We start from the raw sequence: 50,893 nt of genomic DNA on the forward strand, positions 1-50,893 counted from the left end.
TGCAACGTCGCACCCACATCCGACGTACGCGTCGTGGTCATCGACTGCACCGACACCGGCGCATCCCCGCCCACGGCAACCGACCCGACCTGGATGCGCCGCGAGTGGCGGCGCATCGCGATCGGCCGGGCCGGCAGCTCGGGGAGACCCAGAGCGACCGGCTCTCCAGCGGTCATGACGTCACCCGTTCCCGGAGACGGTCTCGCGCGCGGCGCGCAGGGATTCCTTCAGCGACCCCATGGTGGCGAGGACGGCGGTGGGCTCGTAGCCGCAGTGCGCCATGCAGTTGGCACAGCGCGGGTCCTTGCCGCGGCCGTACTTGTCCCAGTCGGTCTTCTCGATGAGTTCGCGATACGTGGGGACGTACCCGTCGGCCATCAGATAGCAGGGCCGCTGCCAGCCGAAGAGCGAGTAGTTCGGGATCGCCCACGCGGTGCACGGGAAGTCCGCCTTGCCCTCCAGGAAGTCCAGGAAGAGCGGCGAGTGGTTCAGCCGCCAGCGGCCCCGGTTGCCGCCCGCGAACGACTTCTTGAACAGTTCGCGGGTCTGTTCGACGCCCAGGAAGTGCTCCTGGTCGGGCGCCTTCTCGTACGCGTAGGCGGGCGAGATCATCATCTCGTCGACCTTCAGATCGTCATTGAGATAGTTGAGGACCTCGATGACGGTCTGCGGGGTGTCGGTGTTGAAGAAGGTGGAGTTCGTGGTGACCCGGAAGCCGCGCCGCTTGGCCTCCTTGATCGCCGCCACCGCCTCGTCGAACACTCCCTCCTTGGCGACCGATTCATCGTGCCGCTCCCGCAGCCCGTCGATGTGCACGGCGAACGCGAAGTACGGCGAGGGCTTGAATTTCTCGATCTTCTTCCGCAGCAACATCGCGTTGGTGCAGAGGAAGACGTATTTCTTCCGCGCGACCAACTGCCGCACGATTTCATCGATCTGCGGATGCATCAGCGGCTCGCCACCCGCGATGGAGACCATCGGGGCACCCGATTCGAGCACGGCGCCCACAGCCTGGGCGACCGGCATGCGCTGCTTGAGCACTCCCGCCGGATGCTGGATCTTCCCACAGCCCTCGCACGCGAGATTGCAGGCGAACAACGGCTCCAGTTCCACGATGAGCGGGAACTTGTCCCGCTTGCGGAGCTTCTGTTCGACGAGATACGTCGCAACCTTGATGGACTGACGGAGCGGCATGGCCATCTGGCTCACCTCCTGGGGAGCAGCAAAGATCGGTGCCATTCATAGAAAGCCGGCAGGACGGCACGGAGAACACGGAAAGCCGATATTCCACCGCGTATCGTCCCGATGCGGACGAGCTCGTGCTCCGGAGCGTCCACGACCACCCGTACGGCCGCAACCGGGCGAGGCCCGGACCGCAGGGCTGCGCGCAGGGTGGCGGCGGACTCCATGTCCACCGCGATCGCTCCGGTGGCCCGCAGATCGGCCCGCTCATGTCCGCGTACGACGTGGGCGGAACCGGTCAGCGGACCGGTGTGAACGGTGCGGCCGGGCACCGTCCGGGCAAGGGCCTCGGCGAGCAGGCCCGTGCCGGTGCAGACCGTCGAGTCCCCGGCTCCCCGGGTCTCGTCGGCCACCACCAGGTCCCCGGGGTGCATTCCGGGTGACAGGCCGGCGCAGAATCCGGAGGCGAGGACGGCGGTGCCGGGCGCCCGGTCCGGATCGAGCGCGCGAGACACCGCGGCCTCGGCGGCCCTGGGCCCCATGCCGGTACGGAGCACGGTCACCGGACCCGGGGCGTCACCGGCCCTGCCCCTGCCGCTGCGCAGGGCGAATTGCTCGATGCCGAGCGCGCAGGCGATCAGCAGCGGCGCTGCGGGGCGGGCCGGCCCCGGACCATCGCCCATCAGGCCCCCTTGCGGGTGGCCGCGCGGTCGGCAAACGGTTCGCCGTGCACGTACCGCCCGAGTGCGGTGAGCGGGAAGACCTGCCGGTAGAGGTGGTAGTTGATGGAGAAATCCCAGGGAAAGCCGGTGCCGGTGAAGTACGGCTCGTCCCAGGAACCGTCGGCCTGCTGGGTCTCGGTGAGCCAGGACACTCCCCGCCGCACGGCCTCACTGTCCCGTCGGCCCGCGGCGAGCAGCGCGAGCAGGGCCCACGCGGTCTGGGAGGCGGTCGAGGCGCCGTGCCCGATCCACTTGTCCTCCTGGTACGAGCGGAGGTCCTCGCCCCAGCCGCCGTCGTCGTTCTGCACGGACTCCAGCCAGCCGACCGCCCGGCGGATCGCCGGATGGGTGACGGGCAGTCCGGCGGCCACCAGGGCGGGCACCACCGACCCCGTGCCGTATACGTAGTTGACGCCCCAGCGGCCGAACCAGCCGCCCTCCACGTCCTGTTCGGCGAGCAGCCACTCGACGCCGCGCCGGGTCGCCGGGTGTCCGGACCGGCCTTCGACGGCGAGCATCTCCACCACGTGCCCGGTGACATCGGCGGACGGCGGATCGATGACCTCACCGAAGTCGCAGAAGGGCAGCCGGTTGGGGAAGGCACTGGTGTTGTCCGCGTCGAACGCGCCCCAGGCCCCGTTGCGGGACTGCATGCCGAGGTTCCAGCGCACCCCGCGCCGGATGGCGGCCTCGACGCGGGCCTGGTCGGGGTGGCGGACCCGGCGCAGCGCGAGGACCACCTCCGCGGTGTCGTCGATGTCCGGGTAGTTGTCGTTGTGGAACTCGAACGCCCAGCCGCCGGGGTTGAGCCGGGGGCGGCGCACGGACCAGTCGCCGGGACGGACGACCTCTTCGCCGAGCATCCAGTCCGCGGCCCTCACGAGCGCCGGGTGGTCGGGGCGGACCCCGGCGTCGGCGAGGGCGATGGTCGCGAGGCAGGTGTCCCAGACCGGCGACTGGCATGCCTCGATCATCCGGGCGCCGTCCTCGCGCCAGACGGCGAACCGGTCGAGTGATTCGAGTCCGGCCCGCATCACCGGGTGGTCCAGGTCGTAGCCGAGCAGGTGCAGCGCGATGACGGAGTACACGGCGGGCGGCTGGATGCCGCCCCAGCAGCCGTCGTTCTCCTGGCGCTCGATGATCCAGCGGGCCGCGGCGTTCATGGCGGCCCGGCGCAGCTTGCGTGGTGCGACCTTGTGATACGCGTGCAGTGCCTTGTCGAGGCGCTGGAACACTCCGTCCCAACTCGCCGCCGGAGCAACACGCCTGGGCGGGTTCGGCAGGCGCGGATCGGCGTGGAGTTCGTCGAGCGCGAAGGGAGCTGGGCGGACCGGCCGCTTGGCCGAGACGATGGTGAGCGGCACGATGGTCTGGCGTGCCCAGCAGCCGAAGTCATAGATGTTGAGCGGGGCCCACTTGGGGAAGAACATCAGCTCGGGCGGGAGCTCCGGCAGGTCGTCCCACTTCCACCAGCCGAAGAGGGCGAGCCAGATCCGGGTGAAGACACGGCTCGCCGCGATCCCGCCCTGTTCCCTGATCCATTCCGAAGCGCGGGCCATGTGCGGTTCGTCCGGCCGGTCTCCGGCCAGCCGCAGTGCCACGTACGCTTCGATGGTGGTGGAGAGTTCGCCGGGGCCGCCGTGGAAGGTGGCCCAGGTGCCGTCACCGAGCTGTTCGCCGCGGATGAAGCGGCCGGTGGCCTGGACGACGGTCTGGTCCTGGATGCCGAGGAATTGACGGAGCAGCAGGTCTTCGGCGTCCATGGTGACGTTGGTGGCGAGGTCGCCCTTCCACCAGCCCTGCTCGTCCTGTCTGCCGAGGAGGTGCTCCACCGAGCGTTCCGCGGCCCGCCGCGCGGCGGCGAGTACGTCGTCCGCGACGATGGTTGTGTCGGTCGGACTACTGGCCGAGGCTGCGCGGGGTTTCACAGCCCCGGTGCTTCCGTCGGTCGTCGCTGTCATGGCTTCCCCTTCTTGCAGTTCGGTCCTCTGCTGTGCTGGGGTCTCCGTCGGCCGGTGCCCGGGAGGGGCACCGGCCGGCGACTGCGAGTCATATGGAGCAGATGGTGATCATCTCTTTCGTACGACGACGAAGTCCGCGAGCGCTGTGAGCTGCGCCCGCACGGTCTGCGGCATGTCGACCCGGTGCAGCGCCTCGATGGCGACGGCATGCTGTCGACGGGCCTCCTGGGCGGTCCATTCGCGGCCGCCCGCCTCCTCGATGAGCGCCGCACGGGCGGCGAACTCCTCTTCGGAGAAGCTGTCGAAATCAATGCTCTTCGCGTCGGCGGCGAGCAGTTCGCCGAGGCGCTCCGAGGCCGGGCCGCCTGCGGCGAGCGCGGCGACGACCGGCAGGGACTTCTTGCGCTGACGCAGATCGCTCCAGGTCTGCTTGCCGGTGGACTCGGGGTCGCCCCAGATGCCGAGCAGATCGTCGACGGCCTGGAAAGCGAGGCCGAGGTGGTAGCCGTACGCCTCCAGGGTGTCGGCGGTACGGTCGTCGGCGCCGCCGAGTACCGCACCGATGGAGCAGGCGCAGGCCAGCAGGGCGCCGGTCTTGTTGCCCTCCATCTCCAGGCACTCCTCGACGGTGACCCGCTCCCGGTGCTCGTAGGAGATGTCCTGGGCCTGCCCGTCGATGAGCTTGCGGGTGGCGACGGTCAGCCGACGCGCCGCCTGGCCCGCCTCGACGGTGCCGAGCTCCAGCAGGATCTCGTTGGCGAGCGCGAAGAGCGCGTCCCCGACCAGGATCGCCTGGGCGGGGCCGTGCACCTTCCAGACGGTGTCGCGGTGGCGGCGCTGTTCGTCGCCGTCCATCAGGTCGTCGTGCAGCAGCGAGAAGTTGTGCACGAGTTCGACGGCCACGGCGCCGGGGACGCCGGCCTCCGCCGCGGCCCCGGCCGCCTCCGCGGACAGCAGGGCGAGCGCCGGACGGACGGCCTTGCCGCCGTCGCCGTCGGAGGGCCGTCCCTGGGCGTCGATCCAGCCGAAGTGGTAGGCGGCGACGGTGTCCATGGGCGGTGCGAGCCGGTCAACGGCGGCCCGGAGCACCGGCGCGGAAAGGGCCCGTCCGCGCTCCAGAAGCGCGGTGACGTCCGTGGTGTCGGCCACGGGGTCGTAAGCCGGATTCGCCGGGGTCACTGACTCTCCTTTTGTTCCGGTGGTACTGCTCATGCCGCCTCCTGCAGCGGATGTTCATGGGAGCGGCCGAGTGTCCGGAGCGCGACGTCCGCCGCGCTGAACCCGCTGCGGACGGCACCCTCCATCGTCGCGGGCCAGCCCGTGGCCGTCCATGCTCCGGCCAGGCTGAGGCCGGGCACCCGGGTGCGGGCTCCGGGCCGCAGCCGGCCGACGCCGGGAGCGGGGGCGAAGGTCGCCGTGCGCTCCCGGGTGACGAAGAAATCCCTGATCCCCGCGGTGCGGGCGGCCGGAAGGAGCCGCTCCAGCTCCGGCAGGTAACGCTCCCTCAGCTCGGCGACGGGCAGGTCGATCTCCTCGTCGGCGGCGGACTGGGACACCGCGAGGTACTGCCCGGGTCCGGTGAGCCCCGAGGCATCCGTACGGTCGAAGACCCACTGGACCGGGGAGCCGAGCGCGGCGAAGAACGGGCGACGCAGCACCTTGCGGTCGTAGACGACGTGCACATTGAGGATCGGCGACGTGCCGATGTCGAGCAGCCGCTCCGGCTCGTCGAGCGCGCCCTCCGGCAGCAGCCCGTGGGTCTCGCGCTGGGGGACGGCGAGGACCACGGCGTCCGCTTCGATCCGTTCGCCGCCGGTGTCGACGATCCAGCAGCCATCCTCCGAACGGGTGAGGGAGGAGGCCTTCGTACGGAGTTCGGTGCGCACTCCGGCGGAGTCGAGGGCCTTGCGGGACAGCGTGTCGTGCACCTCACCGAGCGGAACGCTCGCCCAGCCGATGTCGGCGGCGCCGGGCTCGGAGAGGAGTCCGGTCTTGAAGACTTTCGCGGCGAGGGCCAGTGAGGAGTTCGGCGCGGTGGCGTTGAGCGTGGCAACGCCGACCAGGTCCCAGAGGGCCTCGATGGTGCGCGGCGACTGGCCGTGCCGGGCGAGCCAGCTGCCGAAGTCGACGGCGTCGAGCGCGGGGTCGTCCGGGTCCAGGCGGCCCAGCGCCAGTGCGGCGCGTCCGACGCCCGCCCGCTCGGCGAGCGAGAGGTGCGGATAGCCGGCGAGGCCCGCGGCGAGGTGGAACGGCACCGGCAGCGCGTTGCGGCGCAGCCGTCCCAGCCGGGGGCCCGAGGGGCGCCCGACATCGAGGACGGGCACGTCCAAACGGTTTTGCAGGGGCGCCAGGCGGGTCCCGTCGACGCGGTCGAGGAACCAGCGGTACGCGGTGCAGCAACGCAGGTAGACGTGCTGTCCGTTGTCGACCGTCAGTTCGCCGCGCCGGAAGGAGAAGGCGAGTCCGCCGAGCCTGGGCCGCCCTTCGAGCAGGGTCACGTCAAGCCCGGCGTCGGCGAGACGCAGGGCTGCGGTGATGCCGGCGAGCCCGCCGCCGATCACCACCGCCCGGGAGGAACGCGGGCCGTCGTCCGTCATGCGTCCTCCTTTCGCCGGGTCACTTCAGTCAGGGACGCGTCAGTACACCAGAAGGTTGACCACTGATCGCAACGTGTTTCTGTGATGCACATGGTGCGCGAGATGTCCGTGCGGCGCATCAGACACGCCTCCCGGCCGTCCGGCGCGAGATGTACCGGGCGTCCAGACCCGAGAGTCCACGCACTGCGACATACGCCTTCTCGTGGCCCGGCAGCGAGACCCGGCCGCGCAGCACCGCCTCGGGATCGCGCTCGATCCGGTCGAGCAGCCGCCGGTAGATGCCCGCCATGGCCGCGACACAGGCGCCACTGCGCCGGTCCAGCATCGGCAGCAGCCGGTACCCCTCGGCGAACAGCGCGCGGGCACGCCGGACCTCGAAGTGCACCAGGCCCGCGAAGTCCGCGCCGGACGGCGGGGTGGCCCGGTGGAAGCCGGCCGAGCAGCCGAACTTGGCCAGGTCGTCGGCGGGCAGGTACGTGCGTCCGTTGCCCGCGTCCTCGCGCACGTCACGCAGGATGTTGGTCAGCTGGAGCGCGAGGCCCAGCGTGTCGGCGTACTCCGCGGCCCGGTCGGCACCCGGAGCGCCTGGTTCCGTACCGAAGACTCCCAAGCTGAGGCGGCCGATCGCACCCGCGACGCAACGGCAGTAGACCTTGAGGTCGTCCCAGGTCTCGTACGTCGCACCGCGCACATCCATCAGCACGCCGTCGATGAGTTCGTCGAGCCCGCCGAGCGGGATCGCGAATCGGCGCGCGGCATCGGCGAGCGCGACGGCCACCGGATCGGTGTCGTCCTCGTCGATCGCGCCGCCGCGGATCCGGTCCAGGACCGCGCGGGTGCTCTCCAGGCGAATCCGCTTGGTCTCCGGCTCCAGCGCACCGTCACCGATGTCGTCGACGCGGCGGGAGAAGGCGTACAGCGCCGACATGGCCTGTCGCTTCTCGGCCGGCAACAGCCTGATGCCGTACGCGAAGTTACGCGCCTGCTGTCCGGTGACCGCCTCGCAGTACCTGTATGCGGCCTGTACCGGTGCCGACATGTAGGTCGTCTGTCCCTCCACGGTCCGGCTCACCCCTCTCTCCGCGCTCTTCGCAAGACAACTCCCGCCTCGCGCAGCAGGCTGGGCTTGGTGGGCTTGGGCGGTCCGGGCAGTACGTCGAACCCGGCGGCCGCGATCGCGGTGAGGGCGGCACGCCCCCCGCCCACGAATCCGGCGAGAAGCACCTTGAGCCTGCCGTGGACGCTACCCACCAGAGGGGTGCCTTCATTCAGCAGTTCCCGAGCGCGTTCCGCTTCGTACGCGACCAGTGAGCGCACCGACGCGCCCCCCGAAGGGGCGGCCAGGTCGGTTTCACGGACGTGGAATCGCGCCATGTCGTCCGCGGGAAGATAGATCCGGTCGCGGCCGAGGTCCTCGGTGACGTCCTGGAGGTGCTCGATGATCTGCAGGGCCGTGCAGACGGCATCGGAGCGGCGGACACGCTCGGGGCTGGCGGTTCCGGTGATCTGCAGGACCAGCCGGCCCACGGGATTGGCGGAGAGCTCGCAGTAGGCGGCGAGTTCGTCGTAGGTCCCGTAGCGGCGGACCTTCTGATCCTGGCGATTGGCCTCGATGAGGCCCAGGAAGGGCTCGGGGGTGAGCCCGCGGCACCGCACGGTGGGGCGCAACGCGCGCAGCAGGGGGTGGTGCGGGCCGTCGCCCGCGGTGCCGAAGACCCGGTGCAGATCGGCCTCGAAGGCGTCGAGCATGGCAAGCCGGTCGTCGGTCTGCGCGGGATCGAGGCCGAGGTGTCGGGCGTCCGCGCCGCCGGGGGCAAGATCACCGTCACCGATGTCATCGACGAGGCGGGCGTAGCCGTAGACGGCCATCAGGTCGTCGCGCCAGGCGCGCGGCAGGAAGAACGGCGCGACGGGGAAATTCTCGTCCGCGGCCTTGTCGAGGGTGCTGGGCACGGCAGCATCGGGGCGCGCCTGCCGGGTACGGGTCACCACCGGCCGCCCGGCGCTGGGACGGCGTGAGCACCTCGGAGCTGGAGATCTTCCGTCATTGCCGTCACATCTCCCGTTCTACACTGCTGACCCAAAACATCCCATTCCGGACACGCCGCCCGCTCTGCCGAGTGCGGAGCACGCCTGCAGGCCGTTTGGCCAGGCGGTATCGCCCCACTTGCCACGAATCAGCACCGGTACAGCTTACGTTGTACAACGCTCATCGATACGTCGGGGTGTTACGCGCACAGGAACAACGCGTCCTGCCTCGCCAACCTTCCCCGTGCGCAAGGAAATTGACGTCATCCGACGGGAGGAGATCTTGTGCGGGGCGTACCGCCGGGGGTGGTGGACGCCACGGGGCGTCCGCGATCCGGACACCGGCGCGGCCTCCGCCGAAGAGCCCCGGCGGAGGCCGCGTAGGTGCCGGGGAACCGGCGGAGAGTCTATTTGCCGGTCTCGCGCTCATACGCCTTGAGGACCTCGTCCGTCGGACCGTCCATCAGCAGCTCGCCCTTTTCCAGCCACAGCACCCGGTCACAGGTGTCCCTGATGGACTTGTTGCTGTGGCTGACCAGGAAGACGGTGCCCGCTTCCTTCCGGAGCTCCCTGATGCGCTTCTCGGAGCGGATCTGGAACTTGCGGTCACCGGTCGCCAGCGCCTCGTCGATCATGAGGACGTCGTGGTTCTTCGCGGCGGCGATGGAGAACCGCAGCCGGGCGGCCATGCCGGAGGAGTACGTCCGCATCGGCAGGGTGATGAAGTCGCCCTTCTCGTTGATGCCGGAGAAGTCCACGATGCCCTGGTAACGCTCCCGGATCTCCTCGCGCGACATGCCCATCGCGAGGCCGCCGAGCACGACGTTGCGCTCGCCGGTCAGATCGCTCATCAGCGCGGCGTTCACACCGAGCAGCGACGGCTGGCCGTCGGTGTACACCTTGCCGTGCTCGGTGGGCAGCAGACCGGCGATGGCCCGCAGCAGGGTCGACTTGCCGGAGCCATTGGTCCCGATGAGACCGATGGCCTCGCCGCGGTAGGCGGTGAAGGAGACGCCGCGTACGGCGTGCACCTTCCGCACTCCGCGTGACTCGCCCTTGCCGCGGCGCAGTATCCGGCTCAGCGCCGCGGTGGCGCTGCCCCTTCCTCCGCCGCCGCCGTTGACCCGGTACACGATGTGCACATCGTCGGCGATGACGGTGGGGACACGCCCCGAAGTGTTGTCGTCAGCCACGGCCGTACCGTTCCTCTGCCTTCCAGAAGTACACAAAGCCCACGACGCCGACGAGGACCGCCCAGGCGAGCGCCACGATCCAGACGTGCGCCGGCAGGTTCCCCGCGCCGTAGCCGTCGATCAGCGCAAAGCGGATCAGGTCCATGTAGATGGCTGCCGGGTTGTACTGCAGCACATCGGCGATCCAGTCCGGCTTGTCCTTGAGCATCACCGGGATGGAGAACATGACGCCCGACGCGTACATCCAGGTCCGCATCACGAACGGCATCAGCTGGGCGAGGTCGGGAGTCCTGCTGCCGAGCCTGGCCATGATCAGCGCCAGTCCGGTGTTGAAGAGGAACTGCATGGCCAGCGCCGGGACGATCAGCAGCCAGGAGGGACCGGGATAGCTGCCGAAGGCGACGGCCACGATCCCGAGCACGATCATCGAAAACAGCAGTTGCTGGAGCTGCTGCAGCGAGAACGAGACGGGCAGCGAGGCCCGCGGGAAGTGCAGGGCCCGGACCAGTCCCAGGTTGCCGGAGATGGCCCGCACGCCCGCCATCACCGAACTCTGGGTGAAGGTGAAGACGAAGACACCCGTCACCAGGAACGGAATGAAGACGTCCTGGGTCATCCCCTTCCTGGTGCCGAGGATCAGCCCGAAGATCAGGTAGTAGACCAGGGCGTTGAGCAGGGGCGTGGCCACCTGCCACAGCTGGCCCAGCTTGGCCTGGCTGTACTGAGCAGTCAGCTTGGCCCTGGAGAACGCCATGATGAAGTGGCGGCGGCCCCAGAGCTGCCGGATGTACTCGAAGAGCCCTGGCCGGGCGCCGCTCACCGTCAGGCCGTACTTGGCGGCCATCTCGGCCGAGCTCAGGCCGTCGTCGGCGGATGGTGGGGTGCTCAGGGCGACCGCACCATCATGGGTTGTGTCACTCACCAGATGAAACTCTCGTATTCAAGATGCGCGGCCAGTCGCGGGCGCGGCTCGGAGCGGACAGGTCCCGTGGAGAAGAAGCACGTCTTCATGCTCTCAGAGGAGAGCCTCTCAGATCACGGGAGGTCGGCCGAGTCTGGTCAGCCGCCATACCGTGCGCCACCTCATCGGACGGCGGGTTCCGCACGGCGTGGACCAGCCTTCGCGGAAGCCGCCGAACCAGGCCTTCAGGGCCGGGCCCGAAGGCTTGCGCAACAGCGTCAGCAGCAGCCACACGCCGAGGTACACGGGGACCAGCGGCGCGGGCAGATTGCGCCGCGCCAGCCAGACCCGGTTGCGGGCCACCATGCGGTGGTACACCGCGTGCCGGGACGGGGCGGTCGTCGGGTGGTTGAGGACCATGTCCGCGCGGTAGTCGATCATCCAGCCGGCGTCCAGCGCCCGCCAGGCCAGATCGGTCTCCTCGTGCGCGTAGAAGAACTGGCCGGGCAGCGGGCCGACCTCGGCGATGACCTTGGTGCGCACGGCGTTGGCGCCGCCGAGGAAGGTCGTCACCCGCGAGGAACGCATCGGGTCGACGGCGCGCAGCCGCGGCACGTGCCGGCGCTGGGTGACACCGGTGTCGGGGTCGGCGATCCGGAAGCTGATGATGCCCAGCTCCGGGTCGGCGTCGAACGCCTGCCGGCACAGCTCGGCGGTGTCGCTGAGCGGAAGCAGTCCGTCGTCGTCGAGGAAGAGCAGGGCGTCCACATCGGCCCCGGACGGGCCGAATGCCTCGATCCCGACGTTGCGGCCGCCGGGGATGCCCAGGTTCTCGGGGAGCTCGACGGTGCGCACCCCCGCCGGGACGTCCGGCACGGGGGCGCCGTTTCCGACGACGACCACCTCGATCCGGTCGCCGTCCTGCCTGGCGACCGAATCGAGGAGGGCGCGCAGCTCTGCGGGGCGGTTGCCCATCGTGATGATGACCGCGCCGAGCTTCATGGGTGTGCTCACTTCAGCCTGCTCGACGCCAGGATCGACACCAGGTGCAGGAGCGTCTGCAGCAACGCGATGCCGGCCAGGACCGCGACCATGAGACGGCTGAAGAACAGGTCGTCCCTGACCGTGTCGAGGACGGCCGTCACGAGGATCACCAGTGACGCCTCGATGCCGAGGATCAGCCGGTGGAACTTGAGCGCACCGGCGGCCCGGCGGGCGAGCGCCATGCCGGACGAGCGCGGCTCGGAGGCTGCCTCCTTGACCGGCGGCAGCCCGCCCTGGTGGCGTGCGACGCCGACGAGGTCGGTCTCGGCCTTGATCAGGATGGCGCCGAGGGCCGCGAGGGTGCCCAGGAAGGCCCACAGCCAGTCGATCCGTCCGGAGCCCCACGGATCGGCGGCGCGCAGGCCGAAGCCGACCAGCACGGCGGCGTCGCAGAGATACGCGGCGACGCGGTCCATGTAGACCCCGCCCAGTGAGAACTGCTTCTTCCAGCGGGCCACCTCGCCGTCGACACAGTCGAGCAGCAGGTAGAGCTGGACCATGAGGACGCCGAGCAGCGCTCCGGGAATGCCGGGAACGAGCAGGGCCGGTGCGGCGAGCACGCCCGCGACGGTCATCACATAGGTCAGCTGGTTCGGCGTGACCCTGGTGTTCACCAGGTGCCGGTCCACGCGCAGGGAGATCTCGCGCATGTAGAGCCGACCCGCCCAGTGTTCGCCGCTGCGCCGGTCCTTCACGCCCGGAGCGTGCACGACCGGACGGAGTTCAGCTATGGATGGCTTTTGCATAGTCGGCGTACGCGTCCCTGATCTGGTCGGTGGACAGGTTGAGGTGTTCCAGGATCGTGAAGCGTCCCGGGCGGGTCTGCGGGGCGTAGTCGACGGCCTGGACGAACTCGTCGGCGGTGAAGCCGATCTCTTCGGGCAGGACGGGCAGACCGTGGCGGCGCAGGGTGACCGCCATGAGCAGCGAATCCTCGTGCGCGCCGCGCAGGTGCATGGCGAAGCAGGCGCCGAGGCCGACCTGTTCGCCGTGGCTCGCCGCCCGCTTGGGGTACAGCAGGTCGAAGGCGTGGTTGATCTCGTGGCAGGCGCCCGAGGCCGGCCGGGAGTCACCGGCGACCGACATGGAGATGCCGGTCAGCACGAGGCCCTCGGCCAGCACCTTGAGGAAGGCGTCGTCGCCGATCCCGCCGGGGTGGCGCAGCACGGCCTCACCGGCCTGCCTGGCCATGGCCGCGGCCAGTCCGTCGATCTCCTCCCCCCTGACCTCGTGGGCGAGCTCCCAGTCGGCCACGCAGGAGATGTTGGAGACCGCGTCGCCGATGCCGGACCGCACGAAGCGGGCCGGTGCCTCGCGCACGATGTCGAGGTCGATGACGACGGCGATGGGGGTGGGGACCCCGTAGGAGCCCCGGCCGTTGTCGTTGTCCAAAGTGGCGACCGGCGAGCAGAGGCCGTCGTGGGCGAGGTTCGTCGCCACCGCGACCATGGGCAGGCCGACGCGCGCCGCGGCGTACTTCGCCACGTCGACGATCTTGCCGCCGCCCAGGCCGACCACGGCGTCGTAGCGGTTGCCCTTGATGTCGTCGGCGAGCTTGACGGCAGAGTCGAGGGTGCCGTCGGTGACCGGGTACCAGTGGGCGCCCGGCAGCGCGGGCGCCAGCCGCTCGCGCAGGGCACGTCCCGAACCGTCGCTGATCGCGACCGCGAGCTTGCCGGAGGAGGAGATCCGCTGGTCGGCGAGGAGACCGGCCAGATCGTCCAGGGCGCCGCGACGGATGTCGACGACGACCGGGGACGGGATGAGCCGGGTCAGTACTGGCACGCGATCTCACGGCCCTTCGCGAGGTCGTCGTGGTTGTCGATCTCGACCCACGTCACTTCGCCGATGGGGGCCACGTCGACGGTGAAGCCTCGGTTCACCAGCTCCTGGTAGCCGTCCTCGTAGTAGAGGTCGGGGTCGCGCTCGAACGTGGCCTTGAGGGCGTCGGCGAGCTCCGCGGCGGCCTCCGGCTCGATGAGGGTGACGCCGATGTACTCACCGGTCGCGGCGGCCGGGTCCATCAGCTTGGTGATGCGCCGCACACCCTTGTCGCCCTCCGTGACGACCTTCATCTCCTCGTCGGCGAGGTCCTTCACCGTGTCGAGGGCGAGAATGATCCTCCGGCCCTCGCCGCGGGCGGCGAGCAGGGTCTTCTCGACGGAGACCGGGTGCACGGTGTCGCCGTTGGCCAGGATGACGCCGCGCGTCAGGACGTCACGAGCGCACCACAGGGAGTAGGCGTTGTTCCACTCCTCGGCCTTGTCGTTGTCGATCAGGGTGAGGGTGAGGCCGTACTTCGCCTCCAGATCGGCCTTGCGGTCGTACACGGCTTCCTTGCGGTAGCCGACGACGACGGCGACCTCGGTGAGGCCGATCTCCGCGAAGTTGGCCAGCGTCAGGTCCAGGACCGTCTTCGCAGCGCCGTCCTGTTCAGGGCCCACAGGCACGAGCGCCTTCGGAAGCGTGTCGGTGTAGGGGCGCAGACGCCGTCCTGCACCGGCTGCCAGTACGAGGCCGATCATGCGGGTTCTCCTTCGTCGTGAACGGCGGGTGCTCCGGACGACACCCAGAAGCGGATGGACTCCACGAGCACCACCAGTGCCACGGCCGCTGCCAGAGCGGTGAGTGCCACGGTGAAAGCTGAATGCCGGGTGAGTACGGCGGCGAGTACGGCCACCACCAGGGTGCGGCCCTCGTGCCCACCGATCGCGCGGACCAGCCACTGGGGCGGCGCGCCGGTGCCGCCACGAATGCGGTACACGGTGTCGTAGTGATGGTAGGCGACGGCCGATACCAGCCCGAAGGCCGCGGGAAGGGCTCCCGCGACATCGCTGCGGGCGGCGAGAACGAGGACGGTGCAGTACTCCGCCGCCCTGAATATGGGCGGTACGAGCCAGTCGAGGGCGCCCTTGAGGGGGCGGGAGACGGCCAGGCCGGAGAAGATCGCGCAGACGACCGCCGCGAGGATGGTGTGCCAGCTGCCGAAGGGCTGCGAGAGGGCCGAAGCGACCATGAGCAGTCCGCCGAGCAGGGCCATGACGGGAGCGGTCCAGGGCCCCTTCGTGCGGGATCCGATCGCCGCGGCGAGCTGTGCGAGGGGCCCGGAGTCGGCGAGGTCCGCCAGTGCGCGGGCGGCGCGGTCGGTGCGCCGGGCCTTGCGGGTCAGCGAGCGCAGCAGCCGGCCGGCCGTGGTGTAGCAGGCCGCGAAGGCGCAGCCGATGAGCAGGGCGTAGAAGACGATCCGGGGGGTGGTCACCGCGGTGAGCACCGCGATCATCGCCCAGCGCTCGCCGATCGGCAGCACTATCATCCGGCGCGCCCAGACCGTCCAGCCGACGCTGTCGAGCCGGTCGGAGAGGGCCGCCGTGGGGCTCGAATTGGCCACCGCGTCGTGGTTGGCCTCGTTGAACGAGAAGTCGATGACGTGGCGGCATGCCTGGAGCACCATCGCGCCGAGGGCCAGCGCCCATACGTCGTCCCCGCCACGGGCGGCGCCGAGCGCGAGGCCGGCGTAGTACGCGTACTCCTTGGCCCGGTCGAAGGTGGCGTCCAGCCAGGCGCCCATCGTCGAGTACTGCAGCGAGTAGCGGGCGAGCTGCCCGTCGGTGCAGTCCAGGACGAAGGAGAGGAGCAGCAGCACTCCGGCGCCGATGTAGCCGCCGCGCGTGCCGGTCGCCGCGCTGCCCGCCGCGATCAGCGCGGTGAGCAGGGACGCGGTGGTGACCTGGTTCGGCGTGAGGCCTCGGCGGGCGCACCAGCGGGCGATGTAGCGGGAGTACGGGCTGATGAAGAACGTGGTGAAGAAACCGTCGTGGGCCTTCACCGCGCTGCGCAGCCGTACCGCCTCGTCGTCGACGGCGGCGACGGCGTTCCGCGCGGTCGTGTGCGCGGACTCGTCGGCGGGCACGGCGGCGACCAGCGAGCCGAGCTCGGGGCGCTGCACGGCCGTGCCCTCGGCGTCCATGGTGACGGCGAGGCGGCCCGGCACGGTGCGGTCGGTGACCGTCGTCGCGGTCGCGCCCGAACCCGTGGGGACGCCCGCGCCGACGGCCGCGGCCGTGGTGCTCAGGGCCCGCACGAGCGCGGGGCGCGCCTCGGGCTGCGCGGTGAGCGCGCCGGGCACGGTGGCGGCGGGGAAGCGCGGGTCGGTGAGTCCGAGCCGGAGAGCATGGACATGGCCGACGAAGCGGGGGTCGACCAGTGCGACGCGGCGATCGGCGGGGACAGCCGAGAGCAGCCGTGCGGCCTCGGTCACATCGGCGGCGACCTGTACGTCGAAGCCCAGTGACCGCAGATCGTCCGCGAGCGACGACCCGGGTACCGGCGCACCGGTGAGGATGGCGGTCGACAGACGAACTCACTCCTTGGTGCTGACGGGGTCGGCGCGCGACAGTGCGGCCCGGAAGCGGGCCGGCGGCACGTCGGCAGAGGCTATCGGATGAACGGAAGCGGGAGTTCACTGCCCGTTTATGCTCCGTTCGGGGTGGACCGGCATCATGCGGCGCCGTCCGCGATCATCATCGTCGATCCCCGCCTCGCCTGACAAAACGCGGCCATGGCGGGCGGTCCCCTTCCCGGATCGGGCAGGCCCCCCTCCGGGGCGAGGCTCTAGGCTGACCCGCATGACATGGCTGATCACAGGCGGAGCTGGGTACATCGGGGCACACGTGGTGCGGTCCATGACGGGCTCCGGTGAGCGGGTGGTCGTCCTCGACGACCTTTCGACCGGTATCGCCGAGCGGCTCCCGGCCGATGTCCCGCTGATCCGGGGATCGATCTCCGACCGTGCGCTGCTCGACCGCGCAATGGCGCAGTACGGCGTGACAGGTGTGGTGCATCTCGCAGCGAAGAAGCAGGTCGGCGAGTCCGTCGAGAAGCCGCTGCTCTACTACCGGGAGAACGTCGCGGGGCTGACCGTCCTCCTGGAGGCCGTCGTCGCCGTCGGCGTGCGGCGCTTCCTGTTCTCGTCCTCGGCCGCGGTGTACGGCGTACCGGATGTGGAACTCATCACCGAGGACACCCCGTGCGTTCCGATCAATCCGTACGGTGAGACCAAGCTCGCCGGGGAGTGGCTGGTCCGGGCGACCGGGAAGGCACACGCCCTGTCCACCGGCTGCCTGCGCTACTTCAACGTGGCCGGGGCAGCGACGCCGGAACTGTCGGACACGGGTGTCTTCAATGTGATTCCGATGTTCTTCGACCGGCTGACCCGGGGCGAGGCCCCCCGGATCTTCGGCGACGACTACCCGACCCCCGACGGCACCTGCGTCCGCGACTACATCCACGTCGCGGATCTCGCCGACGCGCATCTCGCACTCGCCCGGCGGCTGGCCGGACCGCGCACCGGCGACCTGACCGTGAACATCGGCCGCGGCGAGGGCGTCTCGGTGCGCGAGCTGGCCGACGTGGTGGGCGAGGTCAGTGGCATGCACCAAAAGCCGGAGGTCCAGCCGCGCCGTCCCGGTGACGCGGCGAAGGCCGTCGCGTCCGCGGTCCGGGCGTCCGAGGAACTGGGCTGGGCGCCCCGGCAGGGGGTACGCGAAATGGTCGAGTCCGCCTGGGAGGGCTGGTGTCTGCGCCACCCCGAGGCGCGCGGCAACTGAGCCTCGGCGATCGCCCCACAGCCCTGACCTGCAGCCATTTCCGCAGGTCAGGGCATATGACAACGGTGTTCAGTACCGTGTTGCCCGATACCCCCCACCCGTAGTTCACTGGCAGTGCTCGGGCCGATCGGGTCCGAGTCCGCGAGACGACCGGGAGGCGTCCCCATGGGGGCAGGGCACGACCACGGCCACACACACGGCGGGCCACCGCCCACCGGCACGGCGGCCGCCGCGTACAAGGGCCGGCTGCGGATCGCGCTGACCATCACGCTCACCGTGATGGTCCTGGAGATCGTCGGCGGACTGCTCTCCGACTCCCTCGCACTGATCGCCGACGCAGCCCACATGGCGACCGACGCCCTGGGCTTGGGCATGGCGCTGCTGGCGATCCACTTCGCCAACCGGCCGGCCGGGCTCAACCGCACCTTCGGTTTCGCCCGCGCCGAGATCCTCGCCGCCCTGGCCAACTGCCTGCTGCTGCTCGGCGTGGGCGGGTTTCTGCTCTTCGAGGCGATCCAGCGCTTCATCACCCCGGCCGAGACCAGGGGCGGGCTGACGATCGTCTTCGCCCTGGTCGGCATGGTCGCCAACATGATCTCGCTGTCGCTGCTGGTCCGCGGGCAGAAGGACAGCCTCAATGTGCGCGGCGCCTATCTGGAGGTGCTCGCGGACACCCTCGGCTCGTTCGCCGTGCTGATCTCGGCAGGAGTCATCCTGGCCACCGGATGGCAGGCCGCCGACCCGATCGCCTCGCTGGTGATCGGCCTGATGATCGTCCCCCGTACGGTGAAGCTGCTCAAGGAGACCCTCAACGTGCTGCTGGAGGCGGCGCCCAAGGGCGTCGACATGGGGGAGGTACGGGCCCACATCACCGCCCTGCCCGGAGTGCTCGACGTCCACGACCTGCACGCCTGGACGATCACCTCGGGAATGCCGGTCCTGTCCGCCCATGTGGTGGTGCGCCAGGACATGCTCGACTCGATCGGTCACGAGAAGCTCCTCCACGAGCTGCAGGGCTGCCTCGGCGTCCACTTCGATGTGGAGCACTGCACATTCCAGCTGGAGCCGAGCGGCCATGCCGAGCACGAGGCCAAGCTCTGCCACTGAACCGCCGTTCGGTGGGCCGTGTAAGGTACCCGGCGAGGCATGTCGGCCTCCCCGTGCACGAGAGGAGCTGAGGTTGATGACCGTCGCGACGGCGCCCGCCCGGCGCAGCATCCGGTCCTTCCTCATCTTCCGGGCCCTCGGCTAGCACCCCGACTCGCACCGGGTCGACACGTTGGCCGGAGCCCTCGCGCACAAGGGTTTCCCACGTTGACCGACAACGATCACGCCGTCCGTTCCGAGGCGTTCTTCTCCCTGCATCACCACCTGCCCCGGCAGAGCCCCGGCTCCGACGCCACCACCCGGCGGCTGCTGGAGCTCGCCGGCCCGTTGCCGCGCCGTCCGCGCGTCCTGGACCTGGGCTGCGGCCCCGGCCGCGCCGCACTGCTGCTCGCCGCCGAGGCGGGTGCCGAGGTGACGGCCGTCGATCTCCACGAGCCGTTCCTCGACGAACTGCGCGAGGCGGCCGGGGCCCGCGGGCTCGGTGACCGCATCCGTACGGTCCGGGCCGACATGGCCGATCTCTCCGGACCCGACTTCCCGGACGGGTCGTTCGACCTCGTCTGGGCCGAGGGGTCCGCGTACATCATCGGTTTCGACACCGCGCTGCGTGACTGGAAGCGGCTGCTCGCCCCGGGCGGCTCCCTCGTCGTCTCCGAGTGCGTCTGGACGACGGACACGCCGTCGGCCGCGGCTCGCGCCTTCTGGGAACAGCAGGCCTCGCTGCGCCCCGTGGCGGCCAACACCGCGGCGGCGGTGACGGCCGGCTACCACGTCCTCGGGGTACGGGTGCAGCCCGACAGCGACTGGGACGAGTACTACATCCCGCTCGCCGAGCGCGTGGAGACCGCGGACCCGTCGGCTCCCGGCATGGCGTGGGCGCTCGCGGCGACCCGCGAGGAGCTGGCCATGCGGCGCGAGCACGGTTCGGAGTACGGCTACGCCTGCTACGTGCTGCGCCCCGCCGATCCCCGCTGGACGACCCGGCCGGAGACGGCGGCGGACGGGGCCGTGGTGCACACCGTCAACGCCGCGGCGTTCCCGACGCCGGACGAGGCCCGTCTCGTCGACGAGCTGCGCGGCGATCCGGCGGCCTGGCTGCCCGGCCTCGGCCACGTGGTGCTGGACGGTCCGGACGGCGACATCGCCGCGTACGCGCTGCTGACCAGGTGCCGGGTCGGGGACGCGCCCGCTCTGGCGCTGGCCCCGGTGGCGACGACCCCGGACCGTCAGCGGCAGGCTGCCGGTCAGGCCGTGGTGCGGGCGGCGCTAGACGCGGCCCGGTTGCGGGGCGAGTCCCTCGTCCTGGTGCTCGGTCATCCCGAGTACCACCCGAGGTTCGGCTTCGTACCAGCGTCCCGGTACGGAATCCGGCCGGGCTTCGACGTCCCGGACGAGGCGATGATGGCCCTGGTGCTCGACGACTCCGTGCCGGTGCCGCGGGGCACGATCCGCTACCCGGCGGCTTTCGGCGTCTGACGTGCCGTCCGGCCCCGGCGCGCCCCGTGGCGCGGCGGGGCCGGACATGCCAGGACCCGAAGTACGGACAAGCGGCTTTTGTACGGCAGACTTGAGCGGACTCGACGGGACCGGCGCACGGGGCCGGGACCATAGCGAAGGATGGGTATGCCGACCACACCAGCCACCGCGGCGAACAGCTCGTCGAACGGCACAGCAGAAGCGATCATGCTCGAACTGGTCGATGAAAACGGCGCCACCATCGGTACGGCGGAAAAGCTCGCCGCCCATCAGCCGCCCGGTCAACTGCACCGGGCCTTCTCGGTGTTCCTCTTCGACGAGCAGGGCAGGCTGCTGCTGCAGCGTCGGGCGCTCGGCAAGTACCACTCCCCCGGTGTCTGGTCGAACACCTGCTGCGGCCACCCCTACCCGGGTGAGGCGCCCTTCGCCGCCGCCGCCCGGCGTACGCACGAGGAGCTGGGGATCTCGCCCTCCCTGCTTGCCGAGGCAGGCACGGTGCGCTACAACCACCCCGACCCGGCCTCCGGCCTGGTGGAGCAGGAGTTCAATCACCTCTTCGTGGGAATGGCGCAGGACGCGCTGCGCCCGGACCCGGAGGAGGTCGGCGAGACCGCCTTCGTGACGGCCGACGAGCTCGCGGAGCGGCATGCGCGGGCGCCGTTCTCCGCCTGGTTCATGACGGTGCTGGATGCCGCCCGGCCGGCGATCAGGGAGCTGACCGGACCGTCCGCCGGCTGGTGACGGGCCGACTGCCGCGGCCCGCGGGCCCGGTCAGGCCCGAGGCCGCAGGGGCAACACAGCCCAGATGATCTTGCCGCCGCCTGCGGTGTGTTCCACATCGCAGGCGCCGCCCGCCTCCCGGGTGATCTCCCGGACCAGCAGCAGACCGCGCCCGCCGGTCTGCGCGTAGTCCGTCTCCAGGGCCGTCGGACGGTAGGGGTGGTTGTCCTCGACGGACACCCTGACCCACTCCGCACCGACGGCCACCTCGACGGCCAACTCCGGCGAGAGCAGCGCCGCGTGCTTCACGGCATTGGTGACCAGCTCGGAGACGATGAGCAGCAGTCCTTCGGCGATGTCGTCGTCCACCGGTACGCCCTGGCGGATCAGCAGATCGCGCACCGCATGCCTGGCCTGCGGTACGGAGACGTCCACGGCCGGGGCGGTGAACCGCCAGACACCCTCGTACGACACGGGCCGGGCGGGGACACTCCCGCGGCTCTCCATGGTGCGGTACCCGCTCTCCACTCGGTGGTGACTGCACGTCGAGTACAGAGTGCGGGGCGTAGTCGGCTTGGACTGTGCTACTGAACAGAAATCGACTTCTATCGGCAGCTTCTGGCCGGATCTGCCCGAAAGAATCAGCCCGTGGACCGATTCTGATCCTCTCCTGTGGGAGCGCCCGGCAGTCCTCCGGTCGTCCGTGGATCCGAGACCATCGAGACGATACGGCGGCCGCCGACCCCGATCGCGATCAGGCCGAGCCCGTCGAAGAGCAGCGCCAGGGAGAAGAAGAGCCCGAGTGCGTAGAGGCTGCTGTGCGGCCAGTCGAAGAAGCCGAAGAGCACCAGCAGCCCCAGGAGCAGGCCGAACGCGCCCTGCAGCAGCGTCCTGCCGAACTGCGGACCTCGCACGACCACGCTGCCGGCCAGCCGGAACTCCGGCTCGGCCTCTTGACCTCGACCGCGGGATCGGCCACGGGAAGCTCCTCACGGTGCGTGCCTGTTCGGCGAGCGCTTCTTGATCACGGGTTCGAACCGTACGGATAGCATCCGGCGCATGGACTGTACGGAATCCCGGCTGGAGCACACCGTCGCGGACGGTGTCGCCACTGTCGTCATCAGCAACTCCGCCAAGCGCAACGCGATGACGACGGCTATGTGGAGCGCTCTGCCCGGTCTGCTGGAGCGGCTGGCCGCCGACGCCGCGGTCCGGGTGCTGGTGCTGACGGGCGCCGGGGACACCTTCTGCGCCGGTGCGGACATCTCCTCGCTCCGGGATCCTGCGGTCGATCCGCAGGCCCTCGCCGTGGCGGCGGAGGAGGCCCTCGCCGTGTTCCCCCGGCCGACGCTCGCGGCGATCCGCGGCTACTGCGTCGGCGGTGGCAGCCAGCTCGCGGCCGCCTGCGATCTGCGGTTCGCCGAAGAGGGTGCCTCGTTCGGGGTCACCCCGGCCAGGCTCGGGATCGTGTATGCCGCGTCGTCGACCCGGCGGCTGGTGGCGCTGACCGGCCCGGCCACGGCGAAGCACCTGCTGTTCTCCGGTGAGCTGATCGACAGCGCACGGGCGTTGCGGATCGGTCTGGTGGACGAGGTGCTGCCGACCGGTGAGCTGGACAAGCGGGTCGACGCGTACGCACGGACCCTGGCGGCGCGCTCGCAGCTGACGCAGGCGGCGGCCAAGGAGTTCGCCACGGGCCGCGAGGACCGGGACGCGTACTGGGCGGAGCAGGCGCGCCGCAGCGGCGACACCGCGGAGGGTGTCGCCGCCTTTCTGGAACGGCGTGCGCCGCGCTTCACCTGGACGAAAGGGCTGTGACGCCCCTGCGGCTACTGGAGGACGAAGCGACTCTCGGCGCGGAACTTCTCGACCAGTGCCGCCGGAGCCTTCGCGGGTGAGCCCGCGTCGTACGGCGGCTGCGGGTCGTACTCGCTCAGCAGCTGTACGGACATGGCGTGTTCGTCACCGGCGATCCGGCCGAGCAGGGTGAGTCCCATGTCGATGCCGGAGGAGATGCCGGCCGCCGTGACGTACTTGCCGTCGACGACGACGCGTTCGCCGGTCGGCTCGGCGCCGAAGTCCTTGAGCGAGTCCAGCGCGAGCCAGTGCGAGGTGGCGCGCCGGCCGGCCAGCAGTCCTGCCGCGGCGAGAAGCAGGGACCCGGTGCAGACGGAGGTGGTCCAGGTGCTGGTGGCGTCGGCGGTGCGCAGCCAGTCGAGCAGTGTCTCGTTCTCCATCTGGTTGGTCTGGCCGGGGCCGCCGGGCACGATCACCACGTCCGGCGCCGGCACGTCGGCGATGGTCCTGTCGGCGACGAGCGCGAGGCTGCCGTTGTCGTTGCGCACGGGTCCGGTCCGTTCGGCGACGAACACGGTCTCCGCGCCGGGGGTGCGGGCGAGCATTTCGTAGGGGCCCACGGCATCGAGCGAGGTGAAGCGGTCGAAGAGGACGATGGCGATCTGCATGGCGTGGCCTTTCGGTCGGTCGTCGGTGGGTGGCGGGTCGTTCGGTCAGTCGGTGACGGGCGGGGCGCGGAAGCGCCGGCGGTATTCGGCGGGTGCCGTGCCGAGGGTCTTGATGAAGGCACGGCGCATGGCCTCCGGGGTGCCGTAGCCGCAGGCGCGCGAGATGCCGGTGACGCCGTCGGTGGTGTCCTCCAGCAGCCGACGGGCGTGTTCGAGACGTACGCGGTCGACGTAACAGCCCGGTGTGAGCCCCGTCTCGGCCTGGAAGGCACGGGCGAAGTGACGGGGCGAGAGGCGGGCGCGGGCGGCGAGTGCCTCGACGGTGAGGTCGTCGCCGAGATGCTCGGTGATCCAGTGCTGGACCTCGCGCAGTGGTTCGCGCCGGGCGGTCTGCGCGGTGAGCTGGGCGCTGAACTGGGCCTGGTTGCCCGGCCGGCGCAGAAAGACCACGAGGTGGCGGGCGATCGTGAGGGCGATGTCCCGGCCGTGGTCCTCCTCGACGAGTGCGAGGGCGAGGTCGATAACTGCGGTGACTCCGGCGGAGGCGGCCAGCCTGCCGTCGCGCACGAAGATCGGGTCGGGGTCGACCTCGACGGCGGGGTGGCTGCGGGCGAGGTGGTCGCAGACCGTCCAGTGCGTGGTCACCCGGTGCCCGTCCAGCTGCCCCGCCGCCGCCAGCAGCAGCGCCCCCGTACAGACCGACACGAGCCTTTCGGCGTGCGGGGCACGGTCCCGCAGCCAGTCGACGAGTGCGGGGTCGGGGGTACGGGTACCCTCGCCGCCGGGGACGAGGAGGGTGTGCACCGGTCCGGCGTCGGCGAGAGCGCCGTCCGGGACAAGGGTCAGTCCGCTGCTCGTACGGACCGGGGCTCCGTCGAGGGAGGCGGTGCGCAGTTCGTACCCGGCGCCGGAAAAGAGGGAGGCCCCGGCGAACACCAACCACGGGACCCGTCACATCGAGGCTCTGGACGCCGTCGAAGAGGACGACGAGTACGGATCGCTGTGTCATGACTGCCATCCTGGGCGGCCGACGGCATGGCCGCAATGACGAAAGACCCACCTTTTTCGGCCCTGTGGACCCCGGGAACCGAGCCCGCTTCGGGGGGTTACGGGTCGTACCGACCAGTCGGTAACGTGCTCGCATGAGTACTCTCCCGGCGCGCGCCGGACGCCGCTGCCACAACGCCCTCAACCCACTGCACTCGACGGTCTACTTCTCCCCCGACCTCGGCAAGGAGTTCGCGGAGCTCGGCATCGACGACCCGAACGCCGCCTACTTCGCCGCGCGCGGTGCGGCACTGGGCGCCGTGGGCCCCGGCGCGGTCACCGCGACCTTCTACAACTTCAACCATGACCTGGTCGCCCGGCACCTCCCCGCCGTGTGGTCCGTCGCCTCGCCGCAGGCGGCCCTCGACGCCCGGCTGCGTGCCGCCGACGCGACGCTGCGCCGGCTGCTCGGCGAGCAGCTCATCGCCTCCCCCGAACTGGCCGAGGCGGCCGGGCTGGCGCTGCGCGCCGCCGAGGCGTGCACCCGACACGCCCGGCCGCTCTACGCCGCCCACGCCGATCTTCCGGTGCCCGAGCAGCCGCACCTGGCGTACTGGCACGCGGGCACGCTGTTGCGCGAACACCGCGGTGACGGCCATATCGCGGCTCTCCTCGCCGCCGGCCTCGATCCGGTGGAGGCCCTGGTCAGCCACACCGCGACCGGCAAGGGGATGAACCCGCGCTGGATCCTGGCCACCCGCGGCTGGCGCCGCAGCGACTGGGAGGAGGCGGCCGAGCGGCTGCGCGGGCGCGGACTCCTCGACGGTGAGGGCGAGTTGACGGAGGCGGGCGTCGCCCTGAGGACGGAGCTGGAGGACGTCACGGACCGGATGGATCTGGCCCCGTACGAGCATCTGGGCGAGGAGGGCGTGGCGCGGCTGACCGAGCTGGGGCGCGGATTCCTGTTCACGGCGGCCTCGGCCGGCGCGTTCCCCGCCGATCTGATGGGCAAGGGCTGAGCACACCGGAGCGCGGCGACTGGGGTGGCCGGGCGACATGGCGCCCGGCCACCCGGCACAATGCAGGCGAAGGGGTCCGCCCCGGTAAGCACAGCCAGTACAGCCCGTACGAGAAGGCGAGTCGGTAGAACCGTGACGACGTCCATCGAAGGCAGGATCGCCGAGGAGCTCGGCGTACGCGAGCGGCAGGTGAAGGCGGCCGTCGAGCTGCTCGACGGCGGGTCGACCGTGCCGTTCATCGCCCGCTACCGCAAGGAAGCGACCGAGATGCTCGACGACGCGCAGCTGCGCACGCTCGAGGAGCGGCTGCGCTATCTGCGGGAGCTGGAGGACCGTCGTACGGCGATCCTCGACTCCGTGCGCGAGCAGGGCAAGCTGGACGAGGCGCTGGAGGCGCAGATCCGGGCCGCCGAGACCAAGGCGCGCCTTGAGGACATCTATCTGCCGTTCAAGCCAAAGCGGCGCACGAAGGCGCAGATCGCCCGGGAGGCCGGGCTGGAACCGCTGGCCGACGGCCTGCTCGGCGACCCCTCGGTGGAGCCGCTCGCCGCCGCTGCCGCCTTCGTCGACGCCGACAAGGGCGTCGCGGACGGTGCCGCCGCGCTGGAGGGGGCCCGCGCCATCCTCACGGAGCGATTCTCGGAGGACGCCGATCTGATCGGTGAGCTGCGCGAGCGCATGTGGTCGCGCGGGCGGCTGGCCGCCAAGGTGCGCGACGGCAAGGAGGAGGCGGGGGCGAAGTTCGCCGACTACTTCGACTTCGCGGAGCCGTTCACCGCACTCCCCTCGCACCGGGTGCTCGCGATGCTGCGCGGCGAGAAGGAGGAGGTGCTCGACCTGGTCCTGGAGCCGGAGGAGCCTTCCGAGACGCCCGGCCCCTCGGCGTACGAGAACATGGTCGCCCGGCGCTTCGGAGTGAGTGACCGGGGCCGTCCCGGCGACAAATGGCTCGGCGACACCGTGCGCTGGGCCTGGCGGACCCGGATCCTGGTACACCTCGGCATCGATCTGCGGCTGCGGCTGCGCACGGCGGCGGAGGACGAGGCGGTACGGGTCTTCGCGTCGAACCTGCGCGATCTGCTGCTCGCCGCACCGGCCGGGACGCGGGCCACGCTGGGGCTCGACCCGGGCTTCCGCACGGGTGTGAAGGTCGCCGTGGTCGACGCGACCGGCAAGGTCGTCGCGACGGACGTCATCCACCCGCACGTCCCGGCGAACAAGTGGGACCAGTCGCTGGCCGCCTTGGAGCGGCTGGCGAAGGCGCACGACGTCGACCTGATCGCGATCGGCAACGGCACGGCGTCCCGCGAGACCGACAAGCTCGCCGGTGACCTCATCGACAAGCACCCCGAGTTGAAGCTCACCAAGGTGATGGTGTCGGAGGCGGGCGCTTCGGTGTACTCGGCCTCGGCCTTCGCCTCCCAGGAACTCCCCGACATGGATGTGTCGTTGCGCGGCGCCGTCTCGATCGCACGCCGCCTTCAGGACCCCCTCGCGGAACTGGTGAAGATCGACCCGAAGTCGATCGGCGTCGGCCAGTACCAGCACGACCTGTCCGAGGTGAAGCTGTCGCGCTCGCTGGACGCGGTCGTCGAGGACTGTGTGAACGGTGTCGGTGTCGACGTCAACACCGCGTCGGCGCCACTGCTTTCACGGGTCTCCGGGATCGGCTCGGGGCTCGCGGAGAACATCGTCGCGCACCGTGACGCGAACGGGCCGTTCCGTACGCGCAAGGCGCTCAAGGACGTGGCGCGGCTGGGCCCGAAGGCGTACGAGCAGTGTGCGGGCTTCCTGCGCATCCGGGGCGACGACCCGCTGGACGCGTCGAGTGTGCACCCCGAGGCGTACCCGGTGGTGCGGGCGATGGTGAAGCGGACGGGCAGTGACGTCGCCTCGCTGATCGGCAACACGGGTGTGCTGCGCTCGCTGCGGGCCGACGACTTCGTGGACGAGAAGTTCGGTCTGCCGACGGTCACCGACATCCTGAAGGAGCTGGAGAAGCCCGGCCGCGACCCGCGACCCGCGTTCAAGACGGCCACCTTCAAGGAGGGCGTCGAGAAGATCGGCGATCTGGCGTCCGGGATGGTGCTGGAGGGCGTCGTCACCAATGTCGCGGCCTTCGGCGCGTTCGTGGACATCGGTGTGCACCAGGACGGCCTGGTGCACGTGTCGGCGATGTCCCGCACGTTCGTGAAGGACCCGAGGGATGTCGTGAAGCCGGGCGACATCGTGAGGGTCAAGGTCATGGACGTCGACATCCCGCGAAAGCGGATCTCGCTGACGCTGCGGCTGGACGACGAGGCGTCGACGGGGAGCCAGGGCGGCGGGCCGAGGCGGGAGCGCGGCGAGCGCGGTGGTCAGGGTGGCCGACCGCCGCGGCAGCGCCAGGGTCAGGGCGGTCAGGGCGGTCAGGGCGGTCAGGGCGGTCAGGGCGGTCAGGGCGGTCAGGGCGGTCAGGGCGGTCAGGGCGGTCAGGGCGGTCAGGGCCGAGACCGGCGCGGTGGTGCCGGCGGTTCCGCTCGTCCGGCGCCGGCTCCGGTGAACAGTGCGATGGCGGACGCGTTGCGGCGGGCCGGGCTCGCGGATCCGAAGCAGAACGGCAAGAGGGGCTGACGTCGCGAACCGGTGGGGTGGGGTGCGATCCGCTGCGCGGAGCCTCCCCTCCCCTCCCGCCCCTTGCCGGATCCGGGGCCGTGCCCCGGATCCGGCTCCTCGGACGACGCCGCCGGTCCTGCCCTTCGCAGTGCCTCAGAGCCTGTCGGGCTGCCTTCGATCGGACAGCGGACGCGGTCTGGTGCGTGCGATTCCAAGGCGCCGGGATGTCCTCGGATGGGGCCTCCTCTGCTCGAACGAAGCTGAGAGCTCGGGAATGGAGCTACCAGGGCATTTCGGCAACGCGGGAGGGGGTCCCCCCTGGCCCTCAAGGCCTTGGGGGAGTGCGTGCCAGGGCGCGGCCGCCCGATCAGAGGCCACCCGACAGGCTCTCAGAGCTCCTTGACCCTGCCGTCCACCACCTCGACGCGCCGCGTGGTCCGCACCGACTCCAGCATCCGCCGGTCGTGGGTGACCAGCAGCAACGTCCCCGTGTACGACTCCAGCGCGGATTCCAGCTGCTCGATCGCGGGCAGATCGAGGTGGTTCGTCGGTTCGTCGAGGACGAGGAGGTTGACGCCCCTGCCCTGGAGCAGGGCGAGCGCCGCCCGGGTGCGTTCGCCCGGGGAGAGCGTGGTCGCGGGACGCATCACATGGTCCGCGCGCAGACCGAACTTGGCGAGCAGCGTGCGGACTTCGGCCGGTTCGGTGTCGGGGACGGCCGCACAGAATGCCTCCAGGAGCGACTCCGAGCCGTGGAACAGCTTGCGCGCCTGGTCGACCTCCCCGACCACCACGCCCGAGCCGAGCGACGTGTGTCCGGCATCCAGCGGGAGGCGGCCCAGGAGCGCGGCAAGGAGGGTGGACTTGCCCGCTCCGTTGGCACCCGTGATGGCGACCCGGTCCGCCCAGTCGATCTGCAGGGACGCCGGGCCGAAGCCGAAGTCGCCCCGTACCACCCGCGCTTCGCGCAGCGTCGCGACGACCGAACCCGAGCGGGGTGCGGCGGCGATCTCCATCCGCAGTTCCCATTCCTTGCGCGGCTCGTCGACGACGTCGAGCCGTTCGATCATGCGCTGGGTCTGCCGGGCCTTCGCGGCCTGCTTCTCGCTGGCCTCGCTGCGGAGCTTGCGGCCGATCTTGTCGTTGTCGGTCGCCTTGCGGCGGGCGTTCTTGACGCCCTTGTCCATCCAGGAGCGCTGCATATGTGCGCGCCCTTCGAGCGAGGCGCGCTTGTCGGCGTACTCCTCGTACTCCTCGCGGGCGTGCCTGCGAGCCCGCTCGCGCTCCTCCAGGTAGGCCTCGTACCCGCCGCCGTACAGGTTGATCTGCTGCTGGGCCAGGTCCAGTTCGAGAACCTTGGTGACCGTCCGCATCAGGAATTCGCGGTCATGGCTGATGACGACCGTGCCGGCGCGCAGCCCGGAGACGTAGCGCTCCAGGCGCTCCAGACCGTCCAGGTCGAGATCGTTGGTGGGCTCGTCGAGCAGGAAGACGTCGTAGCGGGAGAGCAGGAGCGAGGCCAGGCCGGCGCGGGCCGCCTGGCCGCCGGAGAGCGCGGCCATCGGCAGGTCGAGGCCGACGGTCAGGCCGAGGTCGGCGGCGACCTCCTCGGCGCGCTCCTCCAGGTCGGCACCACCGAGCGCCAGCCAGCGTTCGAGCGTCTCGGAGTACGCGTCGTCCGCGCCCGGCGCCCCGTCGACGAGTGCTTGCGTCGCGGCGTCCATCGCGGCCTGGGCTTCGGCGACTCCGGTGCGGCGGGCCAGGAACTCCCGCACGGTCTCCCCCGGACGCCGCTCCGGCTCCTGCGGGAGGTGGCCGACGGTGGCGGTGGGCGGGGAGAGCCGCAGCTCGCCCTCCTCCGGCCGGTCGAGTCCGGCGAGCAGCCGGAGCAGGGACGATTTACCGGCCCCGTTGACTCCGACGAGACCGATCACATCACCGGGTGCGACGACGAGGTCGAGCCCGGCGAAGAGTGTGCGGTCGCCGTGTCCGGCGGCGAGGTCCTTGGCGACGAGAGTGGCAGTCATCAGGGTGCCGATCCTAATCGGCGGCCCGACCGGCCCCTGCCCGACCGGTCCGGCGCGCGGGCGCGGGCAAAGACCGGGGAGGTCAGCCGTCACCGGCAGATCCCCCCGGCCGCCCCGTTCCCTGTTCGTCCCGCGTCGCGCACGGCACGCATCCCGCGTCGCGCATGGCACCTTTCACGGAAGCCACACTTTTACTCTCCGTGACTGGTTGCCACACGCTGCGCTCACCTCATGGGATCAACAAGCCGTATCGGTTTGCCCGTTTGTGAGGTGATATGCCGCCCTCTCGTCCAGGAGCAGCGGGATCAGTTTCCGAGCGGACTGCCGCAACGGTACGTACGCTCCGTCACCGTCTCGCCGGGAGGTGACGCCGTGCAGGGCGAGTTCGTCCTTGACGTCGTCGAACTGGGCCTTCGTGAGCCGGTATCCGCACGGCGGGTTCTGGAGGACCTGTCCGGGTTCGGGTGCCTCGTTGTCGGCGCCGCCGAGGTGGACCGGGCCGCGGTCCTTGAATCCGGCGACGCGGGACGCGGTCGTGGCGGCCTCGATCCGGCCGCGTCGTTCGTCGGTGAAGGCGAACAGGCCGTCGAGCGCGGTGAGCTGGGAGTCGACGCGGCGTCGGCTGTTGAGCGCCGGGTCGGCCTTCTCGGCGTCGGTGAGCGCGTCGACCCGGGATTCGATGAGCAGGCCGACGGCGTGCTTGATGCCGGAGGTGTTGCGCAGGATGCGTTCCTGTCCGTCGCCCGCGGTCTGCTTGATCGGATCGCCGGTGACCGGGTCGGTCCAGATGCCGTAGAGGCCGCTGCTGTAGCCGGCCTCCTCGGCGGTGGGCCGCACATAGCGTTCGGCCAGGGCCTGCGATTCGTCGTGCACCCGGTCGGAGGCGTTGAGGTTACGGGGCCACAGGACGAAGAGGTCCTTGTCGTAGTACGGCGGGGTGGCACCGTACTCGTGCAGGTCGTAGATCACATCGGGCTCACGGTCGCGGATGACCGCCGCCATGGCACGGGCCTCGGCGGTCCGCAGCGCGATGTGGTCGCGGTTGATGTCCACGCCGTCGGAGTTGCCGCGGGTGTCGGCGGCACGCCCGTCGGGGTTGGCGGTGGGCACGACGAGGACGGTGGTACGGGAGAGAAAGGCGCGGGTCGACCGGTCCTGGGCGTAGGCCAGATCGCGGATGGTCGTCAGACATGCCTCGCGGCCGGCCGGTTCGTCGCCGTGCTGACTGCAGATCAGCAGCATCGTGTTCGCGGTGGGACTGCGGTCGCCGATCCGGACGAGCTGGAGCGGGCGGCCCTGTTTCGTCGTGCCGATCCGGCCGATGGAGACCCGGTCGCTGCCCCGGTCGACGGCGGCCAGGAAGGACTGCTCCTCCGGCTGGCCGGTCCATCGGGCCCCGTGGCTGCTCTCGAAGCCGGTACGGGGCGGGGTGTGCGCGGCCTCGGCGGGCACGGTGAGCAGGGGCACGGCCAGGACGGCGGCGGCCGCCGTCAGGGCCAGGTTGCGGCGGACGGGCCGACGTACGGCCGGTGTGCGGGGTGTCATGAGTGGCTGCCTCCCGGGATGCGGTGGGCGGGACGCGGCGACGTCACGCCCTCGGAGTGGACTGCGCGGGGGGTGGCTGTCGCGGGCGCGGAACCCGCGGTGGCGCGTACGAAGGCTCCGACGCCGCCGGTGAACGGCAGCTTCGCGGACGTACGGGCCAGATCGAGGGTGAGCGTGGGCGTGGAGTCCGGCGAGTCGATGAGGTCCCTGTCGGTGCCGGCGACGATCAGGGCGAGACGGTGGCCGACCGGGACGACGTGGTCGGTGGCCGCCAGGTCGATGGTGATCGTGTAGGCCCTGCCCGGGGTGAGGGGGCGGCCGTGTCCGGCGGAGGCGTAGGTGCCGAGGTCGGCCCAGCCGCGGCTGAGGACGGTTCGGTCGACCGCGGCCGTACGGGCCCGGGTCTCCTTGAAGCAGGAGCTGTCGCCGGTCGTGCTCGCGCCCCAGCAGGTGCGGTCGGTGAGAGTGGTGATGCCTTCACCGGACGAGCCGTAGTCGCGGATGGTGTCGGGGCCGATGTCCACGAGGACCGCGGAGAGATGTGCGGTCGATGTGGTCGGGGTGGCGGTGACGGTCACCGTGGACGATCCGGCCAGGCGCAGATCCCGGCTGAGCGGCGCGGTGCGGAATCCGGCCTTGGCGCCCGTGGTGCGGTCCAGGTCGGCGGCCCACTCCGTCTCGCTCTGTGCCGGATCGTCGGTGAACGTCTCGGTGGTGCCGGGGCGGGCGGGCTTCAGGGTGAGGCTGCCGACGCCGGGTGCTCCGCCGGGGCCGGGGTGCACGGTGGTGCGGTGCGTGGTGCGGGGCGGCCAGACCTTGTCGGTGGACCACTGGTCGGGGTGGCGTTCGATGTCGGCCATCGGCTCACGGTCGATGCCGTTGTCGTATCCGAGGAGGTAGTGGTCGAACCAGCGGTGCAGCGTGTCCACCCACTCGGCGCGCCGGTAGTCGAACGGGTCGACGTGTCCGGTCTGCGAGAGCCAGATCTTGCGCTCCACGCCCCGGTCCGCGAGAGCGTCCCACCACTGGCCGAGGTGCTTGGTACGGACGTTGAGGTCCTGCATGCCGTGTACGGCGAAGACGCTGGCCTTCACCTTGCCGGCGTTCTGCACGTAGTCGCGCTCGCTCCACAGCTTCGTCCAGTCACCGGAGCGCGGCGCCTGGTCGACGAGTTGCCGCTGGACCGCGGCACAGCGTCCGCGCGCCTCGGGGCTCTCCACGTAGCCGGAGAGCCAGTCGGGGCCGCTGTCGTAGAGCGGCGCGCCCTGGGCGAAGTAGTAGTCGTACCAGGAGGAGATGGCGCCGATCGGCACGATGGTCCGCAGTCCGTCCACTCCGGTGGCCGCGACACCGTTGGCGACGGTGCCGTCGTAGCTCTTGCCGATCATCCCGGTACGGCCGTCGGACCAGCCGGCCATGGCGCGTTCGCCGCCGGTTCGGGTGGTGTAGCCACGGGCACGGCCGTTCAGCCAGTCGATGACCGCCTTGGCGGACTGCACGTCAGAGCGTCCTCCGACATCGACACAGCCATCGGAGCGATTAGTTCCGGCCAGATCGACGGCGACGAAGGCGTAGCCGCGCGGTACGAAGTAGTTGTCGTAATAGAGAGGGAACTGGACGGGCCGGCCGTTGGCGTCGTACGTCTTGAGCTGGCTCTCGTTGCCTCGGCCGCAGCAGGAGTAGTAGGGGCTGGCGTCCATGATCACGGGGATCTTCCGGCCCTGTCGGGCGGGTTCGCGCGGCCGGACGATGTCGACGGCGACCCGGTCGCTCTTCCCGTTGCCGTCGCCGTCCAGTCCGGTGTCGACCCAGACGGATTCGCGGACGGCGTTCTCGTACGAGTAGACGGGCCTGCTCTCCGGCGGCCCGCTCTCGCGAGGACCGGCGCCTTGTGCGCCCGCCGGCGAGAGCAGGACGGCCATCAGGGCGGCCACGGCCGCCACCACCAGCGATCTGTACGTCAAGCGGGTGTCCCGCGCGCGTGTCGGCATGGGCGGAAGGTACCCCGGTCAACTCCCGTGCGACAGGGGGCGATCACCGAGGATTACGTCGTGGGCATGCCATGTTCGTGGTGGGTGTGTCATGTCGGCCGAATGGCGATCATGTGACAGCTGTGGCCATGGACACGACTGTCGCGGCAGTCGCTGAATAGTGTCGACGTGACGGTTCGAAGGACCATTCGCCCTACGACTTGGAGCATTCGTGCACCGCAGACTCATCGTCCCGAGCGCACTCGCGGCCTCCCTGCTGCTGGCGATCCCGGCCTCGGCCGCCGAAGGCACCGTGGGCGCCCCGGGCATCGGCGACCCCTACTACCCGGCCAGTGGCAACGGCGGCTACGACGTGTCGCACTACGACCTGCAGTTGAAGTATCAGCCTGCGACCGACCTGCTGGAGGGCACGGCTACGATCCTCGCCACGACCACCCAGCAACTCTCCCGTTTCAACCTCGACTTCGGACTGGACGTCTCCGAGGTGCGGGTGAACGGCAAGAAGGCCGGCCACACCAGGACCGGCGACCAGGAACTGGAGATCACCCCGGCGGCGGCGCTGCCGAAGGGCAAGGCCGTCTCGGTGGTCGTGCGGTACGCCGGAAAGCCGTCCGAGGTCGAGATCAACGGCTGGACCTCCTGGGTCCGCACCCCGGACGGCGCGGTGGCCGCGCAGGAGCCGGAGTCGGCCGCGTGGTGGTTCCCCAGCAATGACCACCCGCTGGACAAGGCCACCTACGACATCTCCGTGTCGGTGCCGGACGGCACCCAGGCGATCAGCAACGGCGTGCTCCAGTCGCAGAGTTCGAAGCTCGGCTGGACCCGCTTCAACTGGCGTTCGAGCAAGCCCCAGGCCACGTATCTGACGACGCTGGCGATCGGCAAGTTCGACATCACCACGGACACCACGTCGGACGGGCTGCCGGTCGTCAACGCGTACAGCAAGGACCTCGGCGCCAACGGCGGTGCGGCACGCGCCAGCATCGAGCGGAGCACCGAGGTCGCCGAATGGCTGACGGAGGTCTTCGGACCGTATCCCTTCGACGCGCTCGGCGGTTACTCCCCCAACGTGAAGAGCGGGTTCGCGCTGGAGACGCAGACCAGGCCGTTCTACAGCCCGAAGCAGTTCGCGAACGGCGCGAACATCTCGGTCGTCGTCCACGAGCTGGCGCACCAGTGGTACGGCGACAGCGTGTCCCTCAAGGGCTGGAAGGACATCTGGATCAACGAGGGCTTCGCCCGCTACAGCCAGTGGCTGTGGTCGGAGAAGGAAGGCGAGGGGACCGCGCGGGAACTGGCCGACTACACCTACGCCCAGCATCCGGCCGACGACGCCTTCTGGACGGTGAAGCCGGGCGACCCGGGCCCCGACAACCAGTTCGACGCGGCCGTCTACGACCGGGGCGCGCTGGCGCTCCAGGCGCTGCGTGACAAGCTGGGCGACGAGACGTTCTTCGAGCTGCTGAAGGGCTGGCCGACCGAGCACGCGTACGGGAACGCGAGCGTGGCGGACTTCGTGACGTACGCGGAGCGGGTCTCGGGCAAGCCGCTCGCCGCCTTCTTCGACACCTGGTTGTACCAGCCGACGAGGCCCGAGGCCCCGGCGGCGGCCGGGGCACGCTCGCTGCGCGCACCCGCGCAGCCCGCGTCGTGGAAGCAGATCGCGGCGACGAACACGATTCACGACCGCCACTGACGGATCCGCGGACCCGTTCGCGGCGCCGTCGCCCCTCTCCGCGGTGGGGCGACGGTGCCCGGCGGACGGCCGGTGGCGCCGGATAGGCTGAGGGCGTCGGTGCTGTCCGGCCGGCCCGGCCGCTTCCGGCCCGTCCCGCGCGTACGAGGAGCGTCACTTGCCCGGTCCGACCCCCGACTCCCCACGCGATGCCCGCCCCACGCTGGAAGCGGTGGCGGCCCTCGCCGGGGTCTCACGGGCGACGGCCTCCCGGGTGGTGAACGGCGGGGCGGGGGTGCGGCAGCCGCTCGTGGAGCAGGTACGCAAAGCGGTCGAGGAACTCGGCTACGTTCCGAACCACGCCGCGCGGACCCTGGTCACCCGGCGCAACGGCGCGGTCGCCGTGATCATCGACGAGCCGGAGTTCCGGATCTTCTCGGACCCGTTCTTCTCCCAGCAGATCCGCGGCATCAGCCGCGAACTGAACGCGTACGACGCCCAGTTGGTACTGCTCCTGGTGGAGGGCAGCGGCGACTTCGACCGGGTCGCCCGCTATCTGGCCGGTGGCCATGTGGACGGCGCGCTGGCCTTCTCGCTGCACACGGACGACGAACTCCCCGCGATCATCCGCCGGTTCCAGGTGCCCACGGTCTACGGCGGTCGCCCCGGCCGGCCGGGCGCGGCGTCCGAACTGGCCGTTCCGTACGTCGACTGCGACAACCGGGGCGGCGCGGCCGAGGCGGTACGCCATCTCGTCTCCCTCGGCCGGCGGCGGATCGCGCACATCGCCGGACCGCGCGACCAGACCTCGGCACTCGACCGGATCGACGGCTACCGCGATGTGCTGCCCGACGGAGATCCGGCACTGCTCGTGGAGGGCGACTTCACCGTCGAGGGCGGCGCACGAGCGATGACACAACTCCTTGAGCGCCGCCCCGGCCCGGACGCGGTCTTCGCCGCCAACGATCTGATGGCCTCGGGCGCCCTGCGGGTGTTGCGCGAGCAGGGCCGCAGGGTGCCGGAGGAGGTGGCGCTGGTCGGCTTCGACGACATGGTGTCGATCGCCGAGTCCACCGAACCCTCGTTGACGACGGTCCGTCAGGATGTCGAGGGGATGGGCCGGTTGATGGTGCGGATGCTGATGCGGCGGCTGAACGGAGAGAGTGGGGACGGCGAGCCCGAATCGGTGATCACACCGACCGAACTGGTCCGCCGGGCCTCCGCCTGAGCCTCCCCTCGCTCCGGACCGCCTTGCGATGCGCGGCACGGGCCCTGCGCGCGTACGGCAGGTAGCGCAGCCGCTCCGGGAGCACGGGCACGACACGCCGCACCACCCCACAGAACCTCCGCAGCCTCCGCTCCTGCGCGTCCGTCCACTCCAGCCCGATCGCCGCCCGCGCCTCCGGCGGCATCAGCCCGATGGTGACGAAGCGGCGGAACCTGGCCAACGGCGGGAACAGCACCGGCCACAACGCCTTCAGCAGCAGCCGCAATGGCAGCGGTCCCCGATCGGGCGGCGGCACGGGACGGTCGATGGCTGTCAGATCCTCGACGACGACGTTCAGCTCGACCTCCTCGGCGAGCACCTTTCGGAAGTACGGCCAGAATTCCTCGATCGTCTGCGGCATGTCCCGGTCATGGAGGCCGAGCACTCTGCCGACCTGCAGCCACTCCCGGTACAGGGCCCGCTCCTGCGCCACGGTGAGCGGCCGGACGAGATAGCGCGCGGCATGCTGGTAGACGGGAAAGCCCGTGGCGTGCACCCACGCATAGTTCGCGGGCGACAGCGCATGGTAGCGATGTCCCCGGACATCGGTGCCCTGGATGGTGCGGTGCAGCCTGCGGAGCCTGCGCCCCTCCTCTGCGGCCTCCGCTCCCCCGTACACCCAGAGTTGGAGCGAGCGCAGGGACCTCTCGCCGCGCCCCCACGGATCCGTACGGAAGACGGAGTGTTCGTCCACGCCCGCGCCGACGGCAGGGTGGGCGACCTGCAGGGTGAGGGCGGCGGGCAGCATCAGCAGGGCGCGGATGTCGCCGGAGAGGCTCCAGAGAACGCCTCCGGGCGGCGGCGGGACGGGGCTCTCACCTCTGGCGGCTTCGGTGCTCATGCGGCACTCCCGGCGGTCGGCCGGGCCTGCGGATCGGAGCCCGACCCTGTGTGATCCAGTATGCGATCACTTCCGGCCCGGTGCGCGCGGGCCGCTGCGACGGCTCGCTCCGCGCATCCGCGTCGACGGTGTTGACGCGACCGATGAAACAACTCGATAGTATTTGTATCTTTGACTCCTCGCGTGCGATGAGTCGTCAGATTCCTTGCTGCACAAGGAAGTTGAAGAGGAGAACAGGCGAAAAAACCAGGACCGGCACGGGCTCGACATATGGACAGGAGGCGCATCATGGGCCGCTACAGCCGCCTGCGCGAGATCCGCCGGATGGATCCCGCGCGCGATTACGCCGAGATCCTTCGGCTGATCTCGCAGTACGAGTTCCCCTGGGACTACCGGCAGGGTGTGAGCGTCGCATTCCTGCGCGACTATGGCGTCCCCCGCATCTCCGTGCTCCTCGACCGCACCCAGGAGTTCGAGCGGTCCGGGCAGAAGCGGTACGACGACACGGTGCTGATCGGTTACGAGATGGCCGCCGACGGCTTCGACTCGGAGCGCGGCCGGGCCGCCGCGCGTCATCTGAACCGGATCCACGGCAAGTACCACATCCCGAACGAGGACTTCCGCTATGTCCTCGCGACCACGGTCGTGGGCCCGAAACGCTGGATCGACCGGTACGGCTGGCGTCCGCTGTGCGCGCAGGAGATCCAGGCTCTCGCGGAGGTCGGCCGGAAGATGGCGGACATGATGGGCATCGAGGGGGCCCCTGAGACGTATGAGGGGTTCGAGCGGCTCCTCGACTCCTACGAGGAGCGGATGTTCGCGTACGACCCGGCCAACCGACGTGTCGCGAACTCCACGTTCCGGATCATGGCGAGCTGGTACCCACGACCGCTGCGGCCCCTCGTGGCGCGGTTCTCGCTCGCCCTGCTGGACGAGCCGCTGCTCGTGGCGCTGGGCTTCCGGTCGCAGCCGCGCTGGGCACGGTCGTCGGCCGCGGGAGCTCTGCGCTTGCGCGCACGGTGCGTACGGTGGCTGCCCGCCCGGCCGCGCCGACTGCCCTCACGTCCGCAGCCTCGGTCGTACCCCTTCGGCTGGCGGCTCGACGACCTCGGCCCGCACTGGGCCCGCAGCCGCCCCCTGGAGCCCCTGCCGGACGAGACGGGCCCCGCCCCGGCCGACGACGGACGCGATGTTCGCGAGGGTCACTGACCGGCGGCGAGCAGCGGCACCAGATAACGACGGGCGAACGCCCGCACCTGCTCGTCGTCGTCGAGCTCGAAACAGCTGACGGGGTTGAGCAGGAAGGAGACCGTGATCCGCACCATCAGCTCGGCCACCGGTGTCGGATCGCTCTCCGGCCGCCCCTGCGCACGCCGGGCGTGGCGCAGCCGGCCGGCCAGGTAGTCGCGGATGACGAGGAGGGCAGGCCCGCTCTCCAGGGTCAGGAAAGGCAGCATGGTCTCGGGCTCCAGCCTCAGCAGCCCGCCGATCAGCGGATGTGTGCGGATGTGTCCGAGGACGGCGGTGAAACCCTCGACGAGCCGGTCCTCCGTGGTGGGCAGCGCGGCGACCGCGTCGTCCACTTCCACGACGAAGCGCCGGTACTCGCGCAGCAGACATGCCGAGACCAGGCTGTCCTTGTTGCCGATCCGCCGGTACACGGTGACCCGCGAGACCTTGGCGCGCTTGGCGACGTCATCGACGGTCGAGCGGCGCAGCCCGAAGGTCATGAACTGCTCACGCGCGGCGTCCAGGATCTGCTCGCTCAGCGCGTCGGAGGGCGGCGACTCACCCAGCGCCCGGCCCAGCAGTGTCTCGTTCGTGCCCCGTGCCGCCATGGCGCCTCCCCGTTCCACCGGTTCCATCCCACCACAGAAGTCGATACAGGGCGACCCGCGCCGTCTCTCCGTAACTCCCCACCGCTCAGGGCGCCTTCCGGTGACCGGCCACCCTTCGGGGCCGCCCTGGATCCCAGGCCCTAGTCATACACCGTCACCGCTGTCCCCCGGCTCAGCAGCCGCTTCTCCATCAGCGGCTCGATCCGGGACCATGTGCCGCCCGCCAGCCCGCAGCCGATCCGCGGCATGTGGACCGAGGCCCCCAGCTCGACTGCCCGGTCGGCCACGGCTCCCAGCGCCGTGTCGATCGCCTCGTAGCGCACGGGTACCCCCTTGCTGCCCGTGCGTATCCCCCGCTGACCCACCATGTTCGCCACCCAGATGTACGGGCTCACCTGGACGAACTGCACGGCGCCCAGGCCGAAGTCGTTGCCCGCGCGCTCGCGGTGCCACTGGCGGTAGGCCGCCTCGGGTTCGGGCCAGCGGCGCGAGACGGCGAGGACGAAGCCCTTGCCCCAGCCGCCCAGGTCGTTGCAGACGTGCGCGATCAGTTTGACGCCCTTGCCCAGCGGGGCGGTGGCGTCACCTCGAACATAGGCGATCTCCGACATGACACCAGCGTAGGAGACCCCACTGACAACGCGCCGGGACTGTTCGGTCCCCGGCTGTCCTCGCCGTACAGTGCGGCGATCGGCAGCCATCGGCAGGACGGTCCGGTTCCGTACCGGAGCGAACCGGGACCAGGTCCGGGTGCCGCCGGGCACTTTCACAACAACGGTGAGACAGCAATACTGTTGAACCTGATCGATGCAGACGCGGCAGTTCGCCGCTGGGTCGGAACGCGAGGAGCAGACATGGCGACCGGGACCCAGGACCCGACGCTCACCGTCGACGAACTGGCGGCACGCGCCGGTGTCACCGTACGCACCGTGCGTTTCTACAGCACCAGGGGCCTGCTGCCGCCGCCGGTGATCGGGCCGCGTCGCGTCGGACAGTACGGCCATGAGCACCTGTCCCGGCTCGCACTCATCGAGGAGCTCCAGCACCAGGGCATGACGCTCGCCGCGATCGAACGCTACCTGGAGCAGTTGCCGCCGGATCTGAGCGCGCACGATCTGGCGATCCACCGGGCCCTGGTGGCCGCCTGGGCACCCGACTCGCCGGAGGACGCGACGCGGGCGGAGCTGGAGCGGCGCGCGGGCCGGGCGCTGACCGAACAGGACATGGCGCGGCTGGCCGCGATGGGCGTACTGGAGCACGCCGAGCCGACCGACGGCAGCTACCGGGTGGACCCGGGACTGCTCCGGCTCGGGGTCGAACTGCTCGACGTACCGATCGCGCACGAGACGATTCTGGCCGCCCGCACGGTTCTGCTGGAGCACTCCCGGTCCGCCGCACAGGAGCTGACCCGGCTGTTCCGGGACGAGGTCTGGGGTCCGTACCGGGAGCGGGAGTCGGACCCGGAGCACGTGGCGGCAATGAAGTCGCTCTCGGCCCATATGCAGCCGATGGTGCTCCAGGCGCTGGTGACCGCGTTCCAGCGGTCGTTGAAGGAAGAGCTGCGGGCTGCGTTCACTGCGGAGTGAACGCGGCCCGCGGAGCCGCGGTCAGTCGTGGAAGGTCTCGCCCTTCTCGGCCTTCTCCACCAGCAGCGCGGGGGGCAGGAAGCGGTCGCCGTACGTTTCGGCGAGTTCCCGGGCACGGGCCACGAAGCCGGGCAGGCCGCCCTCGTACCCGTTGATGTACTGGAGAACGCCGCCGGTCCACGGCGGGAAGCCGATGCCCATGATGGAGCCGATGTTGGCATCGGCGACGGAGACGAGAACGTTCTCCTCCAGGCAGCGGACGCTGTCCAGCGCCTCGGAGAACAGCATCCGCTCCTTCATGTCGGTGAAGGGGATGTCGGTGTCCGGCTTCGTGAAGTGCTCCCGCAGGCCGGGCCAGAGGCGGGTGCGCTTGCCGGCCTCGTCGTACTCGTAGAAGCCCGCGCCGCCGCTGCGTCCCGGGCGGCCGAACTCGTCGACCATCCGGTCGATGACCGCGTCCGCCGGGTGTCCGGCCCAACTGCCGCCGGCCTCCTCGACGGCCCGCCTGGTCTCGTTGCGGATCTTTCGGGGCAGGGTGAGGGTCAGCTCGTCCATCAGGGAGAGCACCTTGGCCGGGTAGCCGGACTGCGCCGCGGCCTGTTCGACCGACGCGGGCTCGACGCCCTCGCCGACCATGGCCACGCCCTCGTTGATGAACTGGCCGATGACGCGCGAGGTGAAGAAGCCGCGGGAGTCGTTGACGACGATCGGCGTCTTCTTGATCCGGCGGACCAGATCGAAGGCGCGGGCCAGTGCCTCGTCGCCGGTCTTCTCACCCTTGATGATCTCGACCAGCGGCATCTTGTCCACGGGCGAGAAGAAGTGCAGCCCGATGAAGTCGGCGGGGCGCGAGACGCCCTCGGCGAGGACGGTGATGGGCAGGGTCGAGGTGTTGGAGCAGAGCAAGGCGTCCGGCTCGATGATGTCCTGGATCTCCTGGAACACCTTGTGCTTGAGCGCGGTGTCCTCGAAGACGGCCTCGATGACGGCGTCGCAGCCCGCCAGATCGGCCGGGTCTCCGGTGGGGGTGATGCGGGCCAGCAGCGCGTCACGCTCGGCCTCGGTGGTACGGCCCCGGGAGAGCGCCTTGTCCAGGAGCTTCTCGCTGTACGCCTTGCCCTGGGCGGCGGCCTCCACGGAGATATCCTTCAGGACGACGTCGATGCCCGCGCGGGCGCAGGAGTAGGCGATGCCCGCGCCCATCATCCCGGCGCCGAGCACGGCGACCTTGCGGACCTGGCGCTCCTCGATGCCCGTGGGGCGGCCGGCGCCGGAGTTGACGGCCTGGAGGTCGAAGAAGAACGCCTGGATCATGTTCTTCGCGACCTGGCCGGTGACCAGCTCGGTGAAGTAGCGGGCCTCGATGGTCAGCGCGGTCTCGAAGTCGACCTGCGAGCCCTCGACGGCGGCGGCCAGGATGTTGCGCGGCGCCGGCATCGGGGCGCCCGCGATCTGCTTCTTCAGATTGGCCGGGAAGGCGGGCAGATCGGCGGCGAACTTCGGGTGGGACGGGGTGCCGCCGGGGATCTTGTATCCCTTGACGTCCCAGGGCTGCTGGGATTCGGGGTTCGCGTCGATGAAGGCGCGGGCCTTTTCGAGCATCTCGTCCCGGGTGGCGGCGACCTCATGGACGAGGCCGTTCTCCTGGGCGCGCCGCGGGGTGTACTGGGTGCCTTGGAGGAGGACCTTCAGCAGGGCGTCGGTGATGCCCATGAGGCGCACGGTGCGGGTGACGCCGCCGCCGGCGGGCAGCAGCCCGAGGGTGACCTCGGGCAGACCGATCCGGGAGCCGGGGGCGTCGAGGGCGATGCGGTGGTGGGAGGCGAGCGCGATCTCGTAGCCGCCGCCGAGCGCGGCACCGTTGATGGCGGCGACGACGGGCTTGCCGAGGGTCTCGATGCGGCGCAGCGAGTTCTTGATGGCGGTGCCGGTGTCGAAGGCCTGCTGGGCGTTCTCGGGACCGACCTTGATCATGTCCTTGAGGTCACCGCCCGCGAAGAAGGTCTTCTTGGCGGAGGTGTAGATGATGCCGCGGATGGAGTCCTTCTCGGCCTCGGCGCGGTCGGCGATGGCCGCGATGGAGTCCTTGAAGGCCTGGTTCATCGTGTTGGCGGACTGGTCGGGGTCGTCGAGTACGAGGGTGACGACGCCGGTCTCGTCCTGTTCCCAGCGGATGGTCGTGCTCTCGGTCATTGCTGTTCTTCTCCGTAAGAGAGGGGCCGGCAGTGGGTGGCGTGGGTGAAGGAGTGGGGGCGGGGTGCGTGGATCGCAAGGCGGAGGACCGATCCACGGCGAATGGGGCCTCCCCTGCTCAAGCGAAGCCGAGAGCTCGGGGAAACATGGTGAGGGACACCGACGCCGCGAGGCGCGTGCCCCGCCCGCGCGACGCCACGCCATCCGCTGCCGGCCCCTCACGGTGGCCGGGGGACGGTCAGAGGCGCTCGACGACGGTGGCGACGCCCATGCCGCCGCCGACGCAGAGGGTGGCGAGGCCGTAGCGCTGGTCGCGCCGTTCGAGTTCGTCGATGAGGGTGCCGAGGATCATCGCGCCGGTGGCGCCGAGCGGGTGGCCGAGTGCGATGGCGCCGCCGTTGACGTTGATCCTGTCGAGGGGGAGTCCCATGTCCCTGGCGAAGCGGAGCACGACTCCGGCGAACGCCTCGTTGATCTCGACGAGGTCGATGTCGTCGATGGTGAGTCCGGCCTTGGCGAGGGCCTTGCGGGTGGCGGGGGCGGGGCCGGTGAGCATGATGGTGGGCTCGGAGCCGGAGACGGCGGCGGAGACGATCCGGGCGCGCGGCGTGAGTCCGTACCGCTCGCCGATCTCCTGGTTGCCGATCGCGACGAGCGCGGCGCCGTCGACGATGCCGGAGGAGTTGCCCGCGTGGTGGACGTGATCGATCTTCTCGACCCAGTGGTACTTCTGCAGGGCCACCGCGTCGAAGCCGCCCATCTCACCGATCGCCGCGAAGGAGGGCTTGAGCGCGGCGAGCGAGTCGGCGGTCGTGCCGGGCCGCATGTGCTCGTCACGGTCGAGGACGACGAGGCCGTTGCGATCCTTGACGGGGACGACGGAGCGGGCGAAGCGGCCGTCCTTCCATGCCTCGGCGGCGCGTTCCTGGGAGAGCGCGGCGAACTCGTCCACGTCGCGGCGGGTGAAGCCCTCGATGGTGGCGATGAGGTCGGCGCCGACACCCTGCGGCGCGAAGCCGGTGTCGAAGTTGGTCATCGGGTCCATCGCCCAGGCGCCGCCGTCGGATCCCATCGGGACACGGGACATCGATTCGACACCTCCCGCGAGGACGAGGTCCTCCCAGCCCGAACGGACTTTGGCCGCCGCCAGGTTGACGGCCTCCAGGCCCGAGGCACAAAAGCGGTTCTCCTGGACGCCCGCGACAGTGTCCGGGAGGCCCGCCGCGATGGCGGCGATCCGGGCGATGTCGGAGCCCTGGTCACCGAGCGGGCTGACCACGCCGAGCACGATGTCGTCGATGGCCGCCGGGTCCAGGCCGGGGAAGCGGCCGCGGATCTCGTGGATGAGGCCGACGACGAGGTCGATCGGCTTGGTGCCGTGCAGGGCGCCATTGGCCTTGCCACGGCCGCGCGGGGTGCGGATCGCGTCGTAGACAAACGCTTCGGTACTCAAGTCAGCAGCCTTTCAGGGGTGGTTGCGCAAAAGAGGTCAGGCGAGCAACGAGCGTCCGATGATCTCCTTCATGATCTCGGTCGTGCCGCCGTAGATGGTCTGGATACGGCCGTCGGTGAATGCCTTCGCGACCGGATACTCCGTCATGTACCCATAGCCGCCGTACAGTTGGAAGCAACGGTCGGCGACGCGCTTCTGCCGATGATGTCGTTGTGCAGCCCGAGTGCGAGTCCGGGGGCACCGGCCCGGGTGAACTCCTCGGCAAGGACGGCGCTGTAGCGGTAGTCGGTGTTGCCGCCGCCCCCGTACTCCTCGGGAACGGCGAGGCCGAGCAGTCCCTGCCGACCGGCCGCGAGCCACGCCTCGCGCGAGACGATGCCGTCCTTCTCCCACTGCTCGTAGTGCGGGAGGACCTCCTTGGTGAGGAAGGTGCGGACGGTCTCGCGGAACGTTTCGTGCTCTTCGGTGAAGATCTGCCGCTGCACTGCGGGCCTCCTGGAGTCAGTTCCTGACGTCGGGCCCCGCGCCGGTCCGGGCGGGGATGCGGGAGCGCGGGTCGCGGAGAGCCGCACCGGTCGCGCGCCGGTCACAGGCTTCGCGCGGGCCGCCCGTGGGGTTCGGCGGCGAGGTGGTTGCCATCAGCCGGTGGTGTCCTTCCGGGGCTCCGCGATGCCCGGTACGTCCCAGTCGGCGGCGACGGTCTCGGTGTCCGCGCCGGGCCGCGAGGGCCCGCCGCGTACGGAGACGGGGGTGACGGAGAAACGGGGCGCGGGGGCGGGCTGGGTGAGCCCGTCGTGCTCGACGAAGGTGGCACGGGCCGCGATGTGCGGATGCCGGGGCGCCTCACGGAGCGAGAGCACGGGGGCCACGCAGGCATCCGTGCCCTCGAACACCTCGGTCCACTCGGCGCGCGTACGGGTCCTGAAACGGTCGGCGACGAGCGTGCGCAGCTCCTCCCAGCGGGCGATGTCCCCCCGGTCCGGGGCTTCGTCCTCGATCCCGAGGAGCCTGCTGAACTCCTCGTAGAACTGCTGCTCCAGCGGGCCGACCGCCATGTACTGGCCGTCAGAGGTCTCGTACGCACCGTAGAACGGGCAGCCGCCGTCCAGGAGATTGGAGCCGCGCCGGTCCTGCCAGCCGCCGGCCGCCAGCATTCCGTGGATCATCGTGGCGAGATGGGCAGCGCCGTCGACGATCGCCGCGTCCACGACCTGGCCGCGGCCGCCCGGGGTGCGGGCATGCTGGAGGGCGGCCAGGACACCGACGACGAGATAGAGCGAACCGCCCGCGTAGTCGCCGACCAGATTGGCCGGGACGGTGGGCGGCTCCCCGGGCCTGCCGATCATGGAGAGGGTGCCCGTGAGGGCGATGTAGGCGATGTCGTGCCCGGCCCGTTCGGCGAGCGGTCCGTCCTGGCCCCAGCCGGTCATCCGTCCGTAGACGAGCTGTGGATTGCGGGCCAGTGCGGCGTCCGGCCCGACACCGAGGCGCTCGGCGACGCCCGGCCGGTAACCCTCGATCAGGATGTCGGCGCGCTCGACCAGATCGAGCACCTTGGCCGGGCCGTCCGCGGCCTTGAGGTCGACGAGCACGGAGCGTTTGTTGCGGTTGGTGAGGTCGTACGCGGGGTCGATGCCGAGCCCCGGGCCGCCGGGCCGGTCGACCCTGACGACATCGGCGCCGAGGTCGGCCAGGAACATCGCGGCGAACGGGCCGGGTCCGATGCCTGCCAGCTCGACCACGCGCACGCCTGCGAGCGGGCCATGCTCTGTCGTTGCCATCCAGCCCCCAGCGGTATGACACAGCGGTATGACACAACTGATGTAACAGCGATGATGCTAAGAACGCGTCGCGCTCCGCACAACCCCTTCGGCCGAGCAAGCGCTTATGGGCTGTCCCGTAATCCCCGGCGGCCGGACGGGGCGGGAGAGGGAGCGGGACCGGTACGCGTGGTCGCAGGGCACAGCGGGAAGGCACCGCGGAGCGTTGCCGACCGACGACAGGGCCTGAAGGGTCAAGGGCCCCTGGCCCTTCAGGCCTGGGCAGAGTGCGTGATCGGCCCCGCAACACCGCTGCCTCCCTGTGCCGGTCGGTCCTGGTTCCTTCTCCGGGGATCCTCCCTCACGATCGCCGCCCGGCCGCACACCGCCACGAACGCCTCCGCTAACCTCTGCCTGCCACATCGGCGCCGGGCCCTGCGGAGGCACTCATGAACAGGCAGAACGGGGCACAACGCCCCTATGACGTTGTCCTCTTCGGTGCCACCGGCTTCGTGGGCGCCCTCACCGCCGAATATCTCGCCGCCCACGCGCCCGCCGGCTGCCGCTGGGCCGTGGCCGGACGCGACCGGGCCAAGCTGGAACGGCTGCGCGAACGCCTCACCGCCGTCGACCCGCGCTGCGCGGACCTCCCGCTGCTGCACGCCGTCGCGGACGACGAGCACTCACTGCGCGAACTGGCCGAATCCACCCATGTGGTGGCCACGACCGTGGGCCCCTACATCTGGTACGGCGAGCAACTGGTCGCGGCCTGCGCCGAGGCCGGGACGGACTACGCGGACCTCACCGGCGAGGCGGAGTTCGTGGACCGGATGTATCTGCGGCACGACGCGCGGGCCCGCGAGACCGGGGCCCGGATCGTGCACGCCTGCGGCTTCGACTCCGTACCGCACGACCTCGGGGTGTACTTCACCGTCCAGCAGCTGCCGCGGGACGTTCCACTGACGATCGACGGATTCGTCCGCAGCAACGCCGTCTTCTCCGGCGGTACGTTCGCCTCCGCGCTCACGGCGATGGGCCGCGGCCCCAGGATGCTGCGCACCGCGCGGGAACGCGGATTGCACGAACCCCGCCTGGTCGCCCGCCGCGCCCGCGCCCCGCTCGGCACCCCTCACTTCAGCCCGAAGACCGGCACGTGGGCGCTGCCGCTGCCGACGCTGGACCCACAGGTCGTCAGGCGTTCGGCGCGGGTGCTCGCCGGGTACGGCCCCGATTTCCGCTACCGCCACTTCGCCTCCGTGAAGCATCTGCCCGTGGCGCTGGGCGGTACGGCCGCGCTCGCCGCTCTCCTGGGTGCGGCGCAGATTCCAGCGGCACGGTCCTGGCTGATGGACCGGTACGAGCCGGGGCAGGGCCCGGACGCGGAGCGCAGGCGGCGCAGCTGGTTCACCGTGCGCTTCGTCGGCGAAGGCGGCGGGCACCGGGTGTTCACCGAGGTGTCGGGCGGCGACCCCGGTTACGACGAGACGGCGAAGATGCTCGCACAGTCCGCGCTCTGCCTCGCCCTGGACGAGCTCCCGTCGACATCGGGGCAGGTCACGACTGCCGTCGCGATGGGTGACGCGCTGCTGGGACGGCTGCGCGCGGCCGGGCTGCGCTTCCGGGTCGCGGCGGCCCTCTGAGCAGGACGGGGCGGCCGGGGCGCGACAGCGCCCAGCGGCGGGTCAGAGCGCCCAGGCCACCAGCGTGCAGATCATCGACACGGCCCAGACGACTCCCGCCAGCATGCCGAGAGTCATCCCCACCGCTACCCGGCGCTGGGCGAGGTAGACGGTCCCTGGTCGTGCGGACGTTCGATGTTCGGTCATGTGTACCAGTCTGCCCGTCATGATCGGCGGGCGTTATCCGTACACCTACTCAGATACTCAGGCGGTCGCTTCCCTCAGGGCCAGGCGGCAGAGCGCGTCGGCCCTGCGGGTGGTCTCCGGCTGACGGAAGTCGCGGGCCAGGAGCAGGGTGTGGGCGCAGGCGTTGTCGAGGCCGGTCCGGTGTCCGACGGAGACGAAGACCGGCTTGACGCCGTCCTGGGTGCGCAGCGCCCTACCCACCTCCTCCTCGCCGTCGAGCAGCGGCGACCAGTCGCCCCGGCGGCCGCCCGGCTGCTCGTACGAGAAGGTGAACGGGTTCTTGGCGACGCCGATCACCGGAAGTCCGGTCAGCACCCCGAGATGGCTGGCGAGTCCGAGGCGACGCGGGTGCGCCTGCCCGTAGCCGTCACAGATCACGAGTCCGGGGTCGACGGGAAGCGATTCCAGCACGTCCAGCACGGTCGGGATCTCGCGGAAGGCAAGGAGTCCGGGGATGTACGGGAAGGTGACCCGGCCGACCGCGGTGGCCTCGGCCACCACGTCGAGCGTCGCCGCGTCGAGCACGACCGCTGCCGCCACGACGACATCGCGCTCGTCGTCGTAGGCGACATCGACCCCGGTGACCCTGCCGGTGCCGGGCGGCGGTCCCGTTTCGTCGAGCACCACCCGGGGGCGCAGGGAGTCCTGGATCGCGCGGGCCTCGGCCTCGTCGGCGGGCGTCGGGAAGGTTGCCATAGTGCTGTCGAGTCTAAGAGGAGCTCAAGGGCTGTCCCGTACCGCGGGTGCTCGCAAGACGGAGCATCGCCCACCGTGCTGGGCGTGCATGGACGCGGCCGGACCGGCCCAGTGCGGTGGCCGGAAAGGTTTGCCGGGAAGCCGGCGGCGTCCGGTGCGGGGCGTCGCGCGGCGGAGGATCGCCCTCGCGCCGGACGCACTCGGGCGATGCGACAACCCGGCGAGGTGCCGTGCCGGACGCCGCGAGCCGGTGACCTCTCCGGCCACAGCGCTGACGCCCGTGCCGTAGCCTGACGATCATGTTCGTACTGGAGCTGACCTACACCGCACCCGTCGAGCGCGTCGACGCGCTGATGCCGGACCATGTCGCGTGGCTGGACGCGCAGTACGCGGACGGGGTGTTCATCGCGTCGGGCCGCAAGAACCCGCGCGACGGCGGGGTGATCCTGGCGGTCGGGGGTGATCGCGCGCGGATCGAGCGGATCGTGGCGAAGGACCCGTTCACCACGCAGGGCGTGTGCGCCTACCGGATCACGGAGTTCATCGCGACGAAGACCTCGGACGAACTCGCCCCGTACCGCGAGCAGTTGCCCGGGTAGCGGATCCCCGGGCCCCGCCCTCCTCGATCGCCGGTCGGATCGCGGCCGCGATCCGACCGGCCCCGATCAGCCGCCGGCGCCCCTGGTCCCCCCGCGCGCCACGCGTCCGTTCTCGCCTGCGGCCCAGCAGCCGCCGTCCGGTGTGCAGTCGACCGTGTCGTACGACCCCGTGTCGACCGTGCGCCAGGTGCGGCCGCCGTCCGTGGTGAGGTCCGTGCCGGTCGGACCGACCGCCAGCGCGCCCGACCTGCTGTGCGGCAGCCAGGCGACGCCCGAGCGATAGGCGGCCGGCGGGTTGGCGGACCGCTGCCAGCTGCGGCCGCCGTCACCCGTCACCGCCGAGGCGTGCGGGGACGGCAGGCCGGCCCGGTAGTCGCCGCCGACCGCGATGCCGTGGTGGCGGTCGCGGAAGGCCAGCCCGAAGACACCGCGTGCCGGATCACCGGCCGGGATCGTCGATTCGGCCGCGGTCCAGGTCACCCCGCGGTCGGCGGAGTGCAGCACCCGTGCGGTGGCGGCGCCCCCGGTCGCCAGCCAGACGTCCTTGGGACCCGATGCGACCAGGCACTGACCGCCGGCGGCGAATCCCGCCTCGCCGGCCTGGGCGTCCGGCATGCCCGCGGCGGGCAGCACCCGCCAGTTCCGGCCGCCGTCCGCGGTCGACAGGATGCGGTACTTGCCGTCCACGGGATCGCTCATCGCGAGTCCGTGCCGGCTGTCGAAGAAGGTGAGGCAGTCGTAGAAGGCGCGGGCGTCGGTGTTACGGAACGACTCCGTCCAGGTCGCTCCGCCGTTGTCGGTACGGAACACCCTGGATGCCTCGCCCTCCCCGATGGCCAGCGCCACCGCGCGACGGGCGTCGAAGGCCTCGATGTCGCGGAACTCCAGCGCCTCCTGAGACGCGCCGGGTGGTGAAACATCGCGCCAGTGGTGGCCGCCGTCGGTGGTGCGCAGCACCGTCTCCTTGGAGCCGGCGACCCAGGCGGTGCTCTGGCTGACGGCGGCGAGGCCGCGGAAGCGGGCGTCGGTCCCCGTCACGGTGAGCGTCCAGGCCGTCGGTCCGCCGGGCCCGTGCCACTCCCCCGGTGTCGCTGCGGCCGCCGGCGTGGCCAGTGCGGTGGCCAGCGCCGCCGCACTGAGCCCCCATGACATCAGTCGTCTCGTCTTCCCCTTGGCCCTCATGGCGCTGGAAGCTAGCCCACGAGCCGCACGCCGTCCAGCGTGCGTCGGCCGGATTCGGGCACGCGATCGGTGCGACGGCGCGCGGTGATGCAACTCACGCCGCCCTCCGGTGCACGGATGACGCGATTTCGTCGTCTCCATCTGTGCCGAGAGCCGTTCGTCCGGCCGAGAAAGGGAGCAGGTCTTGTCCACCGTCATCGAGCAGTCCGTGCAGGCCCGCATGGTCGCATCCGCACCGCGGATGGAGACCCTTCCCGCCACTCTGCAGTACGACCGGAGGGATCCGTTCGCCGTGCGCATGGCGTTCCCCGCGACGGCGACCCTGGAAGGCACCGAGGTGTCGTGGGAGTTCTCCCGCGAACTGCTCGCGGCCGGAATGGACGCGGCCGCCGGTGTCGGTGACGTGCGCATCAGACCGTTCGGATACGACCGCACGGTCCTGGAGTTCCATGCCGCCGAGGGAATCGCGATGGTGCACGTCCGCACCGCGGAGCTGCGTCGTTTCCTTGAGCGGGCGCAGGAACTGGTGCCGGCCGGCGACGAGCACCGGTTCCTGGACCTCGACCGGAGCCTGACCCATCTGCTCGGCGGGCCCTGCTGACGGGGCGTCGGGCGAGGGTGCGATGTCATGCGGCGCCGGTGGCTCTGTCGCCCGGCGGCGGTTGCGGTGATCTCGCGGCCTAGTGTCCTGCGCCGAGAATTCGTTGAATAAGTAGACTGCTTCCATGGCGAAGATGGGGCGGCCGATGGCCGAGCTGGTGTTGTCTGAGGA

43 protein-coding genes and 3 pseudogenes are annotated in these 50,893 nt (G+C 70.7%); 14 read left to right on the forward strand and 32 right to left on the reverse strand.

The window, feature by feature from the left end:
• From ABZ826_RS32085 to ABZ826_RS32155, 15 genes are all read right to left on the reverse strand, one after another.
• Positions 1-176, reverse strand: a 176-nt coding sequence (locus ABZ826_RS32085; RefSeq protein ID WP_361456299.1) for a flavodoxin-dependent (E)-4-hydroxy-3-methylbut-2-enyl-diphosphate synthase, incomplete at its 3' end; no start/stop codon positions are given.
• Between the two features lie 4 nt (positions 177-180).
• Complete coding sequence (gene hpnH / locus ABZ826_RS32090; RefSeq protein ID WP_361456179.1) at positions 181-1,200, reverse strand: adenosyl-hopene transferase HpnH; 1,020 nt, start codon at positions 1,198-1,200, stop codon at positions 181-183.
• A 5-nt stretch (positions 1,201-1,205) separates the two neighbouring features.
• Positions 1,206-1,865, reverse strand: a complete 660-nt coding sequence (locus ABZ826_RS32095) for a 1-hydroxy-2-methyl-2-butenyl 4-diphosphate reductase (protein WP_361456182.1) — start codon at positions 1,863-1,865, stop codon at positions 1,206-1,208.
• Positions 1,865-3,865: a squalene--hopene cyclase gene (shc, locus tag ABZ826_RS32100; protein WP_361456185.1), complete on the reverse strand. Its 2,001-nt coding sequence runs from the start codon at positions 3,863-3,865 to the stop codon at positions 1,865-1,867. Before shc ends, ABZ826_RS32095 begins: the two co-directional genes overlap by 1 nt.
• A 108-nt stretch (positions 3,866-3,973) precedes the next feature.
• Positions 3,974-5,077 (reverse strand): polyprenyl synthetase family protein, encoded by a 1,104-nt coding sequence (locus tag ABZ826_RS32105; RefSeq protein ID WP_361456188.1) that lies wholly within the window; start codon positions 5,075-5,077, stop codon positions 3,974-3,976.
• Positions 5,074-6,462, reverse strand: a complete 1,389-nt coding sequence (gene hpnE / locus ABZ826_RS32110) for a hydroxysqualene dehydroxylase HpnE (RefSeq protein ID WP_361456191.1) — start codon at positions 6,460-6,462, stop codon at positions 5,074-5,076. Before hpnE ends, ABZ826_RS32105 begins: the two co-directional genes overlap by 4 nt.
• A 118-nt stretch (positions 6,463-6,580) precedes the next feature.
• The gene (gene hpnD, locus ABZ826_RS32115) at positions 6,581-7,534 is read right to left on the reverse strand and encodes a presqualene diphosphate synthase HpnD (RefSeq protein ID WP_361456194.1); all 954 of its coding nucleotides are present in this window, start codon (positions 7,532-7,534) and stop codon (positions 6,581-6,583) included.
• A complete protein-coding gene (hpnC, locus tag ABZ826_RS32120) occupies positions 7,531-8,451 on the reverse strand; it encodes a squalene synthase HpnC (RefSeq protein ID WP_361456197.1) in 921 nt (306 codons plus the stop codon). Before hpnC ends, hpnD begins: the two co-directional genes overlap by 4 nt.
• Before the next feature lie 446 nt (positions 8,452-8,897).
• Positions 8,898-9,683, reverse strand: coding sequence for an ABC transporter ATP-binding protein (locus ABZ826_RS32125; protein ID WP_361456200.1), 786 nt, complete (start codon positions 9,681-9,683; stop codon positions 8,898-8,900).
• Positions 9,676-10,605 (reverse strand): ABC transporter permease, encoded by a 930-nt coding sequence (locus ABZ826_RS32130; RefSeq protein ID WP_361456203.1) that lies wholly within the window; start codon positions 10,603-10,605, stop codon positions 9,676-9,678. The genes ABZ826_RS32125 and ABZ826_RS32130 overlap by 8 nt, the downstream gene beginning before the upstream one ends.
• Before the next feature lie 108 nt (positions 10,606-10,713).
• A complete protein-coding gene (locus tag ABZ826_RS32135; RefSeq protein WP_361456302.1) occupies positions 10,714-11,586 on the reverse strand; it encodes a glycosyltransferase in 873 nt (290 codons plus the stop codon).
• Positions 11,587-11,594: 8 nt separating this feature from the next.
• Positions 11,595-12,374, reverse strand: a complete 780-nt coding sequence (locus ABZ826_RS32140; protein WP_361456206.1) for a CDP-alcohol phosphatidyltransferase family protein — start codon at positions 12,372-12,374, stop codon at positions 11,595-11,597.
• Entirely contained in the window at positions 12,352-13,413 is a 1,062-nt protein-coding gene (locus ABZ826_RS32145; protein ID WP_361456209.1) for an iron-containing alcohol dehydrogenase family protein, read from the reverse strand. Before ABZ826_RS32145 ends, ABZ826_RS32140 begins: the two co-directional genes overlap by 23 nt.
• Positions 13,401-14,153: a phosphocholine cytidylyltransferase family protein gene (locus ABZ826_RS32150; RefSeq protein ID WP_361456212.1), complete on the reverse strand. Its 753-nt coding sequence runs from the start codon at positions 14,151-14,153 to the stop codon at positions 13,401-13,403. The genes ABZ826_RS32145 and ABZ826_RS32150 overlap by 13 nt, the downstream gene beginning before the upstream one ends.
• Positions 14,150-15,982, reverse strand: coding sequence for a DUF5941 domain-containing protein (locus ABZ826_RS32155; protein WP_361456305.1), 1,833 nt, complete (start codon positions 15,980-15,982; stop codon positions 14,150-14,152). Before ABZ826_RS32155 ends, ABZ826_RS32150 begins: the two co-directional genes overlap by 4 nt.
• 271 nt (positions 15,983-16,253) lie before the next feature.
• On the opposite strand from ABZ826_RS32155, the gene galE reads away from it, so the two are divergent.
• From galE to idi, 4 genes are all read left to right on the forward strand, one after another.
• Complete coding sequence (gene galE / locus ABZ826_RS32160) at positions 16,254-17,234, forward strand: UDP-glucose 4-epimerase GalE (RefSeq protein WP_361456215.1); 981 nt, start codon at positions 16,254-16,256, stop codon at positions 17,232-17,234.
• Positions 17,235-17,399: 165 nt separating this feature from the next.
• Positions 17,400-18,341: a cation diffusion facilitator family transporter gene (locus ABZ826_RS32165; protein WP_361456218.1), complete on the forward strand. Its 942-nt coding sequence runs from the start codon at positions 17,400-17,402 to the stop codon at positions 18,339-18,341.
• 207 nt (positions 18,342-18,548) lie between these two features.
• The gene (locus tag ABZ826_RS32170; RefSeq protein ID WP_361456221.1) at positions 18,549-19,817 is read left to right on the forward strand and encodes a bifunctional class I SAM-dependent methyltransferase/N-acetyltransferase; all 1,269 of its coding nucleotides are present in this window, start codon (positions 18,549-18,551) and stop codon (positions 19,815-19,817) included.
• A gap of 147 nt (positions 19,818-19,964) precedes the next feature.
• Entirely contained in the window at positions 19,965-20,558 is a 594-nt protein-coding gene (idi, locus tag ABZ826_RS32175; RefSeq protein WP_361456224.1) for an isopentenyl-diphosphate Delta-isomerase, read from the forward strand.
• 30 nt (positions 20,559-20,588) lie between these two features.
• Here idi and ABZ826_RS32180 read toward each other — a convergent pair whose 3' ends face one another.
• Entirely contained in the window at positions 20,589-21,044 is a 456-nt protein-coding gene (locus tag ABZ826_RS32180) for an ATP-binding protein (protein WP_361456227.1), read from the reverse strand.
• Between the two features lie 134 nt (positions 21,045-21,178).
• Positions 21,179-21,475, reverse strand: a pseudogene (locus ABZ826_RS32185) (HdeD family acid-resistance protein); the annotation flags it as partial.
• Positions 21,476-21,596: 121 nt separating this feature from the next.
• Here ABZ826_RS32185 and ABZ826_RS32190 point away from each other — a divergent pair.
• Positions 21,597-22,355: an enoyl-CoA hydratase-related protein gene (locus ABZ826_RS32190; protein WP_361456230.1), complete on the forward strand. Its 759-nt coding sequence runs from the start codon at positions 21,597-21,599 to the stop codon at positions 22,353-22,355.
• Between the two features lie 11 nt (positions 22,356-22,366).
• Here ABZ826_RS32190 and ABZ826_RS32195 read toward each other — a convergent pair whose 3' ends face one another.
• Positions 22,367-23,002, reverse strand: a complete 636-nt coding sequence (locus ABZ826_RS32195; protein ID WP_361456233.1) for a DJ-1/PfpI family protein — start codon at positions 23,000-23,002, stop codon at positions 22,367-22,369.
• A gap of 45 nt (positions 23,003-23,047) precedes the next feature.
• Positions 23,048-24,011, reverse strand: a pseudogene (locus tag ABZ826_RS32200) (GlxA family transcriptional regulator).
• Between the two features lie 133 nt (positions 24,012-24,144).
• On the opposite strand from ABZ826_RS32200, the gene ABZ826_RS32205 reads away from it, so the two are divergent.
• Both ABZ826_RS32205 and ABZ826_RS32210 read left to right on the forward strand, forming a co-directional pair.
• Positions 24,145-25,008 carry a hypothetical protein gene (locus tag ABZ826_RS32205; protein ID WP_361456236.1) on the forward strand — a complete coding sequence of 288 codons (864 nt, stop codon included), beginning with the start codon at positions 24,145-24,147 and terminating at the stop codon, positions 25,006-25,008.
• Positions 25,009-25,140: 132 nt separating this feature from the next.
• Positions 25,141-27,621: a Tex family protein gene (locus tag ABZ826_RS32210; RefSeq protein WP_361456239.1), complete on the forward strand. Its 2,481-nt coding sequence runs from the start codon at positions 25,141-25,143 to the stop codon at positions 27,619-27,621.
• A 371-nt stretch (positions 27,622-27,992) separates the two neighbouring features.
• On the opposite strand, the gene ABZ826_RS32215 is transcribed toward ABZ826_RS32210, so the two are convergent.
• The 3 genes from ABZ826_RS32215 to ABZ826_RS32225 all read right to left on the reverse strand — a co-directional run bounded on the left by ABZ826_RS32215 (position 27,993) and on the right by ABZ826_RS32225 (position 33,166).
• On the reverse strand, positions 27,993-29,630 hold the full coding sequence (locus ABZ826_RS32215) for an ABC-F family ATP-binding cassette domain-containing protein (protein WP_361456242.1): 1,638 nt from the start codon (positions 29,628-29,630) through the stop codon (positions 27,993-27,995).
• Between the two features lie 237 nt (positions 29,631-29,867).
• On the reverse strand, positions 29,868-31,175 hold the full coding sequence (locus ABZ826_RS32220) for a M14 family metallocarboxypeptidase (protein WP_361456245.1): 1,308 nt from the start codon (positions 31,173-31,175) through the stop codon (positions 29,868-29,870).
• Positions 31,172-33,166: a Xaa-Pro dipeptidyl-peptidase gene (locus tag ABZ826_RS32225; RefSeq protein ID WP_361456248.1), complete on the reverse strand. Its 1,995-nt coding sequence runs from the start codon at positions 33,164-33,166 to the stop codon at positions 31,172-31,174. Before ABZ826_RS32225 ends, ABZ826_RS32220 begins: the two co-directional genes overlap by 4 nt.
• Before the next feature lie 211 nt (positions 33,167-33,377).
• On the opposite strand from ABZ826_RS32225, the gene ABZ826_RS32230 reads away from it, so the two are divergent.
• Complete coding sequence (locus ABZ826_RS32230) at positions 33,378-34,862, forward strand: M1 family metallopeptidase (protein ID WP_361456251.1); 1,485 nt, start codon at positions 33,378-33,380, stop codon at positions 34,860-34,862.
• A gap of 157 nt (positions 34,863-35,019) precedes the next feature.
• A complete protein-coding gene (locus ABZ826_RS32235) occupies positions 35,020-36,069 on the forward strand; it encodes a LacI family DNA-binding transcriptional regulator (RefSeq protein ID WP_361456254.1) in 1,050 nt (349 codons plus the stop codon).
• Here ABZ826_RS32235 and ABZ826_RS32240 read toward each other — a convergent pair.
• Positions 36,032-36,949 carry an oxygenase MpaB family protein gene (locus ABZ826_RS32240; RefSeq protein ID WP_361456257.1) on the reverse strand — a complete coding sequence of 306 codons (918 nt, stop codon included), beginning with the start codon at positions 36,947-36,949 and terminating at the stop codon, positions 36,032-36,034. The genes ABZ826_RS32235 and ABZ826_RS32240 overlap by 38 nt on opposite strands.
• A 288-nt stretch (positions 36,950-37,237) precedes the next feature.
• Between ABZ826_RS32240 and ABZ826_RS32245 the strand changes: the two genes are divergently transcribed.
• A complete protein-coding gene (locus ABZ826_RS32245) occupies positions 37,238-38,158 on the forward strand; it encodes an oxygenase MpaB family protein (RefSeq protein ID WP_361456260.1) in 921 nt (306 codons plus the stop codon).
• Here the strand turns inward: ABZ826_RS32245 and ABZ826_RS32250 are convergent.
• Together ABZ826_RS32250 and ABZ826_RS32255 are read right to left on the reverse strand one after the other, a co-directional pair.
• A complete protein-coding gene (locus ABZ826_RS32250; protein ID WP_361456263.1) occupies positions 38,152-38,787 on the reverse strand; it encodes a TetR/AcrR family transcriptional regulator in 636 nt (211 codons plus the stop codon). The two genes, ABZ826_RS32245 and ABZ826_RS32250, sit on opposite strands and share 7 nt — an antisense overlap.
• A gap of 140 nt (positions 38,788-38,927) precedes the next feature.
• Positions 38,928-39,398, reverse strand: a complete 471-nt coding sequence (locus ABZ826_RS32255) for a macro domain-containing protein (protein ID WP_361456266.1) — start codon at positions 39,396-39,398, stop codon at positions 38,928-38,930.
• 243 nt (positions 39,399-39,641) lie between these two features.
• Between ABZ826_RS32255 and ABZ826_RS32260 the strand changes: the two genes are divergently transcribed.
• Positions 39,642-40,373: a MerR family transcriptional regulator gene (locus ABZ826_RS32260; RefSeq protein ID WP_361456269.1), complete on the forward strand. Its 732-nt coding sequence runs from the start codon at positions 39,642-39,644 to the stop codon at positions 40,371-40,373.
• 21 nt (positions 40,374-40,394) lie between these two features.
• Here ABZ826_RS32260 and ABZ826_RS32265 read toward each other — a convergent pair whose 3' ends face one another.
• From ABZ826_RS32265 to ABZ826_RS32280, 4 genes and pseudogenes are all read right to left on the reverse strand, one after another.
• Positions 40,395-42,566, reverse strand: coding sequence for a 3-hydroxyacyl-CoA dehydrogenase NAD-binding domain-containing protein (locus ABZ826_RS32265; RefSeq protein ID WP_361456272.1), 2,172 nt, complete (start codon positions 42,564-42,566; stop codon positions 40,395-40,397).
• 238 nt (positions 42,567-42,804) lie between these two features.
• Positions 42,805-44,019, reverse strand: coding sequence for an acetyl-CoA C-acetyltransferase (locus ABZ826_RS32270; protein WP_361456275.1), 1,215 nt, complete (start codon positions 44,017-44,019; stop codon positions 42,805-42,807).
• A 36-nt stretch (positions 44,020-44,055) separates the two neighbouring features.
• A pseudogene (locus tag ABZ826_RS32275) lies at positions 44,056-44,504 on the reverse strand (acyl-CoA dehydrogenase family protein).
• 153 nt (positions 44,505-44,657) lie between these two features.
• Positions 44,658-45,800: a CaiB/BaiF CoA-transferase family protein gene (locus ABZ826_RS32280; protein WP_361456278.1), complete on the reverse strand. Its 1,143-nt coding sequence runs from the start codon at positions 45,798-45,800 to the stop codon at positions 44,658-44,660.
• A gap of 428 nt (positions 45,801-46,228) precedes the next feature.
• Here ABZ826_RS32280 and ABZ826_RS32285 point away from each other — a divergent pair, with 428 nt between their 5' ends.
• Positions 46,229-47,419 (forward strand): saccharopine dehydrogenase NADP-binding domain-containing protein, encoded by a 1,191-nt coding sequence (locus ABZ826_RS32285; protein ID WP_361456281.1) that lies wholly within the window; start codon positions 46,229-46,231, stop codon positions 47,417-47,419.
• Positions 47,420-47,461: 42 nt separating this feature from the next.
• Here ABZ826_RS32285 and ABZ826_RS32290 read toward each other — a convergent pair whose 3' ends face one another.
• Positions 47,462-47,605, reverse strand: a complete 144-nt coding sequence (locus tag ABZ826_RS32290) for a hypothetical protein (protein ID WP_361456284.1) — start codon at positions 47,603-47,605, stop codon at positions 47,462-47,464.
• A 57-nt stretch (positions 47,606-47,662) separates the two neighbouring features.
• A complete protein-coding gene (locus tag ABZ826_RS32295; RefSeq protein ID WP_361456287.1) occupies positions 47,663-48,340 on the reverse strand; it encodes an endonuclease V in 678 nt (225 codons plus the stop codon).
• A 299-nt stretch (positions 48,341-48,639) separates the two neighbouring features.
• Here ABZ826_RS32295 and ABZ826_RS32300 point away from each other — a divergent pair, with 299 nt between their 5' ends.
• Positions 48,640-48,939: a YciI family protein gene (locus tag ABZ826_RS32300; RefSeq protein WP_361456290.1), complete on the forward strand. Its 300-nt coding sequence runs from the start codon at positions 48,640-48,642 to the stop codon at positions 48,937-48,939.
• Positions 48,940-49,005: 66 nt separating this feature from the next.
• Here ABZ826_RS32300 and ABZ826_RS32305 read toward each other — a convergent pair whose 3' ends face one another.
• Positions 49,006-50,121 carry an oxidoreductase gene (locus ABZ826_RS32305; RefSeq protein ID WP_361456293.1) on the reverse strand — a complete coding sequence of 372 codons (1,116 nt, stop codon included), beginning with the start codon at positions 50,119-50,121 and terminating at the stop codon, positions 49,006-49,008.
• Positions 50,122-50,305: 184 nt separating this feature from the next.
• Between ABZ826_RS32305 and ABZ826_RS32310 the strand changes: the two genes are divergently transcribed.
• Positions 50,306-50,722 (forward strand): SsgA family sporulation/cell division regulator, encoded by a 417-nt coding sequence (locus ABZ826_RS32310; RefSeq protein WP_361456296.1) that lies wholly within the window; start codon positions 50,306-50,308, stop codon positions 50,720-50,722.
• The last annotated feature ends 171 nt before the right edge of the window (positions 50,723-50,893 follow it).

The organism is Streptomyces sp. NPDC047515 (assembly GCF_040643055.1).
Taxonomy (GTDB): domain Bacteria; phylum Actinomycetota; class Actinomycetes; order Streptomycetales; family Streptomycetaceae; genus Streptomyces.

Bases quoted from the DNA above. Each gene is read 5' to 3' on its own strand.
- ABZ826_RS32225 (WP_361456248.1), bottom strand. From the start codon at position 33,166: ATGCCGACACGCGCGCGGGACACCCGCTTGACGTACAGATCGCTGGTG.
- ABZ826_RS32195 (WP_361456233.1), bottom strand. From the start codon at position 23,002: ATGCAGATCGCCATCGTCCTCTTCGACCGCTTCACCTCGCTCGATGCC.
- ABZ826_RS32255 (WP_361456266.1), bottom strand. From the start codon at position 39,398: ATGTCGGAGATCGCCTATGTTCGAGGTGACGCCACCGCCCCGCTGGGC.
- ABZ826_RS32250 (WP_361456263.1), bottom strand. From the start codon at position 38,787: ATGGCGGCACGGGGCACGAACGAGACACTGCTGGGCCGGGCGCTGGGT.
- shc (WP_361456185.1), bottom strand. From the start codon at position 3,865: ATGACAGCGACGACCGACGGAAGCACCGGGGCTGTGAAACCCCGCGCA.
- ABZ826_RS32190 (WP_361456230.1), top strand. From the start codon at position 21,597: ATGGACTGTACGGAATCCCGGCTGGAGCACACCGTCGCGGACGGTGTC.
- ABZ826_RS32260 (WP_361456269.1), top strand. From the start codon at position 39,642: ATGGCGACCGGGACCCAGGACCCGACGCTCACCGTCGACGAACTGGCG.
- hpnE (WP_361456191.1), bottom strand. From the start codon at position 6,462: ATGACGGACGACGGCCCGCGTTCCTCCCGGGCGGTGGTGATCGGCGGC.
- ABZ826_RS32280 (WP_361456278.1), bottom strand. From the start codon at position 45,800: ATGGCAACGACAGAGCATGGCCCGCTCGCAGGCGTGCGCGTGGTCGAG.
- ABZ826_RS32165 (WP_361456218.1), top strand. From the start codon at position 17,400: ATGGGGGCAGGGCACGACCACGGCCACACACACGGCGGGCCACCGCCC.
- ABZ826_RS32300 (WP_361456290.1), top strand. From the start codon at position 48,640: ATGTTCGTACTGGAGCTGACCTACACCGCACCCGTCGAGCGCGTCGAC.
- ABZ826_RS32240 (WP_361456257.1), bottom strand. From the start codon at position 36,949: ATGAGCACCGAAGCCGCCAGAGGTGAGAGCCCCGTCCCGCCGCCGCCC.
- galE (WP_361456215.1), top strand. From the start codon at position 16,254: ATGACATGGCTGATCACAGGCGGAGCTGGGTACATCGGGGCACACGTG.
- ABZ826_RS32290 (WP_361456284.1), bottom strand. From the start codon at position 47,605: ATGACCGAACATCGAACGTCCGCACGACCAGGGACCGTCTACCTCGCC.
- ABZ826_RS32245 (WP_361456260.1), top strand. From the start codon at position 37,238: ATGGGCCGCTACAGCCGCCTGCGCGAGATCCGCCGGATGGATCCCGCG.
- ABZ826_RS32295 (WP_361456287.1), bottom strand. From the start codon at position 48,340: ATGGCAACCTTCCCGACGCCCGCCGACGAGGCCGAGGCCCGCGCGATC.
- ABZ826_RS32305 (WP_361456293.1), bottom strand. From the start codon at position 50,121: ATGAGGGCCAAGGGGAAGACGAGACGACTGATGTCATGGGGGCTCAGT.
- ABZ826_RS32105 (WP_361456188.1), bottom strand. From the start codon at position 5,077: ATGAGCAGTACCACCGGAACAAAAGGAGAGTCAGTGACCCCGGCGAAT.
- ABZ826_RS32205 (WP_361456236.1), top strand. From the start codon at position 24,145: ATGAGTACTCTCCCGGCGCGCGCCGGACGCCGCTGCCACAACGCCCTC.
- idi (WP_361456224.1), top strand. From the start codon at position 19,965: ATGCCGACCACACCAGCCACCGCGGCGAACAGCTCGTCGAACGGCACA.
- ABZ826_RS32265 (WP_361456272.1), bottom strand. From the start codon at position 42,566: ATGACCGAGAGCACGACCATCCGCTGGGAACAGGACGAGACCGGCGTC.
- ABZ826_RS32095 (WP_361456182.1), bottom strand. From the start codon at position 1,865: ATGGGCGATGGTCCGGGGCCGGCCCGCCCCGCAGCGCCGCTGCTGATC.
- ABZ826_RS32150 (WP_361456212.1), bottom strand. From the start codon at position 14,153: ATGATCGGCCTCGTACTGGCAGCCGGTGCAGGACGGCGTCTGCGCCCC.
- ABZ826_RS32135 (WP_361456302.1), bottom strand. From the start codon at position 11,586: ATGAAGCTCGGCGCGGTCATCATCACGATGGGCAACCGCCCCGCAGAG.
- hpnH (WP_361456179.1), bottom strand. From the start codon at position 1,200: ATGGCCATGCCGCTCCGTCAGTCCATCAAGGTTGCGACGTATCTCGTC.
- ABZ826_RS32285 (WP_361456281.1), top strand. From the start codon at position 46,229: ATGAACAGGCAGAACGGGGCACAACGCCCCTATGACGTTGTCCTCTTC.
- ABZ826_RS32180 (WP_361456227.1), bottom strand. From the start codon at position 21,044: ATGGAGAGCCGCGGGAGTGTCCCCGCCCGGCCCGTGTCGTACGAGGGT.
- ABZ826_RS32215 (WP_361456242.1), bottom strand. From the start codon at position 29,630: ATGACTGCCACTCTCGTCGCCAAGGACCTCGCCGCCGGACACGGCGAC.
- ABZ826_RS32220 (WP_361456245.1), bottom strand. From the start codon at position 31,175: ATGACACCCCGCACACCGGCCGTACGTCGGCCCGTCCGCCGCAACCTG.
- ABZ826_RS32140 (WP_361456206.1), bottom strand. From the start codon at position 12,374: ATGCAAAAGCCATCCATAGCTGAACTCCGTCCGGTCGTGCACGCTCCG.